The organism is Acinetobacter sp. B-6 (assembly GCF_056930735.1).
On record NZ_JBXPBY010000003.1, the window covers coordinates 1 to 57,671 of the forward strand.

The window sequence follows — 57,671 nt, forward strand, 5'->3', positions numbered from 1 at the left end:
GTTTATAGACCTACTGAGTACACTGATGTTTTATTTAATATAGATGCGTATATCTATTTAAATCGAAAATTAATTAAAATCAAAAGTCAAGCTGGTAATGACAGATTAATGAGAGCATTAAGTAGAACAGAAAACATCATTCAAAATTTTAAATTAAAATCATTAAAAGGTCCAAATCAGGCAGGCTTATGCTGGAAAGATTACTTTATTGCAGATGATATGACTGAAAATCGCTTCTTTTTAAGCGAAGCTTTTTTATCCTTTCCTTCTTATCCAGAAGTGACGATGAATATTGAAAACAGGGTAAGGGATGAGTCTGACACTCCACTTATACAAATGATTCAGAAAAATAGGGAACAAATACCAGAAGAACTCAAAAAAGTATTTAAAGTCAGTGATATTCGATCTAGTGTCAGAGAAATCAATGGACTAAAAGGCGAAGAAGTGATGACCCATTACCAACAACGTTTAAGCTTTGGTCGAGGCTTTGAATCAGGTGCATGGCAATATTTAGGGACTTTAGATGATCCTACGGATTCATATATATATTTAGGCTTAGAAAGTGTCGATGAAGTTAATAATAAAGCGCTAAATGCACCTCTAAATCAAAAAATCGTACTTGGATTAAATGATTTTATTTTAAATAGCATAAAAGTATCAGCATTTAATCAAGGAAAATCAAATGATTGAAAAAAACAATAATATTCAGGCGGCATCAGCAACCAGCCCAAGTAGCAATAAAACAGGAACATTGGTAGAAATTCCTAAATTAGATACCATTCCTATTATCTTTATTCCAGGAATTATGGGGTCAAACTTAAGAAACAAAACTAACAAAAAACCCGTTTGGCGTATAGGCAATTACGCTGGTGCAGCAAAAACAGTTTATAGTCAAGCTAAAAAATCTCCGTCAGAATTGCAAAGAGAATTGGATGCAGAAGGAACCGAAGTCGATCCAACAGGTGATTTATATGTCGATCCAAGAGCAAAAATCACCAGCGAAGAAGCGAAAAAGAGACTATGGGGAACAGTACATTGGGAAAGTTATGGACCTACTTTGATGTTTTTTGAAGGGGCGCTTGCCAATGTACGTTTAGAGACAACTGAAAAAAGCTGGTTGGAAAGTCGACGGGGTTATCAGCTAATTATTCAAGATGATAAATACACGCCTGATTGGTTAAGTTTATTGAGTTCAAATGAGAAACAGACATGGCACCCGCAAACTGGATTTGAAAGTATAGATAAGACTGATATTGAAAAGCTCAAAAAGTTTAATTTTCCTGTTTATGCACTGGGCTACAATTGGCTTCAGTCCAATGCACTGTCAGCAGATGACCTTGTAAAGACAATGAAAAGTATCAAAACTAAATACGGTAAGAATTTTCATAAATTTATTGTCATCACCCATTCGATGGGTGGTTTAGTAGGGCGAAGCTTATCCACAAAAATGGGGGAAGATATTGCAGGGATTATCCATGGGGTGATGCCCACTGTGGGTGCACCTGCTGTTTATCGTCGCTTGGTTGCAGGTTCGATTGAAGGAAGTGGCGTAAAAGATGTCTTGGCAGGATTGGTTTTAGGGAAAAATACAGAACATGTAACTGCTGTTTTATCGAACTCTCAAGGTGGCTTAGAGCTTTTACCCAGTAAAGACTATCGTATTATCAAAAAAGACAAAACAACAACGCCATTTTGGTTGAGTTTACGGGGTGCCGATGAAAAAGGCACCATCCATGTTGTCAATTTGCCCAAAGCTGATCCTTATAAAGAAATCTATAAAGCCCACAATGTCTGGTGGGAAATGGTCAAAGATGAACTGATTAATCCACTTAATAAAAAATATCCAGATAAAAAACCAAGAGAAAATTTTGAATTCTTAATTGATGGAGTGCAAAAATTTCATAAATCTATTGCAACACATTACCATCCCCATACCTATGTGCATTTTGGTGCTGACTCCAAAAACTTGACTTACGGTACACTGCACTGGAGTCTAGATCGACCTTTGACAGGTTTAAACCAAAGCCAACTACAAACCTTACCACGTGTGAATGGTCAGGAAATTGAAAATAAAAATAACCAAGTGCTTGCACAGATGAAGCAGATCAAAGACAAAAAGGAGAGGAAAGAGTACTTTGATAAAAACTTTATTCCAAACAATGGGTTTAGATATATTCGCTTAGCCAGTGGAAAATATGGAAAATTTACGATTTCCAATAAGAATTTATATGGGGATGGAACAGTTCCATTTTTTTCAGGTGTTGCTCCAATATCACCAACTAAACACAATGGGATCAAACAAGTATTTCAAATGGAAGGCTTTGATCATCAAGGTAGTTATGGTGACCTCCATGTGAGAAGAAGTGTCTTATATTCAATTGTTAAGATTATTAAAGACAACAATATTCAACCTAGAAATCGATGAATATTCATATAGGTCTGAATCACGATAAAGAAAGATTAAATATCTTTATATGCATTTTGAAATGATCATCACAGAACTTGATGAAAGTTGAAGCAATAAAAAACAGGTTGAAGATAGCTTCAACCTGTTTAATCAAGGTACTAAAGTGTTTTAAACATTAAAACGGAAGTGCAATACATCGCCATCTTGAACGATGTATGTTTTACCTTCTAGACGCCATTTACCTGCTTCTTTTGCACCATTTTCACCATTGAATTGAATGAAGTCATCATAAGCAATACATTCTGCACGGATGAAGCCTTTTTCAAAGTCAGTGTGAATTACACCAGCCGCTTGAGGAGCAGTTGCACCCACTTTTACAGTCCAAGCACGAACTTCTTGTACACCAGCGGTGAAGTAAGTTTGTAAGCCCAATAAGCTATAACCTGCACGGATCACCACGTTAAGACCTGGTTCTTCCATGCCTAAGGCTTCAAGAAACTCTGCACGATCTTCATCATCTAAAAGTGAAATTTCAGCTTCGATTTGGTTGCAAAGTGGAACAACTATTGCATTTTCTTCAGCAGCTAACTTTTTCACAGCATCAAGATGTGGATTGTTTTCAAATCCATCTTCTGCAACGTTTGCAATATACATGGTCGGTTTTAAAGTCATTAAACCAAAACCACGAACAAGCTTACGCTCATCATCATCTAAATCAGCAGCGCGTGCAGGTTTACCTTCATCAAGCAATGGTAAGATTTTGTCGAGCACCGCTTTAGTTGCAACTGCTTCTTTGTCGCCACCTTTTGCTGATTTTGCTAAACGAGTAACTGCTTTAGTGACGGTTTCTAAGTCAGCAAGAGCAAGTTCAGTATTGATCGTTGCAATATCATCTAATGGATCAATTTTACCATTTACATGGATGACGTTTTCATCTTCAAAACAACGAACAACGTGTGCAATCGCATCAGTTTCACGGATGTTTGCAAGAAATTGGTTACCTAAACCTTCACCTTTAGATGCGCCTGCGACCAAACCTGCAATATCAACGAATTCCATTGTTGTTGGAATGACACGTTGCGGTTTTACAATGGCAGTTAATTTGTCTAAACGTGGATCTGGTACTGGAACAATACCTGTATTCGGTTCAATCGTACAAAATGGGAAGTTTTCCGCAGCAATAGCAGCTTTAGTCAATGCATTGAAAAGAGTAGATTTACCCACGTTCGGCAAGCCGACAATACCGCAATTAAAACCCATGAAAAGACTCACAAAGTGTTATATAAAAATTGCCAGTGATTTTACATGAAAGCCGTGACAAAGTCAGGTCTACGAGCTATAAGTTTTTAAACAGATCATGTCTATTTATAGCTGTGGTCGTTTTTTAATTATAAATCGAGTTTTTATTGAGCAAAATAATCAGCTTATCAACGTATAGATGCAATGAATTTATGTTCAATCGAATCAGAGGTACAGTTGTACCTCTATACGCCATATACAACCAGCATAGTTTTAAAAATGATCAATCATTCGTTTAAATCTTTCGTTTATCCAATTGATTTGCCAGGCTGTCACCAAATGCCTGAACAAGCATGACCAACGCAACTAAAACCACGATCACAGCAAACATCATTTGCATATCAAAACGCTGATAACCATAGCGGTATGCAATATCACCCAATCCACCTGCACCAATTGCACCAGCAATCGCTGACGAGTTAATCATGGTGACAATCGTAACCGTAAAACCTGCTACGATTCCTGGTAATGCTTCAGGTAAAAGCACATGCCAAACAATCTGTTTACGGTTACAGCCCATCGCCTGTGCTGCTTCAATTAAGCCTTGATCAACCTCACGTAAACTTACTTCAGCGATACGAGCAAAAAATGGAGTTGCCGCCAACGTCAATGGAACAACAGCAGCCCATACCCCATAACTTGTTCCAACAATCCAACGGGTTAAAGGAATAAGCGCAACCATCAAAATAAGAAAGGGAACAGAGCGAGTAATATTGATCACTGTGCCTAAAGCATGGTTGATCTTTTTAGAGGGATAAATCCCTTGCTCCGATGTATTGACTAACACAACTGCTAGAGGCAATCCAATTAAAAAGGCAATAAAAGCAGAAACACCCACCATTAGTAGGGTGTCAATTGTCCCTGTGATCAATAACTCAATGAGTTGGTCTTGCATAGCCCAGTACCTCTATTTGTGCAATATGAAGTTTTAGTTTTTCTTGCAATGCGGCAAGGTCTATATCGATTTGCGCAGTACCTACAATCAATGTACCAATCAAGTGATTTTGGATACTGTCGATATGGCTTTGATATAAATGAACAGATGCTTCAAATGCTTGAAAAACCTGTACTAGATCTGGAGAGTTTTTAGGATCTGTTTCGTAGCGTAGTTTTAAAATACTATGTGTTGAATCGGATTGAGGTTCATCAACAAGACCAAAAGGTAAATCAAGTTGCTCTAAGTTTAACAATTCTTGGGTAATTTTTTGCTCAGGCTTAGAGAACACAGACCAGACTTGACCTGATTCAACGATTTCTCCATGTTCAATCACCACCACTTGATCGCAAATTTCACGAATCACTTGCATTTCATGGGTAATTAAAACAATGGTGATCCCCAATTCACGGTTGATTTTTTTCAATAAAGACAAAACAACTGAAGTGCTTTCAGGGTCAAGTGCGGATGTTGCTTCATCACAAAGTAAAATTTCAGGATGATGCACCAATGCACGGGCGATGCCAACACGTTGTTTTTGACCACCAGATAATTGTGAAGGGTAGTTGTGGGCTTTATTGCTTAAGCCAACCAGCGCTAAAACATCATTAACACGTGTTTCGATTTCGGCTTTATCGACTTGGGCGATCTTCAAGGGCAATGCCACATTGTCCCAAACAGTTTTGGCGGACATTAAATTAAAATGTTGAAAGATCATGCCGATTCTTTGACGTGTTTGAATCAATTCTGCATGGCTCAATTCAGCCAAATTCTGTTGATGGATATGGATGCTTCCTTCAGAAATACTTTCCAGACCATTCAATGTTCTAAGAAGAGAAGACTTTCCTGCGCCACTTTTGCCGATGATGCCGAAAATTTTGCCTTGAGGAATATCTAGATTGATATTTTTCAATGCATGAATTTTTTGGTCTTGACCTGCATAAAACTTATTTAAATCACGGATTTTGATATGAGGGACTGAAAAGTCAACCTGTGAACCGAAACTCACCATTTCTATGCTCCTTATTTCCAGCCTGCAAACCACATATCTTTGCCGAAATCTTTATCTAAAATATTTCGAACCTGTTGTGAGTTTTGGAAAGCTTGAATAAATTTCTCTAACTTTTGGTTTTTATCTTGATAGTCACGACGTGTGACAAAAAGGATGGCGTATTTTTTATCAATCGGATCTAAAAACAGTGCGCTATGTGGGTCTGCTTTTTTTGCCATATTGAGGTAATGGGGAAAACCAAAGATGAGGTCCGCATCATCGTATGCTAACGCCGTTTGAGGACCTTCAACTTCTATAAACTTCAATTGCTTAGGGTTTGAAACAATATCCTTTAAAGTTGAAAGTTCGTTATTGACATCTTTGATCTGAATCAGCCCAGCACGATGGAGCAGAATTAAGGCACGTGCAGAATTTACGGGATCACTAGGAATCACTACACGCGCATGCTGTGGCAAGGCATCTAAAGACTTGTACTGTTTCGAGTACAGACCAACATGACTCCCGCTTCCAGTACCGAAAGCATGTAAGTCATAGTTGGTTTGTTTAATGGCATTTTTTAAAAAGACGCTTTGCTGAAAAAAGTTAGCATCAATGTCACGGTTTTGAACCGCAACATTGGGCGCTTGCCAATCTGAGAACTCAACCAGTTTGACATGAATGCCATCTTTCTCAACCTCATTGGCAACTGTTTGGAGTAGTTCTGCATAGGGAGGACTGATACCAATGGTTAAGACATTTTCTTGTTGCTGATTTTGTACATATCGGTAGCCAAATAGCCCGAATATAATGACCACAATAGCAAGACCAATCCATAGATTTTTATGACTAAGTTTGGAAATTTGAGACATGAACGTTTCCTTATTTCCAACCTGCGAACCATAAGTTTTCACCAATATCATCGTTTAAAGCTTGTTTGACTTTGTCAGAAGTTTGATAAATCTTAATGAATTCTTTGAGTTGTTTTGCCTTGTCAGGATGTTGTTGTTCATAGTCATCTTTGACCACAAACAAAATCGCATAACGAGTATTGGTATTATCATCTAGTAATAATGCTTTATTGGGATCGATGGTTTTTGCCAAACGTAAATAGAGCGGATAACTAAATACCAAATCTGCATCATCTACCGCACGCGCAGTCTGCGGTCCTTCAACTTCAATAAATTTAAAATTCTTTGGATTCGCCGTAATGTCTTGTAAGTTGGATAAATGATTATTTGGATCTTTTAAGCTAATCAGCTTGGCTTGTTGTAAAAGTAATAGGGCACGACCTTGGTTTACAGGGTCATTGGGGATAACCACACGTGCATTGTTAGGTACTGCTGCCAAGGAATCATATTTTTTAGAATATAAACCAACATGCGTTGCCACACCTGTTGCAATCGGCTTGAGTTTAAAGCCTGTTTCTTTTAACGCATTACTTAGAAATGGTTGATGCTGGAAGTAGTTTGCATCTATATCACCATGATTCAAGGTAATATTGGGTGTATTCCAGTCAGAAAATTCAACCAGCTTAATGCGAATACCTTGTTTCTTTGCTTCTTCTGCTGCAACGAGCAAGGGCTTAGCGAATGGTGGACTAATACCGATCGTGATTTCTGCTGAACCTGTTTTTTTATGTTGGTTCCAATAAAAAAGTCCTGCAATCACCGCAATAACAATCACGCCGAGTAAAATAAATTTATTCTTGGTCGTGTTTCTTGGAGATGGATTGCCATTGGTTGGCAAGTTTGTTTGTGTCATGTGACACCCCTTAAAGTCAATAATTTAAATCAATGGTGTTTAGACAGTTTGTGCTTGTAGGCTGTCTGTTTCGATGCTGTTGTTTTGTTTAGAGTTTTGACATCGAAAAGCAGAAGCAGGATGTTGTTGATTTAAATAATCACCCTGTTTAAAGATTTTGTTGCGTAAAGTGCCATTCTCATATTGCGTTTTAAACCGACCACGTTGTTGCAGTTGTGGAATGACCCATTTGATAAAGTCTTGATGGGATTCTGGTGCAACAGTACGGGTGAGATTAAAACCATCAATTCCTGTTTCATCTAATAGTTGAATCAGTTTTTTTGCAATGGTTTCGCCACTTCCGACAATCAATGGATAACGTCCACCCAATTGGTGTTGTGCTTTAAGATCATTTGGTGTGATCTTATTTTCTTTAAACTTATTGTTGACTGAAGCAATACTGTTGGTTTGACGATAAGGAATGGCTTCATCATCTGCATATTGTGAAAGGTCAATGCCGACTGAGCTGGAGTAATGTGCTAGACCTGCTTCGGGGCTTGCATAACTGGCATATTCAGCTAACTTTTGTTGTGCCAGTTGATCTGTCTCCGCAGTGACAACAGTAATGCCGACAAAGATTTTAATGTCTTGCGGATCACGCCCTTGTTGTATTGCCAGTTCACGAATTTTATCCACTTGCTGTTTGATCTTTGCAGGTTGATCACCACCAATAAATACACATTCAGCATGTCGAGTCGAGAACGCTAGCCCACGTGGAGAAGCACCCGCTTGGAACAGGACAGGTGTACGTTGTGGAGAAGGTGAAACTTGAAATACGCCCTGACTTTGATAAAAGCGACCATGATGATTGATCTGATGTACTTTTTTTGGATCGGTAAAAATACGCTTTTGCTTGTCTTTCTGTATGGCATCATTTTCCCAAGAGCCTTCCCAAAACTTATAGCACAGTTCTAAAAACTCTTCAGCCTGTTCATAACGTAAGTCATGATCTTTTAGACCTTTTTGCCCAATTAAACGCTCAGCACTGTCTAAATAACCGGTCACAATATTCCAGCCAATACGACCTTGTGTGAGATGATCTAAACTCGCAAAACGCCGTGCAAATTGGTAAGGCGTTTCATAACTTAAATTCACGGTGACGCCAAAACCTAGATTCTGAGTCACTGCTGCCATTGCAGAAATCAGGGTAGAGGGATCATGACTTGGCAATTGAATAGATTCTTTTAAGGTTAAATCTATTCCATTCTGATACACATCATAGACCCCCGTAATATCAGCAATAAATAAGCCATCAAATAAACCTTGTTCTAATGTTTTGGCTAGGTCTGTCCAGTAATTCAGCTCATTAAAACGATGTGATTCATCACGGGGATGCGTCCACAAACCATGATTAATATGACCAACACTGTTCATATCGAAGGCATTAAGTAAGATTTTCTTTTTATCTGCTGCTTTTTGAGATGTATTTGTCATTACAATGTCCCTCTGCGTGGTGGAAGGATGTTGTTGAGTACGTAGTTTCCAATAAAGAAATATTTCCAACGTGATGCATCATGTAAAGTGTGTACGCGTGCATTGCGCCAGTATCGATCTAAACCATCTGCACGTTGGCTTCCACGACTTCCTGCAAGTTCAATTAATTTTGAGGATGCTTTTAAAGCGGTTTCAGTACTATGTGCTCGGACTTTTGCAACATCAATCGATGCTTTGGCAATGTTTTCTTCTGTGGGTTGAGGCTTGGCTTGGTCAATCGATTGAGCAGCTTGTTTCAATAAAACTTCACTCGCACGTACATCAGCAGCTACACGTCCTAATTCGAAAATCGTTAGAGGATCTTGATCGGCACGTTCTACATTGGCATCAATCCACGCACGTGCTTTTTTTATACGCTCAATGGTTTCTTCAAATGCTGCACGAGCAATCCCAGTCTCTATCGCTGCATGCATGATTTGCGCAAATGGACCAACTAAGGTTGGTTCTGAGAAGGCAGTGTCAAAACGAATAACATTTTCAGATTCAACAAAAACTTGATTAAATTTGACAGTACCACTGCCCGTTGTTTTTTGCCCAAAACCAGACCAATCATTGATTCGTTGTAAACCTTGGGCATCTGCTGAAATAAAAGCCAGATATTCTCGATCCTCAGCATCTCGTACCAATGTCGGGATACGATGTGCAAAAAGGCTACCAGTACAATAAAATTTTTCACCATTGACCACATAGCCATGTTCAGTTTGACTGATTTGGGTATGCTTTTGTGCTGCCGTTTTGGTTTTAAATTCTGCCAAAGCATTACCAAAGCGAGCACCTTCAAGCACTTCCTGATAAAGCTTTTGTTTTTGTTGTGCTGTACCTGTATTGCGTAATACTTCTAAAGCATAAAAGTGGTTTTGTGGAATTTGACCGATAGAGCCATCCACACCACTGAACAAAGCAATGACTTTGGCAACAGTATGGCTGGATACCTCAGCACCCCCATATTGTTTTGGCACAGTGATTGCCCACAATCCTGACTGACTGAAAGCCTCAATTTCTTCAAAAGGTAAGAGGCGTTCAGCGTCACGTAAAATCGCATCTTGCTTAAATTGTTGACTTAGTTTTTCTGCAATCTCTAAGGCCTCTGCATCACTTTTAATGATATGTGCTTTGGCGAATGAGTGATTTGGATGATCTAATGTTTTACTGATATTTTGATAAGTGCTCATATATTTCCCCTGAATGAATGTTTTGAATTACCACTTAAATCCAAGCATGCCGTTGATCTTGTGTGCCATTTAAGTAGTAGTTGCCGATGGCATGTAATTTCCAACGAACAGGGTCATGTAAGGTATGTACACGAGCATTTCGCCAATGTTGATCAAGGTTGTGAATAGATAAACTAGAACGGCTACCACCCAATTCAAGAAGTTTTTCAGAAATCTGTAATGCGGCATCGTTGGCATATACTTTTGATTCAGCCACAACAATGGATGCTTTACTGGCTTGTTCTGGTGTGACGATGTCTTGGGCATCTAACTGATCTAAATATTCGGCAGCTTCGTCTAAGAGTAAAATGGTTGCATCCAGTAAAATATTGAGCTTGCCGACTTCTTGTAATGTATAAGCTTCAAAACTGGCTTTTTCGACATTTGCATCTACGATTGGACGAGCTTTATGGATTGCAGACAATGTATCGGCAAAAGCTGCTTCAGCAATTCCCACATCTATGGCGACTTGAATCAGTTGAGAGTAAGCACCACGATACTTTGAGGCATCCGCAAGTGGCTTTTCGTCCATGATTAGTTCAGGGCTGACCACCACATTTTTTAAACGGACAGTACCACTGGCAGTGGTGCGTTGACCAAAACCATCCCAATCATTTGCTATTTCAACACCTTGAGCTTGGGCATTGATAATGGTGAGAACAGTATGCCCCAATGGATGTATTGCACGTATTGCGAGCCAATCTGCAAATGATGAACCTGTTGAATAAAATTTCTCGCCATTCAAAATATATTGACCATTTACCTGATCTAAGCGCGTTTCTATCGTTTTGGTATCTTTGCTGTTGCGTTCAGGACCACCGTTGGCAAGACGTTTACCTTTTAAAATCTCAGCATAAATAAATTGTTTTTGTGATTCACTGGCAATGTTTTCGATAGCATTTAACAAACCAAATTGGTTCTGGGGAATCTGACCAACACTGGCATCTGCCTTAGATAAAATGCGGAAAACATGTGCCAGCGTTTTATTGGAAACTTGAGCACCACCGTATTTTTTTGCAATACGGATACCACCTAATCCTTTGTGGCTTAATTCTTGGATGACATCAACAGGTAAAATTCGTTGTTGATCACGTATATTTCGTTCTACCAAAGCAAAATCAGCAACTTGGTAAGCTGCATTAATCGCCTGTTGATCATTTTGGATCACTGTGGCTGAGGTAGAAGAATTCAAACTAGACATATCGGCACCTTTCTATAGATACCAAAACGCTAAGCAATATTGTGAGAAAAATTAAACGAAGTATTCTGCTTAATTTATGAAAAATTATCTTAAATAGAAAAATAGCATAGTATTTTAAAAAATAAGATAATATAAGTCATTGAAATAGAAAATTTAATCTGTGATTTGTAAGATTGTTTTTTAATCTATTCCTGTGTCTTTATTCAAAAGCTGAATAAAGACTAAAGAAACAGATATAACCGTTGAATAAGCATTGGGTCAGATGACGAGCGATTGATGTAAAAAGTACATTGTAATTCAAGCAATGAGTGTCTAAAGTACAGAGAATTACTCAGGATTAAATCCTATTGTTTTAGGTTGGCTAAGCCTTTAATTAAAAAAATAATTTGGAGATTACATGCGTACGTTGTACCAATTCCCACTCTCACATTACTGTGAAAAAGCACGTTGGTTGCTCGATCATAAAGAATTGGATTTTGTTGCGCAGAATTTAATACCAGGCGTACATCGTGCTTTTGCACAGTTAAAAACCGGACAAAATAAATTACCCATTTTAAAAGATGGTGAACAGTTTATTGCTGGCTCTACGCAAATCGCCTTGTATCTTGATGAAATGTACCCTGAACATCGCTTAATTCGTATTGACCCTAAATGGCGGGCTGAAACACTTGAAATTGATCAAATTGCCAATGAATTGGGTATACACGTGCGCCGTTGGGGATTGGCTCATGCATTGGCAGAAGGTGATGAGCCTTTAGAAATTATGATTGGCGAAAAAGGCTATTTACGTCAGTTTGAAAAGATTTCAAAACCTATACTCAAAACCTTGGTTTCTAAAAGTTATCAACTTGATCAAGAAAAGGTAGAAGAGTCTAAATATAATCTTGACTTGACCATAGCCAGTTTAAATAAAACTTTGATCGAAAATGGTTGTCGCTATTTTGTTGGCGATCGTTTTAGTTTGGCTGATATTTCAGTATGTGCCATGTTAGCGCCTTTATTAGAGCTCGATTCAACACCATGGGAAAAGGAGTATGCTGAGCATATTTCTCAAGAGTTTGTAGAATTTAGCCAATATTTACTTGAATTACCGCTTGGGCAGTATGTGAAAAGAATTTATGCGACTGAGCGTAATGCACGTGTAGATTGGCGTGGAATGTAACTTGAATAGAATAAAGCCTCCAATTTATTGAAAAATTCAGTATCATAGTCATGAATTGGAGATTTTTTAATGCAGAAATTCATAATTTGGGGTGCGCTAAGCACTGTTTTATTGATGGTCGGTTGTGCTGAAAAAAAACCTGCAACGCCCGAAGAAATTTGGAAAGGTTATTGCACCAGTATTGGTAATGCGGCACGTTCAATTACTTTAGATCGTCAAAATGGTATTACCAAGAAAGAAGCACTTGAATATGCCAATAAAGTGACTGATCCAACTACGAAAGGTTTTGTACTAGAGTATTTGGAAAAAGTTTATGCATTGCCTGATGCTGAATTAAAAGCAGATAAAGATGCAATCCAAGCAAAATTTAAAAATGAAGCGTATGAACAGTGTGTCAATACACCACATGACCCGAAAAAAATGCCAGATTATAAACCGTTCTAAGGAACGGTTTTTTATCATTTAAATTACATCCTTTCTAATAATTATAGTCAATGAACACTGAGTTTAATCATGTCTAATAAACGATCTATATCAAAAATTTCTTTACTTTCATTTTTCTTGGCTTTTTCAGTCATGAGTCAAGCTGAAGAAAGCAAAACCGTGACAAAACAAGTTCAAGCAATCAAGCCTGATATTGCACAACTAAAAACGCAAGCAGACAAGGGGCAAGCCAAGGCGCAATACCAACTTTTTTTGTTTTATAAAAACCAAGATCCAGCCCTAGCACTACGCTATCTCAATCAAGCTGTTCAACAGGATTATCCTTTGGCTTTGAATGCGATGGGCTGGTTATATTACAAAGGTGATGGTGTAACTCAAGACAACCAAAAAGCAGTAGCGTTTTTAAATAAAGCTAAGGATAAAGGTGAAATATTTGCTTATGTCAATCTTGCTACATTATATGCGCGTGGTGATGCTGTTGCTAAAGATGAGAAGAAAGCTGCAGAATTATTGACTTATGCTGCTGACCATGGTGACACTACTGGTGCTTTTAATTTAGCTTCAGCCTATGCACAAGGTATAGGGGTACAACAAGATACAGATAAGGCAATCGTGTATTTAAAAAAATCTGCGGAAGGTGGATTAGCGATTGCCCAAAAAATGTACGGGGAAATGCTATATAAAGGAGATATTGTTCCACAAAATATTAAAGCAGGTATTAATTTTCTGACACTTTCCGCAGAACAGGGAGATGTTAAAGCACAAGCTATTCTTGGTGGTTTATATGGCTCCGAGAATGAATATGTTGAACAAAACCCTGAATTGGCTTTTAAATGGACTGAGCGAGCTGCACAACGTAACGATGTGGACGCATTGGGTAATCTTGGTTGGATGTATTATCAAGCTGTAGGTACTAAAAGAGACGTTCAAAAGGGTATCCAAATGTTGGATCAAGCAAGTGAACGTGGTAGCGTGCAGTCGGCGATCAATTTGGGACTGATTTATGCTAAAGGCGAATATGTCAAAAAAGATGCTAAAAAAGCCTTTGATTATTTTTCCAAAGCTGAACAAGCTGGAGATATGAGCGCTAATTTATTTTTGGGCGATGCTTACTATCGTGGTAAAGGTGTAAAAAGAGATGAAAACAAAGCATTAGAAGCGATGCTCAAAGCTCAAAAAGCGGGTTATATGCTGGATCTAGATACCATGAAAGAATATGACTTGTGTAAATTAGAATCACGGGTGGTGAATGGTCAATATATGCATGCGTTTGAGTGTCCTATATCTTAATTTAGCCAGACTTTATATAGACCGTCTAATGACGGTCTTTTTTAGCTTGAGTTATCAGAAATATGGTTGTATTTCACACAGCTCGTCACAAAAAATGATTAGCATAAAAATTGAAAAGCATATATAAAATATAGAAATAGAAAACAAAAAAAGTCGAGGAGTGTGCCATGGAAGTTGTTGCATATTTACATAATGCCGATTTGCTCTTAGAAGACGAACAGGGTGTGGCTGTGATTAGTGGAAGCCATTATGTACTGAGTTTAGGCGATCAAGTTTTTTTCCAAGACCTTATCGATGAACAAGCAAAATTATATCAAGTCAAAATTTCTTTTGCTTGTGCTGATCATGTCATGTTGCATGAGGATGAGGTTCAGATGAAATTCGAAGGCTGTCGAACAGAATTTCAAAAATATACAAACAGTACAACAGTCCACTAAGGTGGAATGTACTTAAGCTGCAAAAAAAGGCAACATCAGTTGCCTTTTTTATGTATGAAACAAGCTCAAGTGAATGTAAAAGACTTTTTGAAGTCAGTATTTTACAAAATTATTTTTTTATAATTTTTTGTGCCTGTTCTAAAAAATAGCGTTAAATGCAAAATCGATGCAAATACAGACTCAGCTGCGCAGAAAAGTGATGAGTATTTATTTATAAAATAATGGGCATCACGAATTAATACGCTCTTTGCATTAACTTTTGGCTTGATTTTTAGTAAAATTTGACAGTCCATATTGCCTGTGAAGCTTTTATAAGCAGGAATTCACAGGTAAATTTTTAAAAAGAGGAATAACACCGTGCTAGAAGCTTACCGCCAACACGTTGCAGAACGTGCCGCACTCGGAGTCCCACCGAAGCCACTTGACGATGCTCAAACTGCTGACTTGGTTGAATTATTAAAAAATCCACCAGCAGGCGAAGAAGCATTTTTAGTAGATTTGCTTGAAAACCGTGTTCCAGCAGGTGTTGACCAAGCAGCCTATGTAAAAGCAGCATTCTTAACTGCTGTGGCTAAAGGTGAAACGACTTCTCCATTAGTTTCTAAAGAACGCGCGGTTTACTTACTAGGTACTATGCTTGGTGGTTACAACGTAGCTCCTTTGGTTGAATTGCTTGATGATGCAGCACTTGCTGAATTAGCTGCAGAAGCATTGAAGAAAACACTTCTTGTATTTGATGCATTCCATGACGTTGCTGATAAAGCGAAAGCGGGTAACGTAAATGCGAAAGCAGTGATGCAATCTTGGGCTGATGCTGAGTGGTTTACTAGCCGTAAAGATGTTCCTGAAGAAATTAAACTGACTGTTTTCAAAGTTACTGGCGAAACAAATACTGATGATTTGTCTCCAGCGCAAGATGCTTGGAGCCGTCCAGATATTCCATTACATGCCAATGCAATGTTGAAAAACGTTCGTGATGGTATTAACCCAGAAGTTCCGGGTGAAGTTGGTCCACTTAACCAAATTAAAGAACTTATTGCGAAAGGCAATCAAGTTGCTTATGTTGGTGATGTTGTCGGTACAGGTTCTTCTCGTAAGTCTGCAACAAACTCTGTGCTTTGGTTCTTTGGTGATGACATTGCTCACATCCCGAACAAAAAAGACGGTGGTTACTGCTTAGGTTCTAAAATTGCACCAATTTTCTTCAACACCATGGAAGATGCTGGTGCATTACCTGTAGAAATTGATGTTGCTAACATGAACATGGGCGATGAAATCGTTCTTAAGATTGATCATGCTGCTGCAAAAGTTACTGCGTTCAAAGCGGGTGAGCAAATTGCTGAATCTGAGTTAAAAACGCCAGTTCTTCTAGACGAAGTACGTGCTGGTGGTCGTATCAACTTGATCGTGGGTCGTGGTTTGACTGCGAAAGCACGTGAAGCTCTCGGTCTTGCTCCTTCAACTTTATTCCGTACTCCAGTTCAACCTGAGAATACGGGTAAAGGCTTTACTCAAGCTCAAAAAATGGTTGGTCGCGCTTGTGGTCTTCCTGAAGGTCAAGGTGTTCGTCCAGGTACTTACTGTGAACCTAAAATGACTACTGTTGGTTCTCAAGATACAACAGGTCCGATGACACGTGACGAATTGAAAGACTTGGCTTGCCTAGGTTTCTCTGCTGACCTCGTGATGCAATCTTTCTGTCACACTGCGGCATATCCGAAACCAGTTGACGTTCAAATGCAACACACGCTTCCTGATTTCATCATGAACCGTGGTGGTGTTTCTTTACGCCCAGGTGACGGTATTATTCACTCTTGGTTAAACCGTATGCTTCTTCCAGATACTGTTGGTACTGGTGGTGACTCACATACTCGTTTCCCAATCGGTATTTCTTTCCCTGCAGGTTCTGGTTTAGTCGCTTTCGCTGCTGCAACGGGTGTTATGCCACTTGATATGCCTGAATCAGTGCTTGTTAAGTTCAAAGGTAAAATGCAACCTGGTATCACGCTACGTGACCTTGTACATGCGATTCCTTACTATGCAATTCAAGCTGGTGACTTAACTGTAGAGAAAAAAGGTAAGAAAAACATTTTCTCTGGTCGTATCTTAGAAATCGACTTAACAGAAATGGAAACTGACTTAACTGTAGAACAAGCATTCGAACTTTCTGATGCTTCTGCTGAACGTTCTGCTGCTGGTTGTTCAATCACTCTTTCTGAAGCGAAAGTTGCTGAATACTTGAACTCTAACATCACGATGTTGAAGTGGATGATTTCTCAAGGTTATGGCGATGCACGTACTATGGCGCGCCGTGTTGAGAACATGGAAAAATGGTTAGCGAATCCATCTCTTCTTAAAGCTGATGCTGATGCTGAATATACGAAAGTGTATGAAATTGATCTTGCTGACATTAAAGAACCTGTTCTTTGCTGCCCGAACGATCCAGATGACGCTAAACTTCTTTCTGACGTTCAAGGTGTTAAGATTGACGAAGTATTCGTTGGTTCATGTATGACTAATATTGGTCACTTCCGTGCTGCTGGTAAATTACTTGATAAAGTACCTGGTGGTTCATTGTCTACTCGTTTATGGTTGGCTCCACCAACACGTATGGACGAGCATCAATTGATGGAAGAAGGTTTCTATAACATCTATGGTAAAGCTGGTGCACGTACTGAAATGCCAGGCTGTTCATTATGTATGGGTAACCAAGCACGTGTAGCTCCGAACACGACTTGTGTATCGACTTCTACACGTAACTTCCCGAACCGTTTAGGTCAAGGTGCAAATGTTTACTTAGCTTCTGCTGAGCTTGCATCTGTTGCTGCGGTATTGGGTAAATTACCTTCTCCAGAAGAGTATCAACAATATGCTGCTCAAATCGACAGCATGTCTGCTGACATCTATCAATACTTGAACTTCGATAAGATGGGCGAGTATACAGATGCTGCGAAAGACATCGATACTAAGAAAATTGCTGCTGCTCAATTGTCTTAATTGAATAAGTAGTTGGAATAAAATCCCACTTAATGTGGGATTTTATTTATTAAATATAAATTCATTGATAATAAAATTTAAATTAGAGAAATTTAGTCTTATGAAATTAAAAAATATATCATTTATTTTATTAGCATTTTTTTCTGCAGAAGTGTTTGCTGATGTCTCTTATACAAAGTTAGCTAAAATAAAATTAGCTGAACCAAGTGAAATTGAAAAAAATGAGGAAGTTCAATCAAACATGATGGATATGATTGAAGATGGTAAATTTAAAGATATTTCTAATAAAGCACAGACATTACTAAAAAGTGAAGAATAAGATATTGATGGAAAATTTAAACATACTAGTTATCTAGATAACTTTATTGGAATAGTGAATAGGCACAGGGTGGTTTCTTCTAACTATTACTCTGATAATATAAAAAAAGCACAAGAATGGATTAGGGTGGAGCCAGAATCTCCATTAGGGTATATTTATTATGCCTTCTGGGGCAGACAGCAAGCATGGAGTGTTAGAGGGAAAAGTTACGCTTCAGATGTATCACAAAATAATATGCAATTTTTTGCAGATGAATCGATAAAAAATTTAAATTTCTTATTAGAAAATTATGATACAGCGTCAAAAGATCCATTTTATTATTATATCCTATTAATGATATTACGAGATATTGGATTGGATGACGACTATTTTAAAGCTTATCAAGATGGTGTCATAAAATATCCAAAACAACGAATGATCTATAATACGTTTATGTCAAATTTTGTGCCAAAATGGTTCGGTGAAAACTATGATGCTGTAAGAATGATTATTGATAATATACAAGAGTTAAATCCTAATGAGAAAGATTTTTACTATTATCATATTATGTATACTACAAACAAAAATAAGTATGATTTGAATAAGCTTAAAGTTGACTGGAACCGTGTTGAACAAGGAGCAGTTGATTCACTTTCTAAATTAGCTTCCTTAGAAAAAATTGAACATATTCGGATGTTATATTGTTCATATCCCGGAAATAAAAAAAGACTGGAAAAATTATTTAATTCATTTAAAGCAAATCAATTAGATGAAAATTATATAAAAAATAGTTTAAATAGTTGTCAGGATTAGATAGCGCACCTCATTTTTTGGGTGGTAAGATTGAACGAAGGAATCTTATTTTTATAGATTTAATAACTAATGTAAGTTTAATGCAACCATACATTTAACTTATTGGAAAAAATGAATCTTAACAGGGTCTTGCTGAGTTTTAATCCATTTTTTGGATCAGCCTGCGGCTAGCCATACTTGTTTTGGCATGAGGAGCGACGCTCCGCAAGGGCAACCATCTTGCGCAGCGACATCGCTGCTCACCGCAAAACTCGTCAACCACCAGCAATATATTTAATCAATCGCAGAAACCACTCCTTATAAAAGTAGTTCTGCCTCGAACAGTTGCGGATGACGTTTCCGAGGGTAATATTTCATCAAAGATTTTTATCTAACTCAGGTTAACTAAAAAAATCTTGCATGTTCATAACATAATTTAGAAACAGGAGTTCCTGATTCAGCTTGCTTTAAAATACTTATGATTAAACTGTTTGAATATTTAGATATTTTCATAAAAATCTCTTTAACAAGATTATTCGATTTTCTACTTTGAGTTCAATTCCTTTGAAGGAGGATTATCGTAGGTCTTTATAATTTAGGCTAAGTAAAAAGTGATTTATGAAAAAAGTCCAAAGAAAACTCATGAAATATATAGACTTTCAATAATAGCAACCATCATCATTTTAAAATTCAAAATAACAATAATCGAATTAATATTCAGTGGGTCAAAATCAGTATTGATAGAGTCAAAAAATGCCAATAGCATAGGGTAGATCTGTTGATCATCTATAAATAAGGTTGCATTTGGATTGAAATATTGAGAATAATAATCAATCTTAATATCTGCATATTCTGGATTTTCAAATTGAGTTAATACAAATTGCTTATTCGTATCACTGATACTATTTGAACAAATGGTAAATAATAATGCTGTGCAAAAATAATAAAACTCTTCTTTATTCACTACTTTTATATTTAAATCAAATAAATAATTTTCAAGTGCTGTTTGAATGATAATAATAACATCGGCTAAATCTGTAGAAATATTTTTAACAATATTTGAATGCTTCATCATTTTTCTAAATTTTAGTGAATGAGTGTGTATTGTATTGCAAAACTCTTGTTTTGTAAAACAATACTTTTGATGCACAATATATTGCATTGCAATACGCTTAGGATACTTTGTTAAGCTAATATCAAGGAATGGATATAGGTCATGCAATACGTTATTTGCGAAAACGGAAGGGCTGGACTCAACAGCAATTAGCCGATTTTTCCAATACTTCAAAAAGTAACATTTCCAATCTTGAGAATGGCAATCAAGGGTACAGTCCTGCAATACTCCAGTACCTTGCGGAAGCTTTTAATTGTTCTGTCGCACAGCTATTCTTATTGGCTGAAAGTTTAGATGAGCAAGAGAATGTCTCAGAAAATTGGGATAAGATGCCTATCGATGCTTTATTTATACAATTACCCAAAGATATTCAAGATAACTTAAAACAACTGATATATAGTTTGATTCAAAATAAATCATCGTAATCTATTTTTATAAGTAAATTATTACATTTAAATTTTTATTATTCCAAAATTATAATGATCTGTTTTAAATCAATTTGATTCAGTGAAAATAAATAAAGTTTTTGTTCATCTTTTATAAATTAATCAATTGGATAAAGCTTAAATTTCTTTAATAACTATTTGCTTAATCAGAAAGTTTTTGGGGAGGCATTAAAAAGCCCCTTATTCAGGGGCTCCTCGTATAGCTCACGCTATACTCATATAAGGCTCATCTCATACTGTATATATTAAAGCACAAAATCAGTCATTCAGCCATAAAAAAGATGAGCCTAAGCTCATCTTTTAAATCAACGCAAATTAATGTGCATTTGCAACAGCAGGAGTTGCTGTGGTCGCATCATTAGCAGCTTTACGTGTAGGTGTATAATTTAAACCCAAAGTAGCGCTGGTATAAGTACGTACTTGATCCAGTAGAGCAGGGTTGCTGTTTAAATCCTGTTGATAAGATTTTACAATCTCATGCAACTTAGGATTCCATTTACCTTTTACTTGCTCAGGGAAAGCTTTTTCCATCAAACTCAACATAATATATGGTGAAGTTGATGCACCTGGAGAAGCACCAAGTAACGCAGTGATTGAACCGTCTTTAGAGCTAAAGATTTCAGTACCAAACTGAAGGGTAGCTGGTTTGCCCGGTGCTTTTTTGATGATTTGAACACGTTGACCTGCTTGGCTTAGGTTCCAATCTTCAATTTTTGCATCAGGATAATACTTTTTCAATTCATTGAACTGATCTTGCTTAGACATCGCAACTTGACTCACCAAGTACTTCACTAAGTCTAGATTTTCAACGCCAATGGTTGCCATTGGAATGACATTGTTTTTGTTGGTCGCATCAATCAAATCAAACTGAGAACCATTTTTAAGGAACTTGTTTGAATATGTGGCAAATGGACCAAACAACACATATTTTTTACCATCAACATAACGAGTATCAATGTGTGGAACAGACATTGGCGGTGCACCTAACTCAGGCTTACCATATACTTTTGCAGTATGTTGTGCTGTAACAGCAGGATTATCTGTCATTAAGAAGATACCACCGATCGGGAAGCCAGCATATTGCTTGGTTTCTTCAAGACCTGTCATCTGCAATAATCTGATTGCAGCACCACCCGCACCAATAAATACATGGCGAGTTTTAACATGGCTTGCTTGATTGGTTTTTAGGTTCTTAAACGATACAGTCCAAGTCTTGTCTTCATTTTGACTGATGCCAGTTACTTCAGTTGATGTTTCAAGCTTGAAGTTTGGTTGCTTCTTCAAATGATCAACTAATTGTGTGGTGATTGAACCATAGTTGACATCTGAACCCACATCCATACGTGTCGCTGCAACTTTTTGATTTGCATCACGACCTTGCATGACTAAAGGCGCCCATTGTTTGATTTCATCAGGATTCTCAGTATATTTTAATCCTTCAAACATTGGACTTTGACGCATTGCATCGTAGCGCTTCTTCATGTAGTTCACGCTATCGCCCCAAACAAAGGCAATATGAGGAACAGGATTAATGAAGCTAGATGGTTGACCCAAGACACCATTTTTGACTTGATATGACCAGAATTGCTTACTTACTTCAAATTGTGATGCAGTATCAATGGCTTTTTTAATGTCAACTTTACCGTCTTTTTCAGGGGTATAGTTCATTTCCATAAAGCCTGAGTGTCCAGTACCTGCATTATTAAATCCTGCAGAACTTTCTTGACCTACTTGATCCAATCTTTCATACATTTGGACTGTCCAATCAGGTTCAACTTCATTGAGGTATGTCCCCAATGTCGCACTCATAATACCGCCACCGACAAGTACCACATCAACAACAGGTTCATCAGCTGCTGTAGTCACTTTTTTAGAGCTAATTGGTCTGAATAAAAAGATCAGTCCAATAACAAATACAACTCCGATGACAATCAGTAGGTATTTAAAAAATCTCTTCATATATTTCCTGTTTCATCAAGTTTTAATAATATTGTAATGTAGAAAAGTTACATAAATGTTAGTTTGTGTAATGTTTTTTTGCGTAAACGATTTAAATATATGAAATAATTTGTTTTTAAATTTGTAAAGATGTGAGTAAAAAATAAACAGATTAAATTTTGAATAGTAAATTTGTGTGATATTTATACGAAAAATCCTTAGACTAAAGTATTATTTTTTGTAGGTGTTAGTGTTTTTATTCATTAAAATAGTGTGAAAAATAAGCGAACAAAGAAGAGTTTTTGATCGCTCATTTTTTTAAACTCTTCTTTAAAATTTCGCTATTCAATCAGCATCAGGTCTGCTTTATTTTCTAATTTTAATGGACGTAAAGCAAAAATAGATCGAGTATGACGAATGCCTTTCATTGAGTATAAGTTTTTACGTAAAAAACGTTCGTAATGTTCGGCATTCTTGACCGCGACTTTAACCAAATAATCATAATCTCCTGTCACCAAATGTGCTTCAACCACTTCTGGCATTTGACTGAGCGCATCACTAAATTGTTCTAAAATTTCATCATCATGACGTTCTAAGGTGATTTCGATAAAAAAGAGTTCGTTAATCCCAATTGCCTTGGCATTGATTGTCGCAGTATAACCTTCAATCACATTTAAAGACTCAAGACGTTTAACGCGTGTCCAACATGGAGAAGAGGAAAGTCCGACAAGTTCTGAGAGTTGAGCGATAGTTAAACGCCCATCTTGACGAAGTGCCGATAAAATTTTGCGATCAATTCGGTCTAAGGTGTATTGGCTATCATTCATAAGCTGTACCACAGAAAATATTTTCGAAAAAATAAAGATATTTGAAAAATCATTCCGAAAAAATTAAAGATTTATATAAAATACGGAAAACATTCTATTCAACATAGCGCTAAAATAAACTTATTAAATCAAAGACATTTGGGAGACTGGCTTTGATTTGGCGGATAGTATCTTTAGAGGAAGGGTGCCTTTAACGATACTGTCCGCTGCTTATTTGTCAGCTTAAAAAAGACTTTATAGACTTCTCAAAGATTATATATTTATGTCGCTATATTGAATCTAGTGCGTCAATTTCTGTGATTATATAATAAAAATTTATGAAATAATGAAAATATATTTATGTCTTTAATAAAGCTTTATTGCTGAGTTCAAGCTGTAAATTTGTAAAGCTCAGGGCATGATGATGTGCAATTTAGCCAATCCGTATTAAAATGAGTCATCTTTAAAATAAAGAACAATTGATGCGCTTCACAGCTTGGTACACCCTCAGAAAATTTGTTTATGACAATCTACACAATGAAGATTATGAAACATGGTTTAGTCGTGCGATCAATTTTTCGCTCATTTTTCTGATTATTGGAAATGTGATTGCTGTACTTTTAGAGTCCATTAACGATGTGTATAAAGCGTACCAACTTTATTTTGATACTTTTGAAGATATATCCATAGTGGTTTTTACGGTTGAATATGTTTTACGTTTTTGGAGTATTGCCGAAAAAGAACCTTTTGAATCTGAATGGAAAGCTCGCTGGAATTACGTAACAAGTGGGGCCGCAATTATTGATTTGCTGGCAATCTTGCCTGCATATATCAATTTCTTTGTACATATCGACTTGAGATTCCTGCGGATTTTACGTTTATTGCGTTTGTTAAAACTCACTCGTTATTTTATTTCACTACAAATTCTGTTGCGTGTAATTGAACGTGAAAAAGGCTCTTTTCAAGCCGTCATTTTTATTTTAGTGATCATGATCGTGATGGCGGCAGCAGGCATCTATGTTGTGGAAGGACGAGCACAGCCAGAAGTATTTAGTTCTATTCCTGCCTCAATGTGGTGGGCAGTCGTAACATTAACAACAGTGGGTTATGGTGATGTCACACCTATTACGCCACTGGGACGTTTTTTGGGCGCAATGATCACGATTCTTGGCGTTGGTTTAGCGGCTTTACCAGCAGGTATTTTGGCAAATGGTTTAGCCAATGAACTTGAGTTAAGAAAACAGCAATTAGAATTAAAATTCAGAGATTTATTGCAAAGTTGTGAGATTGATATTATCCATGATGAAGAAAAAATAGACAATATTCGCCGAGAAGTTGGTCTATCTATTGATCAAACCCGTGACATTGTTTTACAACTCATTCGTGAAAGAAAAGAAGAAGAGGCGGAAAGAGAAAAGAATAAATACTGTTTTTGCCCACATTGCGGACATAAGTTACCTGAGTAATGTTGAGTCAAGCTGTTGTAAAATATGATTTATATCGGTAAAATTTTTATACTTGATTCTTATTAATTTTACCAATGATTAAAAAAATTTTATTAGCTGTACTTGCTGTGGTCCATTTTAATAATTCTGTTTATGCAGATGTAACTGAACAAGATTATAAAAAACTTGGAAAAATGACCATTATTCGTGGTGATACTTATAGTGAAGCATTGGCTATTAAAGAAGAAATAATGTTGTTGCTTGCGAAAAAAGACTTTAAAGCGCTTGATCGTCTTATTTCCAAAGAATTAAAGTCGGAAGCAATTTTTTTAAATGGTAAGAATAGGCATACCATATATTTAGAGAAACTTGCTGAAATAACAGAAAGATATAGAACACGGGATGAGTCAGTTTGGGAACAACAACAGCAACTTGCTGATGAGTGGTTAAAGGCAACGCCTAAATCACCTTTACCATATCTGTTTCAAGCCTATCTATTGGGTGCGAAATCATGGGTCTATAGAGGTGGAAATTATATCCATGAAGTCTCTCAGGATGACCTTGAAATTTTTATAAAATTACAAATGCAACGAATCTCTTTTTTACAAGAACATAAAGAGATTGCCTCCAAAGATCCTTTTTATTATGTTGCTTTATTAAAATCATACCAAAATTTTGATGCAGCCAAAGAGGCTTATGCAACATATAAAGAAGGTATTGCAAAATTTCCTTCATATCGTCCGATTTATAATACCTATATCGCGATTAATGATCAGAAATGGCTTGGTGGCTATCCTGGAATGATTAATGAGGTGATCGGTGACATCCAGCGTTTAAATTCTGGTCCAAATCAGGATATGTATTATTATCTGATCGTTTTTACGGCTATTGATCGAGGAAACCCATTTAATCTAGAGCGTAACAGCATTGACTGGGATCGAGTTGAACGTGGTTCAATACTTGCCTTAGAACGTTATCCTTCATTTAGCCGAATCACTCAGGTTGCTGAGCTAATGTGCTCTTTTAAGGGAAATCGAGCGCGTATAAACCGCCTATATAGTGCATTTGGAATTGAACAAATACCTGAATCCTTAAAGAATACAATGGTGAACAGCTGTCCTGAGTAATAGGATTCAAGCTTATTCATTGACGATATGACGCTTCAACCTCTGGAGCTGTAGAAGTAAAATCAAATAATGGTATGTGGTAAACATAAAATAGTTTGATAGACACTTAACAATCTCACATTGCTTTATTTCAACCAGAAAGATAGGGATCAACAGAACGAGATACAATGCAAATTTTTGATTCAAAGATTGTTTTTAACTTGTTTTGTTGAATTGTTAAGTGTCGGCTTTGAGGGACTTTTTTATAAAATGATGAGAGACAATTCATATTGAAGTGCATTGCGGCGATATCTATCGTTGTGCTTTTAGTATGAACGTTTGTAAAACTGCACTTTGGGAAAAAGACAATTCATAGTATTTGAATATCGCTTATTTTTGTTTAACATATTTTACGCTTACATAGAGATGCGTTTGTACGAGTGGAAATAAGAAAATTTATATATATTTCAATTTTAAAACTGATGTTATTGAGCAATGTTGTATATTCAGCTGATCTTGAAATCAATGTGACAGAGATACAACAGAAAGCGGCATTGAACCAAAAACAAGCACTTTTTGATTTGGGATATTTAACGCAGACTGGTCAAGGTGTTGAACAGGACCTACCAAAGGCAATAGAACTATATAAAAAGGCTTCAGCCTTGGGGCATCGTTCGGCGAACCATAATTTAGGTTTAATTTATTTTTATGGAAAAGGTGTCAAACAAGATTATCTTGAATCCGCAAAATGGTTCAAAATTGCTGCCGAAAGAGATGTTACTGACGCTCAAAGAAATCTACTCAAGTTGTATTATCGTCATCTTATTCCGCGCGATGAAAAATATATCGAGCAGTTACTCAAGCAACTTGCCAATAAGGGAAATGATGAAGATATTTATGCATTAGCGCAATATTATTATTTCGAACGAGAAGATATTGCTTCTGCAGAACCTTATTATTTAATACTCGCAGAAAAAGGAAATACAAAGGTTTTCAATCGGCTGGGTTCTATTTACTTCAAAGGTGATGGTGATAAGCGCAATTATGCAGAAGCTTATAAATGGTTTAAAAAAAGTGCCGAGAATGGTGATCGAGATGGACAATATTTAACTGGCATGATGCTTATGGGAAATTTCGGAATTTCCGAAGATAAACAGACAGCAATTTACTGGCTTAAAGCGGCAGCAAAGCAAGGTCAAACTAAAGCCTCAGAATATCTCGATTTAATGTACAAGCAATAGCTCAATGCTTTGGATGATGATGGCATCCTCTTGCTCAATCATTTTGTTCATTATTCTTTGAATATTTAAAATTTATTTCATCTTAAAAGAAATTTGACGGTTTATCCTGAATAATCTGGCACAGATTGAATATTTATTGGTGTTTTTGATTAAAAAGTATTCAGATAATATTAAGGAAATCACATTATTTTAAATTATACGTTGATAGAACGGATGATTGCCAATCAAACGCTGACACAGCTCAATAACACATGTTAAATTGAGTATTTCATCATGAATTTAGTGAGCACAGTAATATACTTTAAATATGAATCATCATAAGATGTGTTTCAAAGTTTTAATGCATCTTCATTGTATTTCGTTCATATTTTACAGTTAATCAAAAATGAAAAATATGATTGATGAAGTATTGCGATCACTGTGTATTTCTTCTTGTATTGTATAACTCGTCTAGGATGATGTATGTCTAAAACGAAACAACCAACAGCCAAGCAATTGCTTTCAGTCATTCAAACACAGACGGCAATTGCTAAATTGGGTTTAGACATCAATGCAGTAATGACATTGGTGGCTGAACAAGTTCAACTGATTACTCAAGCCAAAGGGGCAATTGTAGAACTCGCTGAGCATGGGGATATGGTTTACCGTGCTGTATCGAATGGTGCAACTGCATTTCTGGGTCTACGTTTAAAAATGGATTCTAGCCTTTCTGGGTTGTGTATAGCTCAAAATCGCACACTTTATTGTAAAGACAGCGAAGTAGATGAGCGTGTTGATCGAGAGGCATGTAGACGAGTTGGTTTACGTTCAATGGCTGTCGTTCCATTGATTCATTCTGATGAACCGATAGGTGTTTTAAAAATCTATTCAGAACGTGTAAATGCATTTAAAGACGCCGATATCAATTTATTGACACTGATGTCGGAGTTGATTGCCGCGGCAATGTATCATGCTTCGAAATTTGGTGCGCAAGAATTATATAAATTAGCAACGCAAGATACTTTAACTGGGTTGGCTAATCGTGCTTTGTTTCTGGACTGTTTAAGACAAGGGGTAGAAAAAGCAAAACGTACTCAAAAACTTTTGGGAATATTGATGATTGATATGGATGGATTAAAGCCAATCAATGATCAATATGGTCATCGTTTAGGTGATGAAGCGTTAAAGGAAATAGGGAAGCGTATTGTAAGTACTACTCGGCAAGATGATTTAGTGGCACGTTTAGGTGGTGATGAATTTGCGGTAATCTTAAGTAGCTTAGGTGATCAAGATTTAGCAAAGAAAGTGATGAATCGTATTGTAGAGGCATGTGGACTACCGTTTGTATTTGAAAATGTTAGACTGAATATGGGGGCAAGCGTCGGATTGGCGTTTTTTCCTGAAGATGCATTGGAACTGAATAAGTTGATCGAGTTCGCTGATCTTAAAATGTACGAACATAAACGTGCCCGTAAAGTGATCAATTTGAATGTATAAATGTAAATCCCTATTTTAATCTCTGAGGGTTTCCATGAGATATTGATAGTGACTACTCAAAATATCTTTATAGGCTTGGGAATGATGTAACCAAGGTAAATGACCAGAATTTACAACATTAAAGACAGTTGCTGTCGGATAACGATCAATTACAAAATGTTTGCTGTTGGTGTATATGTCCTGATCACCATATAGGATGGTAATTTTAAAATCAACTTGGGTTAAGCCTTTGAGCAGTGGGTATTTAATAATTTCAGCTCTGGTTTTATTGATGGCTTTTGCTTTTAATAAAGAAAAATCTTCGGTCTGTTCAATATTTTCTGTGGAGATAAATTCTGCATGATAGTTTTTCATGACTTGTCTAAAGAGGTTTTGATAAGCTTTATCAAAACCAAGCATTCCTAAAAAACTATATATTCCCATTTTTGTCCATTGCCAAGAACTGACCTTGGATTTATTGAATTGCATCACTTCGTTTTCAGTTTGCTGCCACTGTGTGTTTGTTCCAGATCCCGGGTTACATAAAAACAGACTGAGTAAATGATCGGGATATTTTTCTGTATAGACTTGAGCGTAAAGTCCACCCCAAGAATGTCCCCATAAGTGAAACTTATCAATTTTATAAAATTTACGTACCGTTTCAATATCATTGAGATATGCCTCTAATGAGTAATCTCCGCTTATACACGGGGATTTTTTTGTACCTCTTTGATGAAATACAATGATTTGAAACTGGTGCTTAAAATATTCTACAACTTCTGTAAGGTCACTTGGAAAACCCGGTCCGCCATGCAATAAGATAATGCTTTCTTTTCCAAGTAGGGGATAGATACGGCTAAATAAAGTATCACCACGATAATCAAGGATACTTGATTCTAAATACTTATGTATTTTTACAATCTGGGTATTTGAAGGTTGTTTTAAGGTTTCTTTTGTAATTTTTGTCATGTTTAATACAGCCCCGTCTTGAGTTTGGATTACTTAAAATTTTTTAAGGTAAAAGAATTTCTTTGTTTAAGAATAATTTTTCCGCTCTAAATAGGTTTAGATAGAGAGATCGATAATTTCTTTAATATTACCGAATAAAAAGCATGATTTGGTGGAAGAAAATTCAACGATTAGGATGAATTTTTGTACTGTTGATAATGTGTGATATTTGATTATGTTATTAATTTTATTTGATATTTTTTCTATTTTTTGCAGTTTGTCAGATTTTAATTTTATGATTTATCCAAGTAAAATCAGAGGATCATTATTTTATTAATGAAGTAAAAGTTAAAACTTGACCAATTGAACATGCTTTGTAGCAAAAAATCAGTTCTATTGATTACTCTACATTACACAGTTACCCATCAGCATGATTTTAATCTATATCTGGCAATGGTGGGCGGCTTAAACTTTTCAGAATTTTTTGTTTGAAGATTTTTTAATATTTACCAATCAATAACGATAAGATGCCAGCTGCAATCAGTGGACCCACAGGAACACCTCTCAGTAATGCTACTCCAGCTACTGTACCAATCAATAAACCTGCTACGACATTGGGTTGGCTGGTCATTAAGGAAACACCGCGCCCACCTAACCATGCGACCAATAGTCCAATTGCAATTGCAGTCAGAGATTTCCAATGCATAAATGATTTTAGGATGACATCGCCTGGAATTTTCCCACTGGCAATCGGGGTAAGAACACCAATTGTTAAAATGATAATTCCGACCTCCAAACCGTGAGTTTGTAATAAAGGAAAAAACTCACTTAATGGCGTGATTCGAAAGACAATTAATACGCCAGCAGCGATAGTCACTGCTGTATTGTGACTGAAAATACCACAAGCCAATAAAACAAGAAGCACGATTAAATTTAGATCTAGACTAGAAAGGCTCATTAATATTCATCATTTACAATTCATTCCAACAGCGCATTATACTAAAAACAACACAGGTAGGGCGTGAAGAGATCTATTTATTCGTATTAAAATTCTCAACAAAAGCAAATCAGTGCGCTGAAATATTGAAAGGTTTATTCTCCAATAAGTTCCATTGGTACTCAAAATCTTGCGCAAGTTTTGCTAAATTCGTTGATTTAAGTTGCTGTATTAAAATGTTTTGTGCCTCTAGCATTGCTTGATTTAAAGCAGTGTTTACCACACGTTCAACAAGACAGTTGGGCGTTTCTTGCTCATTCCCCATGGCAAAAATGGTGGGTTCACCGACAGCCTGATAAATATCATATAACGAAATTTCATTTAAATTTTGGATTAATGTCCAACCACCGCCAGGTCCTTTATCGGCATGTACAAATCCCGCTTTTTTTAAACCCGACATAGTACGTCTAACCACGACAGGATTGGTGTCGAGCATTACTGCAATCTGTTCTGATGTGAATGGTTTTTTTTCACGTGCCATATGTAATAGCACATGTAACATCCGGGAAAGTTTACTGTCTTTGCGCATGATATGCACACTCCTTAATTTAGCATTAATTGTAACATCAAAAGTTGCAATTTTAAAAATAAAGCAATATAGTAACTTTAAAAGTTACATATAGGGGTTTAAAAATGAAATATGACGTGATGATCATTGGTGGAAGTTTTGCAGGTTTATCTGCGGCTTTACCTTTAGCAAGAGCTAGAAAAAAAGTATTGGTGGTAGATGCGGGTTTACGTAGAAATAGGTTTGCGGCGCATTCACATAATTTTCTGAGCCAAGATGGACAGGAGCCTTCTGCAATCATTGCGGCAGCAAAGCAACAGTTAGAAAAATATTCAAGCATTACTTGGTTGAATGCATCTGTTATCGACGTACAGGCAATGAATGATGATTATGAGGTTTTTACAGAAGATGAAAATAATAAGCGCGACCTGATTCAAGCTGAAAAATTGATTATTGCAGCAGGTGTGAAAGATGATTTACCAGAAATAGAAGGCTTGACTGAGCGTTGGGGAAAGAGTGTATTCCATTGTCCATATTGTGACGGCTATGAATTAAATCTTGGTCAACTCGGGATGTTATATTCTGGTTCGCATTCTCTTCATATGGCTTTAATGCTACCTGATTGGGGCAATACAACATTATTCCTCAATGCTGCAGTTTCAATTGATACAATCGAGCCTGCAATTTTGGAGCAATTAAATCAACGCCATGTGAAGTTAGATACTCGTAAAATCGCCAAGATCGAAAATCATTGTGATTTGAAATTTGAAAATGGTGACCAGACTCAATTGGATGGATTATTTGTCTCTACTTTTATGAGAATTAATTCACCTTGGATTAGAAAACTAGGTTTGGATATAGATCGTAATGAATATAGTGAAGCAATCTTAACCAATGCTACAAAGCAGACCAATTTAAAAAACATTTACGCATGTGGGGACATCACACGTTCAGGTGGTTCTGTTGCATTCTCTGTTGCTGATGGTGCAATGGCTGGGGTAGCAGCGCATAAATCATTTGTATTTGGTGGCTAGTGTCTATGCATGATGAAGTGATCATGCTGATAAAATACGAATCTCGATTGGGTTTCGATTCACGATACTTTAAACTGTGTCATGAATTTTTAAGGTATTGATTTATGTTTTTGGAAAAAATGTTGCAATCACAAGGTTTTGGTTCTAGAAAGCATTGCCAGCAATTAATCAAGAATGGTGCAATTCAAATTCAAAACGAGGTTATTTCTGATCCAAAGTTTAAACTTGATTTAGATCATTTAGAATTTTCGGTGTATCAGCAAACATTTCAATATCGAGAACAAGTTTATATCGCTTTAAATAAACCGCAGAATTATGAATGTTCACATCAATCTACTCATCATTTCAGTGTTTTTGATCTGTTTGATGATGTATTGATGAATCGTGGTCTACAAAGTGTAGGGCGCTTAGATCAGGATACCACAGGTTTATTACTATTCACTGATGATGGTCAGTTTTTACAAGCCTTGACGCATCCTAAAAAACATGTGCCTAAAGTTTATCAAATACAAACTGTTGACCCGATCACGGATGAGCAAATTCAACAACTTGAGCAAGGCGTTGAACTGCGTAATGAAAAAGGGCTTTTTGCAGCAACAGATGTACAACGTCTTGCTGAACATGCGTTAAAAATAACTGTACATCAAGGTGTTTATCATCAAGTGAAACGAATGCTTGCTGCGGTAGGCAACAAAGTTGAGCGTTTACATCGTGCCCAAGTAGGACAATTGGTACTGAATGATTTGCCTGAAGGAGAATGGCTATATCTAAATGAAGCCCAAGTGGTGGCTGCAAAAAATAAATCAGATGATTTATCTGAAGTTTAATCATAGTTAGCAAAGTCTGAGGCTTCACTGATGATTAGTTTTAGATAGACTATGGTCAAACCGCCTGATTATTCATACAAGTGATTGGATTTTAATCATGCATACCTAATGAACTTTATGATTTTTATACAATTTACTAGAAGATTTGGTGATTCATTTATTTTGTACTTTTGAATCATCGATGTTCGGTGTAGCGTGAGGCGACATGGATGTCGCCATGTTGAGCGGGGTATATGAGCATAAACAAAGCACTGCTTTATTTACAGCATAAGAGTACAGTATTGCCTAAACAAATCTATTTAAACTTTTGAGATATAAACTGTGGCAATGAAAGCTTTATTGCACTTCATCTGACAATCTAACAGCATTAATAATCCAAAATTCACCTTTTAGTGTTAAAACTAAAACGCCTGCAAGAAATAGAATTACTTCAAGAAACAATGATAGGTTTGAAACTCGTTATCTTTGACAAAACCCATTTGTTCGTACAATTGATGGGAATGGTAATTGTTTTTTTGTGTTTCTAAACTAATACGCTGTGCATCTTCATGTCTTGCAAATAGAATGGCTGTATCAATCAGCTGTTTGGCAGAACCTTGTCTGCGATAAACCGGAGTGACATATACATCATCTAAAATATAGTATTTAGAACAGGATACAGATGTAAAACCCTGATAAAGTAGAACAAAACCTGTAAAAACATCATCTTTTACATGAATAAAGATGACACTTTCCTTATTCTCAAAACGTTGTTTAAGAAAATCAAGAGATTGTTTAAGATTGGAAGATGCACCATAAAATTGGCGATATTCATCAAATAAAACAGCAAGTTGATCTAAATCTTCTTTGGTCGCGCGTCTCACGATCATTTATATACTCCTTGCAATGATTTTTTATCTTTGCAAAAGAGCATAACTAAAAAATAGAAAATTAAAGTGAATGAATTGTTTAAAATTGCGACACTGTTAATTTTTGTCACTTTCGCCCAAGATCGCATTTAACTCTGCAAACAAATCTTCGTCATCATCACTTAAGTCAACAGCAGTACTTGTTTGTCCATTCTGTTGTTCTTGCTTGAGTTTTCTTAATTTTAATATCTGGTCCATATTGATATTTTGGTTTTCAATTGCAAATGGAATAGATTTGGTGATTACGACTTGTTTAAAAAAAAGTCGAACTGCTTGAGCAGGGGTGATGCCTAATTGTTTAAAAACGGCAAAAGCAAGTTTTTTTTCTTGTGAATCAAGGCGTACTTGATAAACTTCGGTTTTTCTCATGAATGTTAACCAAACAAAATTTAAGTTTGAATGCCTATTTTAATCAAAGCTTGCGTAATTTCAATCTCTAATCATCAAAAAGTCCTATATTTGTCATTACGTCAACATTACAGTGTCAATTCATAGGCAGAACAAAAACATAACGCTTGCATTGTAATCGGATCAATAAACTCAATTTTCTGGGCTAAAAGTTGTAAAGGTTGTGAGAAATCATGAGGATCTTTATGCAATACAGTTGGATAAAATGGATCATTTTTGATGGGCAAATTCAGCCAATTGAGATGTACACGTAGTTGGTGCTGCTTTCCTGTAATTGGTTTTAATAAATATTTAGCCCATACCTGATCATGTTCAATAAGATGAATTTCAGTTTGTGAGTTGGTTATGCCTTCGGTTACTTTCATGGTATAGAAAGGTTCACCTTTCTCCATTCTTAATGCAACCTGACATGGGAAGCTGAGGTTTGGGTTATAAGCGGCAATGGCATGGTAGGTCTTTTTTACCTGACGATCAGCAAACATTTGCTGGTAAATACCACGAGTTTGTGGACGCTTGGAGAATAACACGACTCCAGCTGTTTCACGGTCTAAACGATGTATAGGTGTCAAGTCTGCATTATTGGTGGTTTTTTTTAAGCGAACTAAAAGGGTCTCTTGAATATATTGTCCTGATGGGCTAATGGTTAGAAAGTGGGGTTTATCAACCACCAGTAGATCATCATTTTCATAAAGAATTTTTTCCTGAAATGGCACCTGAACTTCGTGGTTGAGAAAACGATAATAATAAATATGAGTATTTTCGATATAAGGATGCTCTATACTGAGGGTTTGACCATGCATATCCAAAATTAAATGATCATCAAAACGCTGCCTCCATTCATTGGCAGTAATATGCGGAAAGTGCTCACACAAAAATACAAATAGACTTTGTGGGGATTTTTCTAATTGAGGTAAATATACTTTAGATGCTGTTACACCATTCCTCATTGGTGGTTGAAAGTCTGAAAGAGAAGTATATTGTTTCATGGTGATACTGGATGTCATTAAGATTGTAATTGCTATTGAAGTCAGCTTGAACAGGTCAAAACATGATTTCTCAACAATGCAACATAGGTTTTAAAGTCGTGCAATGCTATCATATTGTCTGGTTTGAATCATGTTGTGAGCGTTATGCAGTATTCCTCTAGATTAAGTCTAAGCAATGAACAAGACACTCAAAAGTTAGCGCAAAAACTGGCGCAACATATTGCAAAAGGCGTAATTTATCTCATCGGTGATCTTGGCGCGGGTAAAACAACATTAACGCGCTATTGGTTGCAAAGTTTAGGGCATCAAGGTGCAGTTAAAAGTCCAACATATACATTGGTGGAGCCTTATAGCATTCAAGCTAAGGATGTATTTCATTTTGATTTGTATCGTTTAAATGATCCTTATGAATTAGAATTGATGGGAATACGTGATTATTTAGACCAAACAGATGCATTATTCTTATTTGAGTGGCCTTCGAAAGGTGGAGATGAAATTCCAAAAGCTGATCATGTCATTACGATCTTAAAAGGAGCAGATGAAACTGTGCGTGAAGTAAGCATAGAAAGTACATCTTCTCAGTTGGTTCAAGAATTAATGCGCTTTTAATTCAGTTAAATTCTAACTATAAAAAATTTTCGTTTTTAGATTCATTTAATGATCAGGTGAATTGAATGCAACATGAAGATATCAGTTTAAGACGTATCCAAACTTTAAATCCAGCATTGGCGAACCAAATTGCAGCAGGCGAGGTAATCGAACGCCCATCTTCTGTGGTTAAAGAGTTAGTTGAAAACTCAATTGATGCCGGTGCGACTGAATTGATTGTTCGTGTTGCTAATGGAGGGAGTACGCTCATTGAAATTATTGACAATGGGCGAGGCATTCATCCTGAGGATTTGGCGCTTTCCGTAACACGACACGCAACCAGTAAAATTCAGTCTGCTGAAGATTTACACGCAATAGTAAGTTTAGGTTTTCGTGGTGAAGCACTGGCATCGATTGCTGCTGTTTCTCGGTTAACCTTAACCAGCAGCCAAGATGATTCAGGTGTTGGCTATCAGCTTGAAGTAAATGGTACGGCGTTTGATCATCAGGATATACAGGCAGTTGCAGCGCAACAAGGCACACATATTCGTATTCAGGATTTATTTTTTAATGTACCGGCACGCCGCAAATTCTTAAAAAAGCCAGGAACTGAATTTGGACATATCGAAGAAATTGTCCGCCGTATGGCATTGACTCATTTTGATATACGTTTTGTGTTGGAACATAACGATAATATTCGTTTGAATTTACCTATTGCCGACAGTGGCGAGTTACGATTCCAACGTGTACAGCAATTATTGGGGCGTCAATTTACTGAAAATGCTTATTGGATTGATGCTGATAGTATTAGTATGCGTTTATCAGGTTGGTTGGGACATCCATCAGATGCACGTGCCCAAGCTGATTTGCAATATGTTTATGTGAATGGACGCATTGTTAAAGATAAAACCATTTCACACGCGTTACGCATGGCATACGATGGTATTCTCCACGGACATCAACATGCTGCATATTTGCTTTTTTTAGAAGTTGACCCTGAAAATATTGATGTCAATGTTCATCCTACTAAACATGAAATTCGTTTTTTAAATCAGCGTGAAGTGCACGAGTTTGTACGCCATTTTGCTAAAGAAACCCTGTCAAAATTTCAAACAGCGACAGCAGAATTAGCTTCGGCAATGAAACAAGAGGAATCTCAACAAAATCATTGGCAACAACCTCAACCGCGTTATCAAGAGCAGTTTCAGCTTCATCGTGATCGCACAGTATCAGATACTGTAGATCAACAGCAGGAGTATGAAAATAGCCTAAGCAATTCAGATTCTCGGATTTTGCAAAATGATGGTTTAACAGATTTTAGTCATACACAACCGCAAACTGTACATTATGCTGCAAATCAGCCCCAACAGCAGTATCATGGATCACAGCAACTCAATAATGCCTTAAAGAGCTATTTGGCACCGCTCCGTGAAAATAGTGATATTGCCGAATTGGATCAACCACTCACAGATCAAGCCTCTTATGATCAGTCTGTACAGCAAATTGTCAATAAGTCTAATCAACCACAGGTTGATGAATATCCTTTAGGTATTGCTATTGCACAATTGCACGGTATTTATATCCTTGCGCAAAATACTGAAGGATTGATTATTGTAGATATGCATGCTGCACATGAACGTATTCTTTTACAACAGATGAAATCTGCATGGGACAAACCTGAGTTTTGGACTTCTCAACAATTGCTTATTCCTAAAGTGATCTCAATTACACGTATGCAGGCCACACGTGTTGATGATTTAAAACCTCAACTTGAGCGTTTAGGTTTGGAAATAGATCAGTATGGGGATGATCAGGTCATTGTCCGTGGCGTACCTGCAATTTTACATAAAGCTGACTTTGGTGCTTTAGTTCCTGAATTGCTGAATGATCTTGATCCGAACGATGAAGCACAAGCACTTCAACAAAAGCGAGATCAAATTTTGGCCGGTATGGCTTGTCATGGTGCAGTGAGAGCACACCGCATGCTAAGCCTGTCAGAAATGAATGCTTTATTGCGTCAGATGGAACAAACAGAATTTGCCAGCCAATGTAATCATGGTCGACCAACATGGCGTGCATTTCCACTTTCACAACTGGATAAATTATTTGCTCGAGGAGAGTAGTTTTACATGTCGAATCAATTGCCCGTCATCAATTTAATGGGACCAACTGCAAGTGGAAAAACCGCTTTGGCATGTGAATTATATGAACAGGGGAATTATGAGTTAATTTCTGTGGATTCTGCACTGGTTTATCAAGAGATGGATATTGGAACAGCTAAGCCAACAAAAGCGGAACAGGAGCGTTATCCGCATCATTTAATTGATATTATTACACCATTAGAAGTTTATTCTGCGGCAGAGTTTGTTGAAGATGCAAGTCGTTTGATTGATGATATTCATGCAAAAGGGAAAACACCCATCTTGGTGGGCGGAACAATGCTTTACTTCAAGGCATTGCTTGAAGGTCTTTCCAATAACCTACCGAGTGCTGATTATGAGATTCGCGCTGCGATTGAGTTAAAAGGCGAAACTGAGGGCTGGCAGGCAGTCTATGATGAATTAAAATCAGTAGATACGCTGGCAGGTGAAAAGTTTAAGGTCAGTGATAAACAACGAATTATTCGTGCTTTAGAAGTTTACAAAATCACAGGTCGTCCAATTACACAATTACAGGCAGAACAGCCTAAAAAGCAACCTTATCGTTACAATTTTCATAATTATGCTTTAGTCCCTGACAGAGTAGAATTACATAAACGGATCGAGTTGCGATTGGAAAAAATGTGGGAAATCGGTTTTTTGAATGAAGTCGAATACCTTATGAAAAAATACGATCTCGATGAAAATTTACCCTCAGCACGCTCGGTTGGTTACCGTCAAGCGATAGATTTTTTAAAAAACAGTGATTTGAGTCAAGAAAAAATGCAAGAAATGAAGGATAAAGCGCTATTTGCGACACGACAATTAGCCAAACGTCAATACACTTGGTTACGTTCTTTGCAAGAATTACACTCTTTTCAAACTTATTTCACGATAAAGCAAGCTCAAGAAGACTTGCGAAACTTATACGGATAAAGCAAAATTTAACAACTGCCTTTTTTATAAATTTTAATTGAAAAATAAAGGCAGTTTTTGCGCTGATTTTAAATTTTTTTTTGGAGTATAAAATGTCTAAAGGTCAAACTTTACAAGATCCGTTCTTAAATTCTCTCCGTAAAGAACGTATTCCGGTTTCTATCTTTCTTGTAAACGGTATCAAATTACAAGGTCACATTGAATCTTTTGACCAGTATGTTGTTTTGTTGAAAAACACTGTAAGCCAAATGGTTTATAAGCATGCGATTTCTACTGTTGTACCTGCACGTAATCCACGTCCTGCTGGTGCTCCTGCTGGTGCTCAAGGCGCTGCTGGTGGTTTCGGTGGTCAAGCTGGTGGTTTCGGTGGTCAAGCTGGTGGCTTCGGTAGCCAAGGTGGCTTCGGTGGTCAAGGTGGCTTCGGTGGTCAAGGTGGCTTCGGTGGTCAAGGTGGCTTCGGTAGTCAAGGTGGCTTCGGTGGTCAACAAGGTGGCTTCGGCGGTCAAGGTGGCTTCGGTGGTCAAGGTGGCTTCGGTGGTCAAGGTTCTGACTTTGGCGGCGAAGGTAAATTTGAAGATTCACAAGAAGATGAAAACAATCGTTAATTTCTAAATGTAGAAATTGATTGTAAAAAAGAGGCTGTTTTAACAGTCTCTTGATGCATTAAAAAAACCGCAATATGATTGAATATTAATCATTTTGCGGTTTTTTATTTAGCGATTACTATTAGGGGTTGTAAATTAAATTTTGGCTCATGATTGTACTAAAATGTGGATTTTAATAATCATTCCATCATAATAAATTAAGGTATAGTTAAATAGTCTGATCCTTAATACCCTATAAACTTTATACTTTTTATATAAAATATTAGAAGATTTTGGTCATTTATTTATTTGCACTTTTGAATGATTGATCATCTTTTTTATCGTGAAGTGGCATGAAAGTCGTCATGTTGAGCGAAGATATATGAGTAAAAATAAAGTGTTGCTTTGTTTGCTGTGAAAGAATGCAGTTTAATTACTTTCAAGTGTACTATTCTTATAAACTTATAAAAAAAACTGAAACAAAAGGTGATATATAAAATTATTTAGATAAAATTAAATATGGACAAAATATGATCTTTTTTGTAGAGTGTTTTTTAATTTAGAACAACTACACAATAACTCATGTTTAATAATATTTATTTTGCTTTGGAAAAATTGGGTCTTACTGCCCAAAAGCGTGCTATCCATGTGTCTTTTTCAAATACTGATCTTCATCAATTGGTATTTTTACAACGCGTTGATGGGATACATGCCATCAATGATGGGGTGAACTTACAACTGATTTGTCTATCTACGCTGAATGATATTGCATTAAAACGCTTTATTGGCTGTCGTGTAGCCATTGATGTGGTCAATGATCGCTCCGAACTCAATCGTATTTCAGGAATTGTCACCAAAGCTGAGGTGGGCGCCTCTGATGGAGCTTTGACGATTTATCGCCTCACGGTTGAAGATCCAACCGCACTATGGAAACAGCGTAGAAACTCGCGCGTATTTATGAATATGTCTGCTTTACAGGTAGTCGAAGTTATATTTAATGAATGGCGAGAAAGATCTCCACTATTTGCTTCAAGTTTAACTTTAGATAAAAGTGGTCTAACCAAAGACTACGATGTCAGACCCTTCATTATGCAGAATAATGAACGAGATATAGACCTTATTCAAAGGCTTCTAGCATCGGAAGGTGTGACGAGTTTAATTGATGAAGCACAGCTTAAAGTCTCTCATTTTAATGAACCCATCCAGCCTCAAAAGCTTCGATTGATTGATGACAATACTCAATACGAAAGTTTAGAACGACGCACGATCCGCTTTCATCGAAGTTCATCTGTAGAGACAAGCGATTCGATTATCAATTTTACAGAACAACGCTCCCTTCAAACGACATCGGTACATATCCACCGTTGGCAAGCCGATATTCTTGAAACCGAAGAAGGTGCAGGCAATGTACAAAGCAAACATCAGCACAGTGACCAGTACGATAACGCCAGTCTAGGCTTAGAACAAGTATGGCACTTTAGCCCTGCATGGACTCAAGACTTAAATGGAGAAGATGGAGTAACACCATCCGGCAACAGTCAGATCGAACGCTTTAACCAAAACCTCAGCAACTACTATGATGCACAAGCTAAACAATTTATCGCAACTTCAACGGTACGAGATGCGCAGGTGGGTTATCACTTTGAACTTAACCAACATCCAAGCCTAGAGCTAAAAGATGTTGCTGATCGGCAATTTCTGATCATATCCAAGACCTTTTATCACCAAAATAATTTACCCAAAGACTTGAGCCATCAAGTCGAAGTACTCATCCAACAAAGCCAATGGCAACTTGCCCATACCGCCACAAACAACAAAGAACAACGCCAAGCCAATCAGCTCATTCTACAACGACGCAATATAGCAGTTGTTCCTGAATATAATCCCTTAACCCAAAGACCCGCAGCCCATCCAATGCGAGCGAGAGTGGTTGGTCCAAGTGGAGAAGAAATTCATGTCGATGAATGGGGGCGCATCAAGGTTCGCTTCCTGTTTACCCGCAAAGAAGACCATAGCCATGATGGTGGTGCAGGTGCGAACGACAATGATACCGACTCAGCTTGGGTCGATGTACTCACGCCTTGGGCAGGCGAAGGCTATGGAGCACGCTTCTTACCGCGTATTGGAGAGTTGGTCGTGGTTGACTTCTTTGCGGGGGATATTGACAGACCTTTTGTGGTGGGACGTATTCATGAGGGATACCGTTATCCAACCAAGTTTGATGACAAAGGCAAGTTACCCGATACCAAGAAGTTGGCAGGGATTAAAAGTAAGGAATATCAGGGTAGTGGCTATAACCAACTGAGATTTGACGACACTACCAACCAGATCAGTAGTCAGTTACACAGTAGTCACGGGGCAAGCCAACTGAATCTTGGCAACCTCAGCCATCCGAAAGAAACAAAGACGAGTGAAGGTCGAGGAGAAGGCTTTGAGCTAAGAACGGATCAATGGGGTGCGGTACGTGCAGGACAAGGCTTACTGCTGAGTACCCATACACAAGATGAGGCATCAGGCAATCATCTAGATACAACCGAAGCCAAAAGTCAGTTAGAAAATAGTCTCAACAATACAAAAGCGCTAAGTGAAGTTGCCAAGCATCAACAAACTGATCCTTTGGAAGTTTTAAATAATTTAAAACACTTCCTTAATCAAATAGAAAAAGGTGAAAAAGATAAAGCAGATGCATTTAAACAAGCTTTAATGCTACTGGCTTCACCAAACTCTATAGCAATGTCGACCAATAGCGACCTTCATCTTTCAGCAGATGGGCAAATCAGCCAGAGCGCAGGCAACAGTATAAATCTGAGTAGCCAAAAGAATCTTATAGCACATGCAAAAAACAAGATCAGTTTATTTGCTGCGCAAGAAGGTGCAAGACTTTATGCTGCAAAAGGCAAGGTTGAAATAAAAGCACATAGTGATGGTGCAGATTTGATTGCGCGTAAAGGTATTCAAATTATTTCGACTGAAGATACGATTTATATGATTAGTCCTAAAGAAATTGTATTTCGTGCGGATACATCTGAATTAAGACTGAATGGCTCAGGTATTTTTTCGACCACGCCAGGCTTGTTTGAGGTTAAATCTGGACAGCAGAAACTTAGCTCTGGGATGAAAGTGAGTGCTGGATTACCTTTGTTGCCGATCGTAAATTTTGCACCAGATCAGCCATTACCGACGCTAAAAAGTACCTATGCCCATGATCAACTTGTTGTATTGGCAAAGACCTTCTCTCAAGAAAGTTTTGTCAGTTTGGTCGCACCGATCTTTGGTTTTGATATTCCAGACAGTTTGTATTTAGCCCTGAAAACCGACTTGGAGAATGGTCTAATTCAACCGCCTGAACATATAGTGACTGCTAAAAGTATCAACGGTCACGCAGCTGGGTTTAATCATCAAGACAAGAAAATCTATCTTGCTGCTGATACAGTGTTATCTGCGCTAGAAAATGACAGTAATTTGGAAAGACTTTATACAGTGCTTTTACATGAGTATGGGCATTACATCGATGATCATTTACGAATCAGTGGCAACTATTCATTAGACAATAGCTTTAATCTGTATGTGATTGTCAAAGGCAATGTGTTGGAAGAAATCGCGAAGAACTTTAATACCACTGTTGAAGAATTATGCTCACTTAATCAAATTTCTGACCCTAATCTTATTTATATTGGTGATATTTTAAAAATACCCGTAAAAATAGAAAAACTAGCACCTGATGCACCACGAGATGAAGGTGCTGTTTATGCATATAATTTAGGTCAATTGACAGAAGGAAAAGACAAAGGCGCAAATACTGAGTTTGAGTTTGCAGAAATAAGCTCTGAAAAGTTTTCAGGAAAGCTGAAAATTACCCCAACATCGGGGAAAAGAGCCGCGAGAATGCATGCTGATTTCGAGTCGCAAATGGACGAAGTGGTAGATGTCCAATATGAATACTTTGGTGCAGGTGAAGGTAAGTTTTCTAAACAAACTAAAATACTGGCAAATAGGGGAACCATAGACCCCAAAACAGGTAAATATATTAAAAAAGATGACAATAAAGGTGTGCGGATTGAACATGGACATCAATCTATTGAAAAAGAAGCCATTGGAGAATTAAACCCAGATAAACCAATTTTTAATAAAGAAACAGTCGATGCTATTTATGCAGGAAATTGGTTAAGGGATCATTCCCAACTGGTCTGTGGGGCTGTGCTGAATACAAGCATTGATGTTGCGATAGATAAACAAGGTAAAATTATTACCATAAAACCAACACGTAAGTTAATAACCAATATATTGGCAGTCTTGGCATATGATCATTTCTTTGATGAAAGTGTCGCAGATGATCTGGCTAAACTACCAGAGTTAAAGTTAAAAAATAATCGTGCTGTTAATTTACAAAAGCATATGCAAAATATGTTAAAAAAAGTCAAATATGGGCAATTGAGTGAAAAAAACCAAAGACGGTATAAAGCATTAGCACTATTTTCTTATGAGCCACGAAGCTCTTTACCACATCGTTTATTTCGTGATTTAAGAGGTAAAAATGGTCAAGAGATATTGGGTGTTTATCGTTTTGAAGAACATATCGACAATCCTTTTGGTGCCAATATTTATACTCATGTAGACAAAGAACTAAACCCTAAACCGAATGATAGAACCTTTCAAACCAACAATGATCAGAAATCTGCACAATTTAATTTAAAAAATTATATTGCTGATAATACTCTAAATAATACACGTGATTCGGCATTTCCAACAGCATTAGAATATATGTTGGGACAGTTAGAAGAAAGCATGAAACAAAACAGTAGCTCGGATGTGCCTTTGCGACATTTAGGCAATGCCTTTCATGTCTTGGAGGATTTTTTCTCTCACAGTAATTTTGTAGAGATTGCACTGATTAAGCATGGTTATACTGATGTTAGGCACAATATATTGAGAAAAAATAATTTTAGTCGTTATGAGCAAATTCCTTTGGTGACAGGAACTTTTGACTCTTGGGATACCTTTGCCAGTATTGGTGGTACTTTAGCCAAGATGGTTGATCCACTTAAAGAGTGGAGTGAATATAAGGGGATGGTCTCTGGCGAACGCAGTTTTTCTGATTTGATTATTCAAGAATTTATTTTTACCCTTGATGCGGTGTCTAAAGATAAGAATTTAACCAAAATTTGGTTTCGATACTTAGAGTTAAGGGATGAAATTTGTGCTTTATATGAAGCAGGCTATGTCGATTTGCTAAAAAAAGCAGCAAAAACCATCAGTGAGTTTAAAAAGCAAACTGCGCTATTAGAAACACTGTTCACTTCACTGTTTAAATTTTTACTCAAATTTGGTGTGAATAATGTTTTAAAGCACTCACATGACATTGTGAGTGTAAAACAAGGGGTAAATCCTGTGATTCATGGTGATAACCCAAGTCATACACAATTGGGTAAAGACGAAGCAGGAAACCCCTTACACTTACTTGCCGCCAATTTAGCGATTATTGCGGTACGTGATGTCGGAACAAAATGGAGGGATTGGTCTAAAAAGCCATCTGCGACAAATAAACAAGCGGTATTAGATACGGCAAAAAGTTATTTTAGACATCCAAGCCGTTGTAATTGGATGGATGAAAGTGTTAAGCAATGGGCAAGACAAAATAAGGATAAAGTCAATCAGGCTAGTGATGGCACGCTGCAAAAAGGTTGGGATACGACCCGACAGGGTGCGTATAAAGGTGCTAAAGCGGCGCAAGAAAAAATTGATGAAGCAGCAGAATCGGTCCAAAAAGGTTTAGATATGATCAAGGGTGGAAAAAAGTAATGCATATATTTCAAAAAAAACTCGCGCTATTTCTACCCCTTTTACTGTGTATCAGTTGTAGTAATGGTCAGTCTACGACAAAGCAAGATGCTGATACAGAAGGTTTTATAAAGAAAATAAATCCACAACATCAGTTTAAGGTCCACGGCTGTGCGATTAATTATAATGGTACGGATTTATATATGAGTTCAGGCGTTGAGCCATGGCTAAAAGCGTTAGGGAAAAACTATCGAGTTGTCGAAACTGTAGATCCAATTAATCGAATTAATCTCTATATTTATGATGATATCGGCGTAAGTTTAATGGAGCGCCAAGTAGATAAGAAGATATCAATGTTTGGATTTTACTTACCGAATCCAGCACATTCTATAGATTTAATTGAAACACCACAAAGTATCGAAAATAAGAAACTTATAGGTGATGAATCACCAAAAAAAAGATTCCAAGATGCAATAAGTATTAACGATATTTTGGTTGGCGCGTATCCCATGCATGATGAGATAAGAAGTTTGTTTCGTGCCAAGACCAGTGTGAGTTATGCCTATACCGCTGATTGTACTGAAGAACAAAAAGATAAAGGTGAATTGTTCTATGTAGACCTAGGTACTTCGTTCAATGAACCAGAAGTGATTGATAATCTATATTTTTATAATTATTTTGACATCATGACTTTGGAACAAAAAAAACAACTAGCACGAAGAACGGATGAAAACGGACGAGAAATTTGTGGAGAATATGTGGATATTAAGACATTTGATGTTCTACCAAGATATTGTACACAAGAAGAATTAGACGATGAAAAGAAACAACAGTCAAAATAAATGGATTCTTTTTTTACCGCTTTTACTGTGTATCAGTTGTAGTAATGGTCAGTCTACGACAAGGCAAGATGCTGAAACAGAAGGTTTTATAAAGAAAATAAATCCACAACATCAGTTTAAGGTTCATGGTTGTGCGATTAATTATAATGGTACCGATTTATATATGAGTTCAGGCGTTGAGCCATGGCTTAAAGCGTTGGGGAAAAACTATCGTAAAGTTGATAGTGCGGATAGTGTCAATCGAATTAATCTCTATATTTACGATGATATCGGTGTTCGTTTGGTTGAACGGAAAAACGATAAAAAAATAGACAGTTTTAGATTTCGTTTAGAGCGCCCTGCACATGATATTCGCAAAGAAACAGATGCAGAAATCGAAGAAGAGTTAAAAAAACCAGATACAAAACAAGTGAGAAGTATATTTAAAGACGCGATTGAGGTGGATGGTGTACTCGTGGGTGCTTATCCAATGCATGATGAGATCAGGGATAAGTTTCGTGCAGAAACAGGGGTGAGTTATAACTTTACAGCGGACTGTAATGACAACCAACAAGGTAAATATTTTTATATTGAGCTAAGTACCAGTTTTAATGATCCTGAAGTGATTGATCATATGTATTTTTATAATTATTTTGACATAATTAGTGATGAAGAAAAAGAAAGACAGCGGAAAGAGTTTTGTGAGGGTCCGGATAGAGATGATCCTATTATTGGGGGAGGATGTGAAAATTATCCTTTAAAAAAATAATGCATATATTTCAAAAAAAACTAGCGCTATTTCTACCCCTTTTACTGTGTATCAGTTGTAGTAATGGTCAGTCTACGACAAAGCAAGATACTGATACAGAAGGTTTTATAAAGAAAATAAATCCACAACATCAGTTTAAGGTCCACGGCTGTGCGATTAATTATAATGGTACGGATTTATATATGAGTTCAGGCGTTGAGCCATGGCTTAAAGCATTAGGTAAAAACTATCGGGTTGTCGAAAGTGTAGATCCAATTAATCGAATTAATATTTATATATATGATGATATCGGTGTTCGTTTGGTTGAACGAATAGCGGATAAACAAATCGATAGTTTTAGGTTTCGTTTAGAGCGCCCAGCACATGATATTCGTAAAGAAACAGATGCAGAAATCGAAGAAGAGTTAAAAAAACCAGATACTGAACAAGTTAGAAGTATATTTAAAGATGCCATCGAGGTGGATGGTGTACTCGTGGGTGCTTATCCAATGCATGATGAGATCAGGGATAAGTTTCGTGCAGGAACAAGCGTGAGTTATAACTATACAGCGTATTGTAATGACAACCAAAAAGGCGAGTCTTTTGGCATTGAATTAAGTACAAGTTTTAATGATCCAGAAGTGATTGATCATATGTATTTTTATAATTATTTAGATATCATGACTGAAGAACAAAAGAAAAAGTTATACCGTAGAACGGATGAAAATGGACGAGAAATTTGTGATGAATATTTTGACATACCAAAAATGAAAATTGTTCCGAGATATTGTACGCAAGAAGAATTAGACGATGAAAAGAAACAACAGTCAAAATAAAGGAAAAGAAGCCCCTATTTAAGGCGTTCACATTGGCATTTATATGGGTATGGTATGATAGAAAAAATCAGCGCTGTGATTTCAAGATTTTACCTTTAACCATGATTGGTGGTTATCCAAAGAGTTAGATTTCATGATTCAGTAAGAAGTCTGTTTTAGCCACTGTAGGCAAACTTTATTTCACAGCATTGATTTTTCTTACGGCATAAAAAAACCAGTGCAAAGCACTGGTTTTTATTTGATACTTAATTTTGATTTTTCTTTGGATCTAAACTTGGATCTTTAATTTCAATATAAGTATTGGCACGCAACTCTCTTAACCAACTGTCATATTCTGATTCAAATTGGCGTTCCCCTAAAATTTGACGAGCCATACGTTTTTGATATTCAGAAGTCATATCTTGTTGACGTTTGCCAGTGACTTGCAGGATATGCCAACCAAATTGGGTTTCGAATGGCTTGCTGATTTCGTTGACTGTCGCACTTTGCATCATTTTATCAAATTCAGGAACCATCATGCCTGGGCTGACCCATCCTAAGCTACCACCATCACGTGCTGAACCGGGGTCATTCGAATATGTTGATGCAAGTGTTGCAAAATCTTCACCCGCTTTGAGACGGTTATAGATACTCTCAATCATTTGTTTAGCGTTTTCAGGGCTAACTACTTCGGAAGTTTTAATGAGAATATGACGAGTTTCAAACTGTGGAACAAGTGCTTTTTGCTCATTTGATTTCTTTTCAAGTAGTTTTAAAACATGAATACCATCTTTCGCTTGGACCAACTCAGTGGTTTGTCCTGGTTCAAGAGAGCTTACTCGGGCAGCAAGTTCAGTTGGGATTTCTGAAAGTGGTCGAAAGCCCATGTCCGCACCATCTACTTTGATTTGAGCCGTGCTGAATTTTTTCTCTAAACTTTTTACATCATCTGTGCCTTTTAAATCAGTACGAACAGATTTGGCAACTGCCTCAAGTTCATCCGCAGGGGCATTACCTGATATACGCATATGTAGGACATGTGCTTGGCTTCCAACAGCAGCTTGACCTTCAGGTGATTTTAAAAAGTTTTCAACATCAAGATCGGTAATTTTAATACGAGACATGACTTGTTGTTGACTGAGACGCTGAATCAATAAATCTTCGGAAACACGATCACGTAATAATTCATATGTTCCGGGTGCAACGCTATCTAGTTTTTGTTGGAAAGCTTCTAAAGAATTAGAGCCGGACTGTTGAGCGACTTTAAGAACAGCTTCATTTAAGCTTTTTTCATCAGCTTTTAAACCATATTTTTTAACTTGCTCAAGTTGTGCGTCATGGGTGATGAGCTGATTGAGCACTTGCTGTTGCAAAATAATTTGCGGCGGGAGTTCTTTTTTTTGTGCTTGGAACTTATGTGCAGCTTCAGCAACGCCTTGGTCTAAATCGCTTTTTAAAATTGCTGTAGAACCAACAATGGCAATGATTTGATCTTTAGGTGCTGCATAAACCGATAACGATGTAGAGATGAGTAAAGCTAAGGTTGATGCTTTAAATAGTTCTTTAAATTTTTGCGTCTTCATTAATGAGTCCAAGATTGATTAGCTTTATCAAAACCTAAAATACGATTTTGAAGTAATGAACTTAACTTGTTGTTCAAACCACCTAGTCCTTTGAGTGTGATTTCAGCCATAACTGCGCGTTTTGGCTTGGTATCTGGGAGAGAAACATCATCTAGATCATTGAAGTAAGAACGACCATAGACCGAAATTCCCCAACAACAAGATTCATAATTCACACCTAATAGATATTCGCGTGCAACATGGTTGTCAAGGTCATATTGAACATGACCCATAATACGCCAGTTATCTTTTACTGGTTGTATAAATGATGCAACTGCTTGATCGTATTCTCGTTGGCGATCAGGGAGGTTGTTTCTATAAAAATATCCAACGTTGTATAAATTTCCTTTTTCACCTGTGTAATACATTTGGAAGTCATGTTGTGCACTATCGCCATTGGACATCCAAGCTGAATTGGTGCTTACAGTAAAGTTTTGCGAAAGCTGACTCGAAATGCTGATCACAGGACCAGTGTGTTTTTCTTTATCCAACTCATCTGTATTGTTGAGTAAAGTAACTTTACGATCATCAAAATAATAACTTTGTCCAATACTGGCTCTTAAGCGTTCTAAACCAACCGTATCAAATAGACTATAACTTACCCCGAGTGACAAGAAGTTGTTATCTTCAAGGCGGTCATGACCGTAAAAACGGTAAGGGCTAAACAATTGATCATAACTGATTGATGCACTAGTCGAATCAAAGTTTGGATAACCCGTTTGATTTTTATACGGTGCATAAGCATAGAATGCGCGAGGAGTAATGGTTTGAAGGAACTTACCATCTTTTTCAAAGGTTAGCCCAGTGTCCAAAGTAAACTGAGGAACAACCACAGATTTATTTTTTGAATCTTGACTTTGGTTGTTAAGATTCAATTGATCCACAGTAGTTTGGTCATAGAATGTATTTAAACTACGGACAGAAACTTCTGGAATGACGAATGACCACGGATTACGGAAGTTATAACGTGTCGCAAACTGATTATATAAACGTGTACCGCTAGGTTGGTTGCTATAATCAGCATCATTAATATCTTTTTTGAAATATGCAGTATCGTTGTTAAATTCGTATTCCCAGCCTTGATAATCGCCACCTACATAATTGAGTAGAAACTGCGGTAGACGAGCATAAGGTCTGTCTACATCTTTGACTGTCTTATCTAAGGTTTGGAAATCTTCAACTTTTAATTGAGCTTTTAAACCAGGAATACCGTGGTTGTAGTTGAGTTCCCAAGCGCGTCGTTGATTCAGTTCGGTACGCGAGTTTGGATTGCTGTCTAAGTCAGAAAAAAAGTCTTTATCAGACACATAGTTATATTCTAGATTGGTCGACCATTGCTTATCGATATTCCATCTATGTAGAAAATGTAAGTCCTTACGATCTTCATCATCGTAGCCACGATCTGAAGGCAAGTAACTCCCCCAAATACTACCCGCACCAAAATTCTCGGTTAAATAACGGAATTCGCCTTGAGCCATTAGACCACGGTCTGTAATGAGTCGAGGAGTGATGGTCGCATCATAATTCGGCGCTAAGTTTAAATAAACTGGAACCGCAAGTTCAAAGCCACCGTCGTTGGTAAACCCGAAGTTTGGACTAATGATCCCCGTGGTACGACGATCATCAATTGGGAAATTGAAGTAAGGAACAGCAAGTACAGGAACATCTTTTACATATAATTTGGTACCACGCGTTACACCGCGCCCAGTTTCTTGATCGAGCTCAATCTTATTGGCTTGGATTTTCCAAGTTGGTTTCTGGTCAGGTGGGCATGTACTATAACTGGCATTTTCTAGTACGATATTTGTTGGTGATGTTCTTTCAATTTTTGCTGCATGACCATGCGCATGTGTTATTTCAGCAATATAAAAACTATTGTTTAATTGCCCAGTTTCATCTTTTAGGTTGTAATCAATCTGATCGCTTTGCGCAATGATACCGCCTTGCGCCATTTGTACATTGCCTTTTGCTTTTGCAAAAGTTTGTGTTTTATCAATGGTTACTTCATCTGCGCGAATCATTCGCCCAGATTGATCAATCATGACATCTCCAGACAACACAGAGTCGCCATTTGGATTGTAGTAGGCTTGATCAGCAGTAATGACAGATGAAGCTTCTTGAGGGTCAACTGTTTTTGCCTGAGTGCTAAATGGAGTAACCCAAACCCCTTCACAGTAGCGATTACTTGCATTGTTTTCATCACGTACTTGGGCTTCAGGCGCGTTTTTGTCTACATAGTATTGTTCAAAAAAGTTTTGACCAGGGTAACTCTCTTTAATCGTAGCATTTAATTGCTTGTTATTCACTTTGGAGACAGCTGCTTCAGAAACAGAGGTTGTCGATTCAGCATAGCTGGATACTGAACTTCCACAAAGAAGTGTCAAAATAGCAGTCGCTAAAGGATTAAATTTAAACTGATGCTTCATTTGTCTCATTAACCAAATATGCTAATCGCAATTAATTATTGTCGCATCATAGAGAAAAAGTTGATAAGTAGCTACACTTAGCACTTCAAAAATTCAGCCTGAATTAGATTAAATTGCAAATGAATACACAACGTGAACACTTGATACAAACATGGATAACATCTGTACTCAGTTCAGATCAATTTGAAATCAATTTTTTAGCAGGCGATGCGAGTTTCCGTCGTTATGCACGAATTACTTTGAATAATAAAACATTTATGCTGATGGATGCACCTCCTGAGAAGGAAGATTGTCGTCCTTTTGTTGCGATTGATGAATTCTTTGACTCAAATGGTGTCAGAGTTCCGCATATTGTCGCAAAAGATCTACAACAAGGTCTGTTATTGCTTGAAGATTTTGGCGATGTTCTGCTGTCTACACAATTAAATGAACAAACAGTAGACGCACATTATGCGCAAAGTTTTAAACAGTTGGTGCAATTGCAATCAATTGAAGGTAAAGCGCATCTACCCGCATATGCTTATGAAAAGTTAATTTCAGAAATGGAGTTGTTGACGGATTGGTTATTGCCTGCTTTAAACATTCAAGTGAGTCAAGAAGAGCAAGCTTTAATCAAACGAACTTTTGCAATATTGGCAAATGCTGCTTTGGCACAGCCACAAGTGATCGTTCACCGAGACTTTCATAGTCGCAACTTGATGATTCTTGAAGGTGAGGTTGAACAGGGTATCATCGATTTCCAAGATGCTGTGATTGGTGCGGATACTTATGATTTGATTTCAATTACCCGTGATGCTTATGTGCAATGGAATCCTGAACGTGTGTATTCATGGTTTAAAATGTTCTATGCGCTTTTACCTGAATCAGCGAAACATGAGCGTAGTTTTGAGCAGTTTAAACAAGATGCCGATTTGATGGCAATTCAGCGTCATATCAAAATTTTAGGTATTTTTGTGCGTTTATTTGAGCGTGATGGAAAATCAGGTTATCTCAAAGATTTACCGCGCGTAATGTGGTATTTACTGGAAGAGTCTAAACCGTATGCGGAATTGCAACCGTTTATGAACTTTATACATACAAGAGTTTTGCCTAAATTTGAAGACAAATATGGTAAATATGAGGTGGTTGCAGCATGAAAGCAATGATTTTAGCTGCAGGGTTGGGCAATAGAATGCGTCCTTTAACCTTATATAAGCCAAAACCTTTATTAGAGGTGGGAGGCAAAGCACTTATTGTTTGGCATATTGAAAAATTAAAAAAAATAGGTGTGACTGAAATTATCATTAACTCTGCATGGTTGGCAGATATTTTGATTGGTACATTGGGAGATGGTGCTCAGTTTGGTGTAACAATTCGCTGGACCAGAGAGGATGAGGGTTTGGAAACCGCAGGAGGCATTATCAATGCTTTGCCTTTGTTGGGCGACGAGCCTTTTATTTTAATCAATGGTGATGTTTGGACCACATTTGATTTCTCTGCCTTACTTGATGTGAAACTTGATAAAGATTTAGCACATTTGGTTTTTGTTACAAATCCTGAACAACATCCTAAGGGTGATTTCACTTTGTTAAATGGTCGAGCTTATACTTTTGATCAAGAACAGCTTGGTGAAAATTTAACCTATAGTGGTGTCGCTATCATCAATCCTAAAATGTTTGATGGTTTGGAACATGGTAAACGACCATTGGCTCCATTGCTCAAACAAGGCATGTTGGATGGCAAGATTTCTGCAGAAAAGATGCAAGCGGCATGGGTTGATGTAGGGACTCCTGAGCGTTTAACCGCCTTAGATTTGCAAATTAGACAGGGTGTATATGCTTAACTGCATATTAACTCATCGCTAACTACTGTTCCACGGGCTAGAAATCGGTATACTTTCAGCTAATTTTTTAGAGATGTTATTCGATCATGCATCCATTTTTTCAAGAGTTAAAGCAAGGTAGCTTAAAGCTTGGCTTAGAACTGACTGATGAAGCTTTAGAATTGTTGTTGCGTTATCAAGATGCACTCGTCCTGTGGAACAAAGCATATAACTTAACCGCAATTCGTGATCCCAAAGAAATGTTGGTTAAACATTTGTTAGATAGTCTAAGTATTTTAAATGATTTACCTCAAGGTCGTTTGTTAGATATCGGAACAGGTGGTGGTATGCCTGGGATGATTATTGCATTGTGTCAGCCAGCGCGTCAGTGCGTGTTGCTTGACTCAAATGGTAAGAAAATTCGTTTTCTGAAACAGTTTATTGCAGATTTAAAATTAAAAAATGTCGTTGCGGTGCAGACGCGCGTAGAAAATGAAGACAGTATCAATGACCTTGGGCAGTTTGATGTGATTACCAGTCGTGCATTTGCTTCATTGACTGATTTTGTCGCTGCCTCAAAGCCTTATATGCATGAGAAAAGCATTATTGCTTCAATGAAAGGGTTGGTGCCTACAGAAGAAGTGGATGCACTGAAAGATCATTGGCAATGTGATATTGTAGAGTTGCATGTGCCGCGATTAGATGAACAACGTCATTTACTTTTATTAAAACAGATCTAAAACAGACAAAGGATTGGGGTTACCATGGCTCAAATTATTGCTATCGCAAACCAAAAAGGTGGCGTCGGTAAAACCACAACAGCCGTAAATTTGGCTGCCTCTTTGGCAGTATTGAAAAAGCGTGTTTTATTGGTCGATATGGACTCTCAAGGCAATGCCACAATGGGGTCTGGAATTCAAAAAAATGATTTATTGTATTCAGTTACTGATGTGTTGCTGAGTGAAGTTCCAATTGAAACAGCGATTACTAAAGCTGAAGTCGGTTATAAAGTTTTAGGTTCAAATCGTGATTTGGCTGGTGTAGAGCTGGCAATTGCAGAACAAGAAGGGCGTGAATTTATTTTACGTAATGCTTTGCAACAGATTGAAAAAGATTTTGATTACATTATTGTCGATTGCGCTCCAAGTCTCAGTTTGATTACAGTAAATGCACTGGCTGCAGTTGATGCTGTCATTATTCCAATGCAATGTGAGTATTATGCACTGGAAGGTCTTGCAGATTTGACACAAACCATCGATAAAATTCAACAAGCGCTGAATCCTGAGTTGGAAATTATTGGGGTGCTTCGAACCATGTATGATGCACGTAATGCATTGACTCGTGATGTTTCTGCCGAACTTGAACAGTATTTTGGCAAAAAACTTTATGATACAGTGATTCCGCGTAATGTGCGTTTGGCTGAAGCGCCAGCACATGGTTTGCCGATTATTTATTTTGAGAAAAGCTCTAAAGGTGCAATTGCATATTTAAATTTAGCAGCTGAAATGTTGAAAAAGAGTAAAGTGAAAAAAGGAAATAAAGCATGACCGTTAAAAAAAGAGGCTTGGCTAAAGGTCGTGGCTTAGATGCATTATTAGGTTCAATCCAAAAAGAAAAATTACAGCTTGAAGTTCAAGCTTTGGATCATGGTCAGTTAAAACAGATTGATGTCAATCAATTAAAACGTGGTGCATATCAGCCGCGTCGCTTTATTGATGAGCAAGACCTACAAGAGCTTGCGGCTTCGATTAAAAAACACGGTGTTATGCAGCCGATAGTGATTCGTCCAATTGAGAGTGCTGAAACACCTTACGAAATTATTGCGGGTGAGCGACGTTGGCGAGCTGCACAGTTAGCGGGTTTAACAGAAATCCCCGCAATTGTTCGTGATTTGACTGATCAGGTTGCGATTGCATTGGCATTGATCGAGAACATTCAACGTCAAGATCTTAATCCTGTAGATCAAGCTTTGGCTTTACAGCGTTTCCATGATGAATTTGGTCTAAGCCATCAAGAAATTGCGGATACGGTAGGTAAGGCACGTACAACCGTGAGTAATTTATTACGCCTATTAAGTCTCGATGATGAAATTAAAAATCTGATGCAACAAGGCTTATTGGATATGGGGCATGCGCGTGCCATATTGACCTTGAAAGCCAAAGATCAATTACAAATTGCCAAAATGGTAATTGATCGCAACTTATCAGTTCGTCAAACTGAACAGCTGGTACGTGATTGGAATACGCCTAAACAGGAAAAATCTAAAGACCCACTTGCACCTGATGTGCAGCAATTGACGCAAAAACTTTCGGAACGTTTCAGCGCCAGTGTAAAATTAGATTATAACAAGCAAGGCAAAGGGAAGTTGGTCATCAGTTATAACTCACTTGATGAGTTGGATGGTATTTTAAATATCTGTTTAGCAGAACAATAATTTTTTCATGATTGATTAATTTGGGGAACTAAAGATGTGGGAACTTGTTAAAGCCGGCGGTTGGTTAATGCTGCCATTGGTTTTATGTTCGATTTTTACAGTTGCAATTTCGATCGAGAGATTTATACGACTAAAACGATCTTTAGTTCTGCCTAAATCATTGATGCTGTATAAAGGACGAGATATTGATGAGGTTCTAGATGTTTTGGAACAGGATCAATCTGCGCGCCAATCAGCATTGGGGTATATTTTTAAAGATGCCGTGGATGCTTATTCTCAAGGTGAAGAATACGCGCGCGCGCAAATGGAAGTGACAGCTTCACGTGAAATCGGATATTTAGAAAAAAACATCAATTTCTTGGGGACTTTAAGTGCTGTTGCACCTTTGTTGGGTTTGTTAGGTACAGTAATTGGGATTATCGAGTCATTTTTAGTGATTGATTTGGGTTCAACTGCAAATCCAACCATGATGATTCCAGGTATATCAAAAGCGTTGATCACAACAGCCGCTGGGATGTTGATCGCAATTCCTGCTCTATTTGCTTATCGCTATTTTCAACGTTTGGTACAGGAATATGTGGCTGAATTAGAACAACAATCAACATTATTTCATGCAGCATTATTTTTTCAAAAACACCTTGAAAGTGCACAACGAAAAGCAGGTTAAGGCTGAGCTGGAGGTGTTTTATGAAATTTAAACGAAGAACGGTTGAAGATATTCATATCAACCTTACCCCATTGATCGATTGTTTATTGTTTATCTTGGTGATTTTGTTATTGACCACCACGTTTAATCAACAGAGTCGTATCAATCTGTCTTTACCTGATGCGCAAGGTGTTCCGCCAAAAGAATACAAAAACAAGATTGAAGTCATGGTAGACTCGACAGGTCATTATGCGGTAAACGGTCAGGCACTTTCCAGTAAAGAGTCTGCTGATTTAAGTACTGCGATCAAACAGGCAGCCAATGATAAACGTGATTTAATGTTTGTCATTGCCGCTGATGCGAAAGCCACTCATCAAGATGTTATTCGAGTAATGGATGTCGCAGGACAACTGGGTTTCGTCAATATCAATATCAGTACTAAAGTTCCATCTCGAGGTTATTAATTCGTGAATCAAGATTTTAAGGTTTATATTCGCCTATTGGCATATTTGAAGCCATATTGGGGGGCAGCCTTACTCGTTATTGTCGGATTTGGAATAAATGCAGCCACTGAAGTCTCAGTTGCTAAGTTACTCAAATATATTATTGATGCGATTCAAAGCGGTAGCCGTAGTGATCTTGATTGGTTTCCTGCATTAATTATTTTGCTTATTTTCTTTCGCGGTTTAGGTTTATTCATGGGCGGGTATTTCACCGCTGTGATTTCCAGAAGTTTGGTGTTTAGTATACGCCAAGAAATTTATGCCAAACTGCTCAAACTGCCTGCACAATATTATCTTGATAACTCATCAGGTCATATTACTGCAAAGATTATGTATAACGTTGAGCAGTTAACGGCAGCTTCATCAGAATCACTGAAAACATTGGTTCGAGACGGTACGATTACACTCGGTTTATTGGGCTATTTACTTTATACCAATTGGCGTTTAACACTGTGTATTTTTATCTTTATGCCCATTATTGGTCTGCTGGTACGTAAAGCATCTAAGCGTATGCGTAAACTATCGATTCAAGTGCAAAATACCATGGGTGATGTTAACCATATTGTGCACGAAACAGTAAGCGGTAATGCTGTTGTTAAAAGCTTTGCTGGTGAGGATAGTGAACAAGCTCGTTTTTACAAGTCATCCCAAGAGAATTTAAGACGCGGCTTGAAAATGGTCGTGGTGCAGAATTTAAATAGCCCACTTGTGCAATTGGTGATGTCGTTTGCATTGGGGATTATTATTTGGTTGGCATTACGTCCGCAAATTTTGGGTGATACTTCAGCGGGCGAGTTTGTTGCTTATATCACTGCAGCAGGTTTGTTGGCAAAACCAATTAAAAACTTAACAGATATCAATGAGAAATTACAGCGAGGTATGGCTGCTGCATATTCAGTGTTTGAAG

At 37.3% G+C, this 57,671-nt stretch carries 51 protein-coding genes (1 of these 51 running past the window's edge); 32 read left to right on the forward strand and 19 right to left on the reverse strand.

Annotated elements, in window-relative coordinates:
• Both AC1Z3T_RS04315 and AC1Z3T_RS04320 read left to right on the forward strand, forming a co-directional pair.
• Window positions 1–690: T6SS immunity protein Tli4 family protein (locus tag AC1Z3T_RS04315; protein ID WP_483396472.1), on the forward strand; the 690-nt coding region annotated here is incomplete at its 5' end.
• Complete coding sequence (locus tag AC1Z3T_RS04320) at window positions 683–2,425, forward strand: esterase/lipase family protein (RefSeq protein WP_100885056.1); 1,743 nt, start codon at window positions 683–685, stop codon at window positions 2,423–2,425. The genes AC1Z3T_RS04315 and AC1Z3T_RS04320, both read left to right, overlap by 8 nt.
• Window positions 2,426–2,575: 150 nt before the next feature.
• Here AC1Z3T_RS04320 and ychF read toward each other — a convergent pair whose 3' ends face one another.
• From ychF to AC1Z3T_RS04360, 8 genes are all read right to left on the reverse strand, one after another.
• Window positions 2,576–3,667, reverse strand: coding sequence for a redox-regulated ATPase YchF (gene ychF / locus AC1Z3T_RS04325; RefSeq protein WP_100885057.1), 1,092 nt, complete (start codon window positions 3,665–3,667; stop codon window positions 2,576–2,578).
• Between the two features lie 274 nt (window positions 3,668–3,941).
• The gene (locus AC1Z3T_RS04330; protein WP_100885058.1) at window positions 3,942–4,601 is read right to left on the reverse strand and encodes a methionine ABC transporter permease; all 660 of its coding nucleotides are present in this window, start codon (window positions 4,599–4,601) and stop codon (window positions 3,942–3,944) included.
• Window positions 4,582–5,652, reverse strand: coding sequence for a methionine ABC transporter ATP-binding protein (locus tag AC1Z3T_RS04335; protein WP_100885059.1), 1,071 nt, complete (start codon window positions 5,650–5,652; stop codon window positions 4,582–4,584). Before AC1Z3T_RS04335 ends, AC1Z3T_RS04330 begins: the two co-directional genes overlap by 20 nt.
• Window positions 5,653–5,663: 11 nt before the next feature.
• Window positions 5,664–6,500 carry a MetQ/NlpA family ABC transporter substrate-binding protein gene (locus AC1Z3T_RS04340; RefSeq protein WP_483396473.1) on the reverse strand — a complete coding sequence of 279 codons (837 nt, stop codon included), beginning with the start codon at window positions 6,498–6,500 and terminating at the stop codon, window positions 5,664–5,666.
• A gap of 10 nt (window positions 6,501–6,510) precedes the next feature.
• Window positions 6,511–7,392, reverse strand: a complete 882-nt coding sequence (locus AC1Z3T_RS04345) for a MetQ/NlpA family ABC transporter substrate-binding protein (protein ID WP_004831048.1) — start codon at window positions 7,390–7,392, stop codon at window positions 6,511–6,513.
• A 39-nt stretch (window positions 7,393–7,431) separates the two neighbouring features.
• Window positions 7,432–8,865 carry an LLM class flavin-dependent oxidoreductase gene (locus tag AC1Z3T_RS04350; protein ID WP_100885061.1) on the reverse strand — a complete coding sequence of 478 codons (1,434 nt, stop codon included), beginning with the start codon at window positions 8,863–8,865 and terminating at the stop codon, window positions 7,432–7,434.
• A complete protein-coding gene (locus AC1Z3T_RS04355) occupies window positions 8,865–10,097 on the reverse strand; it encodes an SfnB family sulfur acquisition oxidoreductase (protein ID WP_100885062.1) in 1,233 nt (410 codons plus the stop codon). The genes AC1Z3T_RS04350 and AC1Z3T_RS04355 overlap by 1 nt, the downstream gene beginning before the upstream one ends.
• A gap of 34 nt (window positions 10,098–10,131) precedes the next feature.
• Window positions 10,132–11,337 carry an SfnB family sulfur acquisition oxidoreductase gene (locus AC1Z3T_RS04360; protein WP_100885063.1) on the reverse strand — a complete coding sequence of 402 codons (1,206 nt, stop codon included), beginning with the start codon at window positions 11,335–11,337 and terminating at the stop codon, window positions 10,132–10,134.
• Between the two features lie 397 nt (window positions 11,338–11,734).
• Between AC1Z3T_RS04360 and AC1Z3T_RS04365 the strand changes: the two genes are divergently transcribed.
• The 7 genes from AC1Z3T_RS04365 to AC1Z3T_RS04395 all read left to right on the forward strand — a co-directional run bounded on the left by AC1Z3T_RS04365 (window position 11,735) and on the right by AC1Z3T_RS04395 (window position 18,778).
• On the forward strand, window positions 11,735–12,499 hold the full coding sequence (locus tag AC1Z3T_RS04365) for a glutathione S-transferase family protein (RefSeq protein WP_009586566.1): 765 nt from the start codon (window positions 11,735–11,737) through the stop codon (window positions 12,497–12,499).
• Window positions 12,500–12,568: 69 nt separating this feature from the next.
• Window positions 12,569–12,943, forward strand: coding sequence for a hypothetical protein (locus tag AC1Z3T_RS04370; protein ID WP_100885064.1), 375 nt, complete (start codon window positions 12,569–12,571; stop codon window positions 12,941–12,943).
• Between the two features lie 69 nt (window positions 12,944–13,012).
• Entirely contained in the window at window positions 13,013–14,233 is a 1,221-nt protein-coding gene (locus tag AC1Z3T_RS04375) for an SEL1-like repeat protein (RefSeq protein ID WP_100885065.1), read from the forward strand.
• 167 nt (window positions 14,234–14,400) lie between these two features.
• Complete coding sequence (locus AC1Z3T_RS04380; RefSeq protein WP_004831040.1) at window positions 14,401–14,670, forward strand: hypothetical protein; 270 nt, start codon at window positions 14,401–14,403, stop codon at window positions 14,668–14,670.
• Between the two features lie 357 nt (window positions 14,671–15,027).
• On the forward strand, window positions 15,028–17,667 hold the full coding sequence (locus AC1Z3T_RS04385; RefSeq protein ID WP_004831039.1) for a bifunctional aconitate hydratase 2/2-methylisocitrate dehydratase: 2,640 nt from the start codon (window positions 15,028–15,030) through the stop codon (window positions 17,665–17,667).
• Between the two features lie 100 nt (window positions 17,668–17,767).
• Window positions 17,768–17,986, forward strand: a complete 219-nt coding sequence (locus AC1Z3T_RS04390) for a hypothetical protein (RefSeq protein ID WP_419319668.1) — start codon at window positions 17,768–17,770, stop codon at window positions 17,984–17,986.
• A 69-nt stretch (window positions 17,987–18,055) separates the two neighbouring features.
• A complete protein-coding gene (locus AC1Z3T_RS04395; protein WP_419319666.1) occupies window positions 18,056–18,778 on the forward strand; it encodes a hypothetical protein in 723 nt (240 codons plus the stop codon).
• A 619-nt stretch (window positions 18,779–19,397) separates the two neighbouring features.
• Here AC1Z3T_RS04395 and AC1Z3T_RS04400 read toward each other — a convergent pair.
• Complete coding sequence (locus tag AC1Z3T_RS04400; RefSeq protein WP_227560932.1) at window positions 19,398–19,919, reverse strand: hypothetical protein; 522 nt, start codon at window positions 19,917–19,919, stop codon at window positions 19,398–19,400.
• Between the two features lie 41 nt (window positions 19,920–19,960).
• Here AC1Z3T_RS04400 and AC1Z3T_RS04405 point away from each other — a divergent pair, with 41 nt between their 5' ends.
• Window positions 19,961–20,296 (forward strand): helix-turn-helix domain-containing protein, encoded by a 336-nt coding sequence (locus AC1Z3T_RS04405; protein WP_004831035.1) that lies wholly within the window; start codon window positions 19,961–19,963, stop codon window positions 20,294–20,296.
• Between the two features lie 336 nt (window positions 20,297–20,632).
• Here the strand turns inward: AC1Z3T_RS04405 and mqo are convergent, their stop codons facing one another.
• Window positions 20,633–22,276, reverse strand: a complete 1,644-nt coding sequence (gene mqo, locus AC1Z3T_RS04410) for a malate dehydrogenase (quinone) (RefSeq protein WP_005029317.1) — start codon at window positions 22,274–22,276, stop codon at window positions 20,633–20,635.
• A 320-nt stretch (window positions 22,277–22,596) separates the two neighbouring features.
• Window positions 22,597–23,082, reverse strand: coding sequence for an Lrp/AsnC family transcriptional regulator (locus AC1Z3T_RS04415; RefSeq protein ID WP_004831033.1), 486 nt, complete (start codon window positions 23,080–23,082; stop codon window positions 22,597–22,599).
• 461 nt (window positions 23,083–23,543) lie between these two features.
• Between AC1Z3T_RS04415 and AC1Z3T_RS04420 the strand changes: the two genes are divergently transcribed.
• The 4 genes from AC1Z3T_RS04420 to AC1Z3T_RS04435 all read left to right on the forward strand — a co-directional run bounded on the left by AC1Z3T_RS04420 (window position 23,544) and on the right by AC1Z3T_RS04435 (window position 28,329).
• On the forward strand, window positions 23,544–24,527 hold the full coding sequence (locus tag AC1Z3T_RS04420) for an ion transporter (protein WP_004831032.1): 984 nt from the start codon (window positions 23,544–23,546) through the stop codon (window positions 24,525–24,527).
• 74 nt (window positions 24,528–24,601) lie between these two features.
• Complete coding sequence (locus tag AC1Z3T_RS04425; protein ID WP_100885067.1) at window positions 24,602–25,633, forward strand: hypothetical protein; 1,032 nt, start codon at window positions 24,602–24,604, stop codon at window positions 25,631–25,633.
• A 506-nt stretch (window positions 25,634–26,139) separates the two neighbouring features.
• The gene (locus tag AC1Z3T_RS04430) at window positions 26,140–26,853 is read left to right on the forward strand and encodes a tetratricopeptide repeat protein (RefSeq protein WP_228153697.1); all 714 of its coding nucleotides are present in this window, start codon (window positions 26,140–26,142) and stop codon (window positions 26,851–26,853) included.
• Window positions 26,854–27,315: 462 nt separating this feature from the next.
• Window positions 27,316–28,329: a sensor domain-containing diguanylate cyclase gene (locus AC1Z3T_RS04435; RefSeq protein WP_100885068.1), complete on the forward strand. Its 1,014-nt coding sequence runs from the start codon at window positions 27,316–27,318 to the stop codon at window positions 28,327–28,329.
• A 15-nt stretch (window positions 28,330–28,344) separates the two neighbouring features.
• On the opposite strand, the gene AC1Z3T_RS04440 is transcribed toward AC1Z3T_RS04435, so the two are convergent.
• The 3 genes from AC1Z3T_RS04440 to AC1Z3T_RS04450 all read right to left on the reverse strand — a co-directional run bounded on the left by AC1Z3T_RS04440 (window position 28,345) and on the right by AC1Z3T_RS04450 (window position 30,782).
• On the reverse strand, window positions 28,345–29,277 hold the full coding sequence (locus AC1Z3T_RS04440) for an alpha/beta fold hydrolase (protein ID WP_483396474.1): 933 nt from the start codon (window positions 29,275–29,277) through the stop codon (window positions 28,345–28,347).
• A gap of 478 nt (window positions 29,278–29,755) precedes the next feature.
• Window positions 29,756–30,214: a DUF441 domain-containing protein gene (locus AC1Z3T_RS04445; protein WP_100885070.1), complete on the reverse strand. Its 459-nt coding sequence runs from the start codon at window positions 30,212–30,214 to the stop codon at window positions 29,756–29,758.
• Between the two features lie 109 nt (window positions 30,215–30,323).
• Window positions 30,324–30,782, reverse strand: a complete 459-nt coding sequence (locus AC1Z3T_RS04450) for an Rrf2 family transcriptional regulator (protein WP_004831026.1) — start codon at window positions 30,780–30,782, stop codon at window positions 30,324–30,326.
• Between the two features lie 104 nt (window positions 30,783–30,886).
• Here AC1Z3T_RS04450 and AC1Z3T_RS04455 point away from each other — a divergent pair, with 104 nt between their 5' ends.
• Entirely contained in the window at window positions 30,887–31,795 is a 909-nt protein-coding gene (locus AC1Z3T_RS04455; RefSeq protein ID WP_100885071.1) for an NAD(P)/FAD-dependent oxidoreductase, read from the forward strand.
• A gap of 104 nt (window positions 31,796–31,899) precedes the next feature.
• Window positions 31,900–32,622, forward strand: a complete 723-nt coding sequence (locus AC1Z3T_RS04460) for a pseudouridine synthase (RefSeq protein WP_100885072.1) — start codon at window positions 31,900–31,902, stop codon at window positions 32,620–32,622.
• A 425-nt stretch (window positions 32,623–33,047) separates the two neighbouring features.
• Here AC1Z3T_RS04460 and AC1Z3T_RS04465 read toward each other — a convergent pair whose 3' ends face one another.
• The 3 genes from AC1Z3T_RS04465 to AC1Z3T_RS04475 all read right to left on the reverse strand — a co-directional run bounded on the left by AC1Z3T_RS04465 (window position 33,048) and on the right by AC1Z3T_RS04475 (window position 34,924).
• Window positions 33,048–33,491: a GNAT family N-acetyltransferase gene (locus AC1Z3T_RS04465; protein ID WP_004831023.1), complete on the reverse strand. Its 444-nt coding sequence runs from the start codon at window positions 33,489–33,491 to the stop codon at window positions 33,048–33,050.
• 96 nt (window positions 33,492–33,587) lie between these two features.
• Window positions 33,588–33,899: a type II toxin-antitoxin system RelB/DinJ family antitoxin gene (locus AC1Z3T_RS04470; protein WP_004831022.1), complete on the reverse strand. Its 312-nt coding sequence runs from the start codon at window positions 33,897–33,899 to the stop codon at window positions 33,588–33,590.
• A gap of 107 nt (window positions 33,900–34,006) precedes the next feature.
• Window positions 34,007–34,924: a pseudouridine synthase gene (locus tag AC1Z3T_RS04475; RefSeq protein WP_483396475.1), complete on the reverse strand. Its 918-nt coding sequence runs from the start codon at window positions 34,922–34,924 to the stop codon at window positions 34,007–34,009.
• A gap of 144 nt (window positions 34,925–35,068) precedes the next feature.
• Here AC1Z3T_RS04475 and tsaE point away from each other — a divergent pair, with 144 nt between their 5' ends.
• From tsaE to AC1Z3T_RS04515, 8 genes are all read left to right on the forward strand, one after another.
• On the forward strand, window positions 35,069–35,533 hold the full coding sequence (gene tsaE, locus AC1Z3T_RS04480; RefSeq protein ID WP_100885074.1) for a tRNA (adenosine(37)-N6)-threonylcarbamoyltransferase complex ATPase subunit type 1 TsaE: 465 nt from the start codon (window positions 35,069–35,071) through the stop codon (window positions 35,531–35,533).
• 65 nt (window positions 35,534–35,598) lie between these two features.
• The gene (mutL, locus tag AC1Z3T_RS04485) at window positions 35,599–37,635 is read left to right on the forward strand and encodes a DNA mismatch repair endonuclease MutL (RefSeq protein WP_317808083.1); all 2,037 of its coding nucleotides are present in this window, start codon (window positions 35,599–35,601) and stop codon (window positions 37,633–37,635) included.
• A gap of 6 nt (window positions 37,636–37,641) precedes the next feature.
• Window positions 37,642–38,586, forward strand: coding sequence for a tRNA (adenosine(37)-N6)-dimethylallyltransferase MiaA (gene miaA, locus AC1Z3T_RS04490; protein ID WP_042087241.1), 945 nt, complete (start codon window positions 37,642–37,644; stop codon window positions 38,584–38,586).
• Window positions 38,587–38,678: 92 nt separating this feature from the next.
• Complete coding sequence (gene hfq, locus AC1Z3T_RS04495; protein WP_151713038.1) at window positions 38,679–39,191, forward strand: RNA chaperone Hfq; 513 nt, start codon at window positions 38,679–38,681, stop codon at window positions 39,189–39,191.
• A gap of 561 nt (window positions 39,192–39,752) precedes the next feature.
• Window positions 39,753–44,969: a type VI secretion system tip protein TssI/VgrG gene (gene tssI / locus AC1Z3T_RS04500; RefSeq protein ID WP_483396476.1), complete on the forward strand. Its 5,217-nt coding sequence runs from the start codon at window positions 39,753–39,755 to the stop codon at window positions 44,967–44,969.
• Window positions 44,969–45,790, forward strand: coding sequence for a DUF7738 domain-containing protein (locus tag AC1Z3T_RS04505; RefSeq protein WP_483396477.1), 822 nt, complete (start codon window positions 44,969–44,971; stop codon window positions 45,788–45,790). The genes tssI and AC1Z3T_RS04505 overlap by 1 nt, the downstream gene beginning before the upstream one ends.
• Entirely contained in the window at window positions 45,765–46,538 is a 774-nt protein-coding gene (locus tag AC1Z3T_RS04510; RefSeq protein WP_483396478.1) for a DUF7738 domain-containing protein, read from the forward strand. Before AC1Z3T_RS04505 ends, AC1Z3T_RS04510 begins: the two co-directional genes overlap by 26 nt.
• The gene (locus AC1Z3T_RS04515; RefSeq protein ID WP_309802608.1) at window positions 46,538–47,353 is read left to right on the forward strand and encodes a DUF7738 domain-containing protein; all 816 of its coding nucleotides are present in this window, start codon (window positions 46,538–46,540) and stop codon (window positions 47,351–47,353) included. Before AC1Z3T_RS04510 ends, AC1Z3T_RS04515 begins: the two co-directional genes overlap by 1 nt.
• Before the next feature lie 245 nt (window positions 47,354–47,598).
• Here AC1Z3T_RS04515 and AC1Z3T_RS04520 read toward each other — a convergent pair whose 3' ends face one another.
• Together AC1Z3T_RS04520 and AC1Z3T_RS04525 are read right to left on the reverse strand one after the other, a co-directional pair.
• A complete protein-coding gene (locus tag AC1Z3T_RS04520; RefSeq protein WP_009586658.1) occupies window positions 47,599–48,915 on the reverse strand; it encodes a peptidylprolyl isomerase in 1,317 nt (438 codons plus the stop codon).
• Complete coding sequence (locus tag AC1Z3T_RS04525) at window positions 48,915–51,380, reverse strand: LPS-assembly protein LptD (RefSeq protein WP_010591136.1); 2,466 nt, start codon at window positions 51,378–51,380, stop codon at window positions 48,915–48,917. The genes AC1Z3T_RS04520 and AC1Z3T_RS04525 overlap by 1 nt, the downstream gene beginning before the upstream one ends.
• Before the next feature lie 119 nt (window positions 51,381–51,499).
• Between AC1Z3T_RS04525 and AC1Z3T_RS04530 the strand changes: the two genes are divergently transcribed.
• The 8 genes from AC1Z3T_RS04530 to msbA all read left to right on the forward strand — a co-directional run.
• Entirely contained in the window at window positions 51,500–52,516 is a 1,017-nt protein-coding gene (locus AC1Z3T_RS04530; RefSeq protein WP_009586646.1) for an aminoglycoside phosphotransferase family protein, read from the forward strand.
• The gene (gene murU / locus AC1Z3T_RS04535) at window positions 52,513–53,202 is read left to right on the forward strand and encodes an N-acetylmuramate alpha-1-phosphate uridylyltransferase MurU (protein WP_004831003.1); all 690 of its coding nucleotides are present in this window, start codon (window positions 52,513–52,515) and stop codon (window positions 53,200–53,202) included. The genes AC1Z3T_RS04530 and murU overlap by 4 nt, the downstream gene beginning before the upstream one ends.
• 86 nt (window positions 53,203–53,288) lie before the next feature.
• Complete coding sequence (gene rsmG, locus AC1Z3T_RS04540) at window positions 53,289–53,921, forward strand: 16S rRNA (guanine(527)-N(7))-methyltransferase RsmG (RefSeq protein WP_004831002.1); 633 nt, start codon at window positions 53,289–53,291, stop codon at window positions 53,919–53,921.
• A gap of 24 nt (window positions 53,922–53,945) precedes the next feature.
• Entirely contained in the window at window positions 53,946–54,728 is a 783-nt protein-coding gene (locus AC1Z3T_RS04545; protein ID WP_004831001.1) for a ParA family protein, read from the forward strand.
• Window positions 54,725–55,615 (forward strand): ParB/RepB/Spo0J family partition protein, encoded by an 891-nt coding sequence (locus tag AC1Z3T_RS04550; RefSeq protein ID WP_004831000.1) that lies wholly within the window; start codon window positions 54,725–54,727, stop codon window positions 55,613–55,615. Before AC1Z3T_RS04545 ends, AC1Z3T_RS04550 begins: the two co-directional genes overlap by 4 nt.
• A 34-nt stretch (window positions 55,616–55,649) precedes the next feature.
• Window positions 55,650–56,282 (forward strand): MotA/TolQ/ExbB proton channel family protein, encoded by a 633-nt coding sequence (locus AC1Z3T_RS04555; RefSeq protein ID WP_004830999.1) that lies wholly within the window; start codon window positions 55,650–55,652, stop codon window positions 56,280–56,282.
• 20 nt (window positions 56,283–56,302) lie between these two features.
• Window positions 56,303–56,725 (forward strand): ExbD/TolR family protein, encoded by a 423-nt coding sequence (locus tag AC1Z3T_RS04560; protein WP_004830997.1) that lies wholly within the window; start codon window positions 56,303–56,305, stop codon window positions 56,723–56,725.
• A gap of 3 nt (window positions 56,726–56,728) precedes the next feature.
• Window positions 56,729–57,671, forward strand: the 5' portion of a protein-coding gene (gene msbA, locus AC1Z3T_RS04565; RefSeq protein WP_004830996.1) for a lipid A export permease/ATP-binding protein MsbA. Its footprint extends 788 nt past the window's final position; 943 of the gene's 1,731 nt are visible here — the first part of the coding sequence; the start codon lies at window positions 56,729–56,731; its stop codon lies beyond the right edge, outside the window.

What these genes read in the sequence shown, in the direction of transcription:
- AC1Z3T_RS04360 (WP_100885063.1), bottom strand. Translation starts at nt 11,337, where the DNA reads ATGTCTAGTTTGAATTCTTCTACCTCAGCCACAGTGATCCAAAATGAT.
- mutL (WP_317808083.1), top strand. Translation starts at nt 35,599, where the DNA reads ATGCAACATGAAGATATCAGTTTAAGACGTATCCAAACTTTAAATCCA.
- AC1Z3T_RS04440 (WP_483396474.1), bottom strand. Translation starts at nt 29,277, where the DNA reads ATGACAAAAATTACAAAAGAAACCTTAAAACAACCTTCAAATACCCAG.
- AC1Z3T_RS04520 (WP_009586658.1), bottom strand. Translation starts at nt 48,915, where the DNA reads ATGAAGACGCAAAAATTTAAAGAACTATTTAAAGCATCAACCTTAGCT.
- AC1Z3T_RS04465 (WP_004831023.1), bottom strand. Translation starts at nt 33,491, where the DNA reads ATGATCGTGAGACGCGCGACCAAAGAAGATTTAGATCAACTTGCTGTT.
- AC1Z3T_RS04350 (WP_100885061.1), bottom strand. Translation starts at nt 8,865, where the DNA reads ATGACAAATACATCTCAAAAAGCAGCAGATAAAAAGAAAATCTTACTT.
- AC1Z3T_RS04335 (WP_100885059.1), bottom strand. Translation starts at nt 5,652, where the DNA reads ATGGTGAGTTTCGGTTCACAGGTTGACTTTTCAGTCCCTCATATCAAA.
- AC1Z3T_RS04555 (WP_004830999.1), top strand. Translation starts at nt 55,650, where the DNA reads ATGTGGGAACTTGTTAAAGCCGGCGGTTGGTTAATGCTGCCATTGGTT.
- AC1Z3T_RS04380 (WP_004831040.1), top strand. Translation starts at nt 14,401, where the DNA reads ATGGAAGTTGTTGCATATTTACATAATGCCGATTTGCTCTTAGAAGAC.
- AC1Z3T_RS04530 (WP_009586646.1), top strand. Translation starts at nt 51,500, where the DNA reads ATGAATACACAACGTGAACACTTGATACAAACATGGATAACATCTGTA.
- tssI (WP_483396476.1), top strand. Translation starts at nt 39,753, where the DNA reads ATGTTTAATAATATTTATTTTGCTTTGGAAAAATTGGGTCTTACTGCC.
- AC1Z3T_RS04320 (WP_100885056.1), top strand. Translation starts at nt 683, where the DNA reads ATGATTGAAAAAAACAATAATATTCAGGCGGCATCAGCAACCAGCCCA.
- AC1Z3T_RS04390 (WP_419319668.1), top strand. Translation starts at nt 17,768, where the DNA reads ATGAAATTAAAAAATATATCATTTATTTTATTAGCATTTTTTTCTGCA.
- AC1Z3T_RS04510 (WP_483396478.1), top strand. Translation starts at nt 45,765, where the DNA reads ATGAAAAGAAACAACAGTCAAAATAAATGGATTCTTTTTTTACCGCTT.
- AC1Z3T_RS04460 (WP_100885072.1), top strand. Translation starts at nt 31,900, where the DNA reads ATGTTTTTGGAAAAAATGTTGCAATCACAAGGTTTTGGTTCTAGAAAG.
- mqo (WP_005029317.1), bottom strand. Translation starts at nt 22,276, where the DNA reads ATGAAGAGATTTTTTAAATACCTACTGATTGTCATCGGAGTTGTATTT.
- AC1Z3T_RS04525 (WP_010591136.1), bottom strand. Translation starts at nt 51,380, where the DNA reads ATGAAGCATCAGTTTAAATTTAATCCTTTAGCGACTGCTATTTTGACA.
- AC1Z3T_RS04470 (WP_004831022.1), bottom strand. Translation starts at nt 33,899, where the DNA reads ATGAGAAAAACCGAAGTTTATCAAGTACGCCTTGATTCACAAGAAAAA.
- AC1Z3T_RS04545 (WP_004831001.1), top strand. Translation starts at nt 53,946, where the DNA reads ATGGCTCAAATTATTGCTATCGCAAACCAAAAAGGTGGCGTCGGTAAA.
- AC1Z3T_RS04420 (WP_004831032.1), top strand. Translation starts at nt 23,544, where the DNA reads ATGCGCTTCACAGCTTGGTACACCCTCAGAAAATTTGTTTATGACAAT.
- AC1Z3T_RS04340 (WP_483396473.1), bottom strand. Translation starts at nt 6,500, where the DNA reads ATGTCTCAAATTTCCAAACTTAGTCATAAAAATCTATGGATTGGTCTT.
- AC1Z3T_RS04435 (WP_100885068.1), top strand. Translation starts at nt 27,316, where the DNA reads ATGTCTAAAACGAAACAACCAACAGCCAAGCAATTGCTTTCAGTCATT.
- AC1Z3T_RS04445 (WP_100885070.1), bottom strand. Translation starts at nt 30,214, where the DNA reads ATGAGCCTTTCTAGTCTAGATCTAAATTTAATCGTGCTTCTTGTTTTA.
- ychF (WP_100885057.1), bottom strand. Translation starts at nt 3,667, where the DNA reads ATGGGTTTTAATTGCGGTATTGTCGGCTTGCCGAACGTGGGTAAATCT.
- tsaE (WP_100885074.1), top strand. Translation starts at nt 35,069, where the DNA reads ATGCAGTATTCCTCTAGATTAAGTCTAAGCAATGAACAAGACACTCAA.
- AC1Z3T_RS04550 (WP_004831000.1), top strand. Translation starts at nt 54,725, where the DNA reads ATGACCGTTAAAAAAAGAGGCTTGGCTAAAGGTCGTGGCTTAGATGCA.
- AC1Z3T_RS04515 (WP_309802608.1), top strand. Translation starts at nt 46,538, where the DNA reads ATGCATATATTTCAAAAAAAACTAGCGCTATTTCTACCCCTTTTACTG.
- AC1Z3T_RS04425 (WP_100885067.1), top strand. Translation starts at nt 24,602, where the DNA reads ATGATTAAAAAAATTTTATTAGCTGTACTTGCTGTGGTCCATTTTAAT.
- AC1Z3T_RS04370 (WP_100885064.1), top strand. Translation starts at nt 12,569, where the DNA reads ATGCAGAAATTCATAATTTGGGGTGCGCTAAGCACTGTTTTATTGATG.
- rsmG (WP_004831002.1), top strand. Translation starts at nt 53,289, where the DNA reads ATGCATCCATTTTTTCAAGAGTTAAAGCAAGGTAGCTTAAAGCTTGGC.
- AC1Z3T_RS04415 (WP_004831033.1), bottom strand. Translation starts at nt 23,082, where the DNA reads ATGAATGATAGCCAATACACCTTAGACCGAATTGATCGCAAAATTTTA.
- AC1Z3T_RS04375 (WP_100885065.1), top strand. Translation starts at nt 13,013, where the DNA reads ATGTCTAATAAACGATCTATATCAAAAATTTCTTTACTTTCATTTTTC.
- AC1Z3T_RS04400 (WP_227560932.1), bottom strand. Translation starts at nt 19,919, where the DNA reads ATGCAATATATTGTGCATCAAAAGTATTGTTTTACAAAACAAGAGTTT.
- AC1Z3T_RS04330 (WP_100885058.1), bottom strand. Translation starts at nt 4,601, where the DNA reads ATGCAAGACCAACTCATTGAGTTATTGATCACAGGGACAATTGACACC.
- AC1Z3T_RS04405 (WP_004831035.1), top strand. Translation starts at nt 19,961, where the DNA reads ATGGATATAGGTCATGCAATACGTTATTTGCGAAAACGGAAGGGCTGG.
- AC1Z3T_RS04505 (WP_483396477.1), top strand. Translation starts at nt 44,969, where the DNA reads ATGCATATATTTCAAAAAAAACTCGCGCTATTTCTACCCCTTTTACTG.
- AC1Z3T_RS04355 (WP_100885062.1), bottom strand. Translation starts at nt 10,097, where the DNA reads ATGAGCACTTATCAAAATATCAGTAAAACATTAGATCATCCAAATCAC.
- AC1Z3T_RS04365 (WP_009586566.1), top strand. Translation starts at nt 11,735, where the DNA reads ATGCGTACGTTGTACCAATTCCCACTCTCACATTACTGTGAAAAAGCA.
- AC1Z3T_RS04450 (WP_004831026.1), bottom strand. Translation starts at nt 30,782, where the DNA reads ATGCGCAAAGACAGTAAACTTTCCCGGATGTTACATGTGCTATTACAT.
- AC1Z3T_RS04455 (WP_100885071.1), top strand. Translation starts at nt 30,887, where the DNA reads ATGAAATATGACGTGATGATCATTGGTGGAAGTTTTGCAGGTTTATCT.
- AC1Z3T_RS04560 (WP_004830997.1), top strand. Translation starts at nt 56,303, where the DNA reads ATGAAATTTAAACGAAGAACGGTTGAAGATATTCATATCAACCTTACC.
- murU (WP_004831003.1), top strand. Translation starts at nt 52,513, where the DNA reads ATGAAAGCAATGATTTTAGCTGCAGGGTTGGGCAATAGAATGCGTCCT.
- hfq (WP_151713038.1), top strand. Translation starts at nt 38,679, where the DNA reads ATGTCTAAAGGTCAAACTTTACAAGATCCGTTCTTAAATTCTCTCCGT.
- miaA (WP_042087241.1), top strand. Translation starts at nt 37,642, where the DNA reads ATGTCGAATCAATTGCCCGTCATCAATTTAATGGGACCAACTGCAAGT.
- AC1Z3T_RS04475 (WP_483396475.1), bottom strand. Translation starts at nt 34,924, where the DNA reads ATGAAACAATATACTTCTCTTTCAGACTTTCAACCACCAATGAGGAAT.
- AC1Z3T_RS04345 (WP_004831048.1), bottom strand. Translation starts at nt 7,392, where the DNA reads ATGACACAAACAAACTTGCCAACCAATGGCAATCCATCTCCAAGAAAC.